We start from the raw sequence: 57671 nt of genomic DNA on the forward strand, positions 1-57671 counted from the left end.
AAACCGGCAACCGTTAATAGCGGTTCTAGGGTTCAAATCCCTATCCCTCCACCACCATTAGAAAGCCCGCTGAGAAATCAGCGGGCTTTTTTCTTATCTGCGATATACATAAATAAAAGGGGAAGGGCACTGACGTGCTCTTCCCTTTTTTGTATTTAAAACAATGACGACTAGTCCGCTAAATATTTCCCTTCTGCAACTTGCCAGAACGCTCGAATTAGAGGGTTATCTAGCTGTGCTCGCTTACAACATACGCCTAACTCAAATGGCTTGATAGGTTCTATCTTTAAACGGTCGACTTTATCTCTTACAGGGCTATTGTTAATCACCACATCAGGTGCAATTCCTACCCCACAACCTAGCGCCACCATACTCACTATCGCCTCATGGCCTGAAACTTGCGCGTATATGTTGGGTTTTATCTTCATCTTTTTGAACCATGCATTGGCACGTTCACGCGCCGTACCCGCTTCAGGGATGATAAAAGGCACTTCATTCCAGTTTGGCTTGTCAGACTGAAGTTGCTGGCTAAAGCTGCTGACACCTGATGGAATTATGACGGATAGTGGTATATCGCTAATCGTTTCGAATTCTAACCTTGAAGGAAGGATGTCCGGCTTCGCCGAGATAGCAATATCCGCTTCATCATTTAATATTTTGTCGATAGATTGAGCAGGATCGCCCGTAGAGAGCTTGAATTCAATATACGGGTGAATGGCTCTGAATTCAGTAATTAGTTCGGGTAAGTGGCTGTAGCTAGCTGTTACTGAACAAAATATACGGATCTCACCTTTAAGCTCTTGCTCTCCACCTTTCAAATGAAGATTGTATTGCTGCCAATCTCCAACGATGCGTAATGCTACAGGCAATAGGTGTTTTCCTGCTGGGGTGAGATCAACACTGCGGTTGTCTCTGATAAGCAGTTCTTGTCCTGTTTCCTCTTCAAGCTTTTGTATCTGACGGCTCAGCGCTGAAGGACTGACATGCATAGCAGCAGCGGTTTTGCTGAAACTCTTGCTATCACATAAATGTATAAATAATTGTAGAGATTTTATGTTCATGTTCTGCGATCGTTTCCATGTTGCATTTATTGCAATAACTAATTGTGAATATATCACTTTCAGCAACGGAGTGTCTGTTTTAGTATGAAGTCATTCGATAGAGAGATATCGACCTTACGGACTTATTTTTAAAGGAGTGCCCTAGAATGGCTAACTATTTCAATACATTAAACCTTCGTGAACAACTAGACCAACTAGGTCGTTGCCGCTTTATGGATCGTGAGGAATTCGCGACAGAAGCTGAATTTCTTGAAGGTAAGAAAATCGTAATTGTTGGTTGTGGTGCTCAAGGCCTAAACCAAGGTCTAAACATGCGTGATTCTGGTCTAGACGTATCTTACGCTCTACGCCAAGCGGCAATTGATGAAAAGCGTCAATCATTCAAAAATGCTGATGAAAACGGCTTTGTTGTGGGTAGCTACGAAACGCTAATCCCTCAAGCAGACCTAGTAATCAACCTTACTCCTGATAAGCAACACACAAACGTTGTTGAAACAGTAATGCCTCTAATGAAGCAAGGCGCTGCTCTTGGTTACTCTCACGGCTTCAACGTTGTGGAAGAAGGCATGCAATTACGTGCTGACCTTACTGTAGTAATGGTTGCACCTAAGTGTCCTGGCTCTGAAGTTCGCGAAGAGTACAAACGTGGCTTCGGTGTACCAACACTTATCGCTGTTCACCCAGAAAACGACCCTAAAGGCGAAGGTTGGGATATCGCTAAAGCTTGGGCTGCAGGTACTGGTGGTCACCGTGCAGGTTGCCTAGAGTCTTCTTTCGTAGCAGAAGTTAAATCTGACCTGATGGGTGAGCAAACTATCCTTTGTGGCATGCTACAAGCGGGTTCTATCGTATCTTACGAGAAGATGATTGCTGATGGCATCGAACCTGGCTACGCAGGCAAGCTTCTACAATACGGTTGGGAAACGATTACTGAAGCACTTAAGTTTGGTGGCGTAACTCACATGATGGATCGCCTATCTAACCCGGCTAAAGTTAAAGCGTTTGAGCTTTCTGAAGAGCTTAAAGACCTAATGCGTCCGCTTTACAACAAGCACATGGATGACATCATCTCTGGTCACTTCTCTAGCACAATGATGGCTGACTGGGCGAACGATGACGTGAACCTACTAGGCTGGCGTGAAGAGACAGGCGAAACTGCATTCGAAAACTACCCAGCTTCTGACGTAGAAATCTCAGAGCAAGAGTACTTCGACAACGGTATCCTAATGGTTGCTATGGTTCGTGCCGGTGTTGAGCTAGCATTCGAAGCTATGACGGCATCAGGCATCATTGATGAGTCTGCTTACTACGAATCTCTACATGAGCTTCCACTAATCGCAAACACAGTTGCTCGTAAGCGTCTTTACGAAATGAACGTTGTAATCTCTGATACTGCTGAGTACGGTAACTACCTATTCGCTAACGTAGCAACACCGCTACTACGTGAGAAGTTCATGCCTTCAGTAGCAACGGACGTCATCGGCCGTGGTCTAGGTGAGACATCTAACCAAGTTGATAACGCTAAGCTAATTGAAGTAAACGAAGCTATCCGTAACCACCCTGTAGAGTACATTGGTGAAGAGCTACGTAGCTACATGAGCGACATGAAGCGTATCGCTGTAGGCGGTTAATTAGTCGCTTAGATACTGATAAATTTGCAGAAAAAGCGAAGCAGTATCACTAACTCCTTACAGGTTTGAGTTATAAATAAGCAACACAACATCTAATAAAAAGGCTTGGTCGCCGTTGACCAAGCCTTTTTGCTTTTAGTAACAAAGTCTTAAAAATCAATCAAATGAACATTGTTTGATCAGTCTTCGTCGACTTTCAGGTCTTGATTGATCCTCAGAAATACAAAAGGGTTGGCGTTTTCACACCAACCCTTTCAGTTTTCTTGCTTTGCGCTTACTTATCGGCAATCTTTGCTTCTAAGTCAGCTAGCTTTTGTTCCATTTCAGTTAGCTTTTGGCGAGTGCGAAGCAGTACTTGTGTTTGAACATCAAACTCTTCACGGCTCACAACGTCTAGCTTGTTTAGTTGGCCTTGGATAACTTGGCGAACTTTTTGATCTACGTCTGAACCAAGCTCTTTTACTGGTTGAGGCATAGAATCGTGGATCTGCTTAGCAATCTGCTCTAGTTTTTTTGGATCAAACATATCAATTAAAACTCCTGAATATTTACCACTATTCTATTTAATCACACTTGAGATGTCGCCTATGGCGTATAAAAAAAGGCCACCGAAGTAGCCTTTTTATTGTTAATACGACTTAGCGATTACTTATTATCAGCTAATTCTCTGTGTGCCGCTTTTGCTTCATCGACGCGAGCTAGCTTTTCTAGGTCTTTGTCTTCTACAAATACAGGTAGAGGTTTGTGTTTTTCAGCCAAGTAGCTGTAAATCACTGGCAGTACAAATAGCGTGAAGATAGTACCAATCGCTAGACCAGCAACGATTACGATACCAATACTAAAGCGCTGAGCTGCACCCGCACCACTTGCGTACATCAGTGGGATTAGACCCGCGATCATCGCAGCTGTTGTCATCAGGATTGGACGAAGACGAACCTTCGCAGCTTCCATTACCGCTTCGATACGAGTCTTGTGATGATGCAACTGTTCTTCTTTTGCAACTTCACAGATCAAGATACCGTGCTTGGTAATTAGGCCGACTAAGGTGATCAAACCCACTTGCGAGTAGATATTCATCGTTGCCGCACCCCAAGCCAGAGCGATTAGGGCACCACAGATCGCCAGTGGAACAGATACCATGATAACCAATGGATCTTTCAGAGATTCGAATTGAATCGCTAGTACCAAGAAGATGATAGCCAGTGCTAGACCAAAGGTCGCGTAAAGTGCGCTACCTTCAGTTACGTATTGACGTGCTTCACCCATGTAATCGTGGTTGTAGCCACTTGGAAGCTTATTCGCCGCCGTGTCTTCAAACCATGCAATTGCATCACCCATTGCAGCGCCTGGAGCAGGTACTGCACCAATCGTAGCTGAGTTCAATTGGTTGAAGTGAGGAAGAGAGCGAGGCTCTGCCACAACATCAATCGTAATCAAACTGCCTAGTGGTACAGCATTACCGTCCGCAGCACGTACGTAGTAGTTATTCATCGATTCTGGGTTCAAACGGAATTTACGTTCAACCTGAGGGATAACCTCGTAAGAACGACCATTCAAGTCGATACGGTTTACGTAGCCATCTGACATCATGGTACCTAGCGTGATACCGATATCTTGCATGGTTACGCCGTATGCGCCCGCTTTATCCTTGTCGATGTGTACTTTCATCGTTGCTGAGTCGTAGTTTAGATCGAGATCCGAGTATACGAATAGTGGATTTGTCGCTACATCAGTCAAGATGTCAGTGGTAATTTGGAACAAGCTCTCAAAACTGTTTGGCGTTGTAATAACAAACTGAATTGGAAGACCTGAACCCGCACCTGGAAGCTCTGGCATTTGGAAGGCTGTTACTGCCATTCCAGGTACATCTTTCACCAAACCACCAACCCGGTTTGCTACCTCAGATTGGCTTGCTTCACGCTCACTCCAAGGAACCATAGATGCAATACCAAACGCTTGGTTTGCATTAGGAACACCTGTGAACACCTGCGCGTAAGCTACTTCTGGCTGATCAGACAGAATCTTGTTTACGTCGTTCATGGTATTTTGCATGAAGTCTAAGTTCGCATTAGATGGTGCCGTACCCATCAGCATGATTACACCTTTATCTTCTGAAGGTGCTAATTCACTAGGGATGAACTTAAACAGCATCGGCAAGCTTGCAAATACGATGATCGCAAAACCAATGAATACTGGGCGGTGGTTCATAACCGCGCCAAGCATACGCTCGTAACGGTTAGTCATGCCATCCAAAACGCTATGAACTTTCTGCTCAAATTTGCTCGGCTCAGCGTGAGCTTTTAGCATTTTTGAACACATCATTGGCGACAGCGTAAGTGCCACGATACCCGATACAAATACAGAACCGGCTAGGGTTAATGCGAACTCTTTAAATAGCGAGCCCGTGATACCGCCCATCATCGCGATTGGAGCGTATACCGCACCTAGCGTGAGTGTCATTGCGATAACAGGGACCGCAATTTCACGAGTACCGATGATCGCAGCGCGGAAAGGGGACTCCCCGAGCTTGATATGCCTGTCGACGTTCTCAAGTACTACGATCGCATCATCAACCACCAGACCGATGGCGAGTACCATTGCCAGTAGCGTCATCAGGTTCCAAGAGAAGCCCATTGCCTGCATTACCATTGCTACACCAATCAACGACAGTGGGATAGTAACTATAGGGATCAGTACCGCTCGGAATGAACCTAAGAACAATGTGATTACGATTAATACGATTAATGCCGCTTCAAGAATTGTCTTGATAACTTCTTGAATTGACTCGTTAATCGCAATGGTTGAATCGTACATTACGTTCATTGAGATGTTGCTTGGAAGGTTCTTCTCTAGCTGAGGAAGAAGCTCAAGTACATCTGCAGCGATGTTGATTGGGTTCGCACTTGGTGCCGCATTAATTGCTGCAACAACCGCCTCCTGACCGTTCGCACTTGCACGATAAACGTCGTGGCTTTTCTCTAGAGAAACCTTAGCGATGTCAGACAGACGGATAATCTCACCTTCACCACTTCTAACGACTAAGTTCTCTAACTCTTCAGTGTTTGATACTTGTGTATCGGCACTGCCGTTATAAAGAACGAATTCGCCAGTAGCTTGACCTGTCGCTGACTGGTAGTTGTTGGCATTCAATACCGACATAACATCAGTAGCAGTTAGGTTAACAGCTGCCATTTTTGATGGATCTAGCCATACGCGCAGTGCGTATTTCATACCACCATAAAGGTCGACTTTAGATACACCATTTACCGTGAATAGTTGCGGGTTGATTACACGCTCTAGGTAGTCGGTAATTTGGCTCGACACCAACTCATCACTGGTAAAACCAATGTAGAGTACAGCTGTCGTTGAACCGGTAGACATGGTTACGGTTGGATCTTCGGCTTCTTTAGGAAGCTGAGAACGCACCGAGTTAGTCTTGGCCAGTATGTCAGACAGCGCCGCATTCGGGTCGGTGTTCAACTTCATGTTCACGGTAATAGTAGAACTACCGAGCACAGAAGAAGAAGTCATATAGTCGATGTTATCCGCTTGAGCCACAGCCTGTTCGAGGGGCTGGGTGATAAAGCCTTGGATAAGATCGGCACTTGCACCGTAGTAACTCGTGGTTACGGTTACGACGGTATTCGTCATTTCAGGGTATTCACGCACCTGCATTTTGAAGATTGCTTGTAAGCCAAGCAGCGCAATCAAAAAGCTGATGGATACCGCTAGAACTGGACGTTTAATAAAAACATCAGTAAAGCGCATTGTGCCTCCAGTTACAGCTTAGGTGTTTCAGATGGTGGAGTGATTGCATCACTTTCAACAACCTTAACTTTGGCACCGTTACTTAGACGTACTTGGCCAGAAGTTACAACCGTATCGCCGGCTTTAACGCCTTCAAGGATGTGTGCAATATCAGCTGTACGTTCACCTACTTTTACAACATGTTGAGTAACGCGTTGAACGCCGTCTTCTTCAGTTAGGATATAAACATTGTCGCCGTATAGAGTGAAAGTAATCGCTGTTTGAGGCAGAGTTACTTGGTTCTCTAATTTAGGCAGAATGATGTTAGCGCGAGCGAACATACCGCTACGAAGCTTGCCATCATTGTTTGGAATGTCTGCTTGAACTTGAATAAGACCACTTTGCACGCTTACTGCAGGTTCAATTGCGCTGATAGAGCCCTCAAATGGGATTTCAGGGTAAGCGTCAACGAAGATATCAACTGCTTGACCCACACTGATGCGAGAGATGTCAGTCTGAGAAACCGTGAAGCGTAGGCGCATAACACTGGTGTCTTCCAGGCGAACAATATCAGTACCTGATTGTAGGTATTGGCCTAGGTAAACATTGCGGATACCAACGGTACCATCGAATGGTGCGCGAATTTCGCGACGATCGATAGACGCTTTTAGACTTTCAATATCAGCTGAAAGAGAGAAGTAGTTAGCTTCTGCTTCATCGTACGCTTCTTTAGAAATAGAGCCTTTCTTGAATAGACCTTGGTAACGCTTGTATTTTGCTTTCGCAGCAGGCAAACGAGCTTCAGAACTCTTAAGGTTGGCTTTCTCTACGTCAGAATCAAGACGTACCAGTTGCTGACCACTCTTAACATCAGTACCCGATTCGAAAGAAATTTGGTCAATAACACCGCTGGTTTCGTTCGCTAGTGTCACACCTTGATTTGGTTCGATGAAGCCGATAGCTTCAATTACGGGAACCCAGTCGATCGGCTGAACTTCAGTTACCGTTACTGGAAACTCGGGTTCAGGGCGGTTGGCCATATACTCAGCAATTTTTTGTTGTTTGAACATGTTAAACCCAATAACGCTGCCGAAAAGTAGTACAGCGATGAGTAACATGAAGAAAGTCCACTTTTTCATTATGGTCAAAACTCCGATCTAGTGTTTAATTATTGCGTCCCAACTGGCTTCGATTGCAGATTCTAGTTCTGCCTCATCAAGTTGGTAAAATCCTAAAGAATGCTTGCGTGCTAGAGAAACACTAGCCGCCAAGCTCAATCCACCTAATACTTCATTGTTAAGTGGTTTAAACAATCCTTGTTCTTTCCCCTCATTAAATAGCAGCTCAACTTGGGCAAACATCTTACGTTCTAGTTCCCTGAAGTTTAGGCTATTTGTGATGGGTAGAGAGTCATACTGAACCCGATTTTTTATTGCGGCTAAATTCGTTCCTGCTAAGTTCCATATGTTCAACCACATAGTACGGTAGCGTTGTTTAATTGGATCCGAATCATTAACCCCTTGTTGAACAGCATCAGCTACTCTTTGAGTCACGAGCATTCGAACATCTTCTATCAAATGCTCTTTATCATCGAAGTAGCGATAGATAGTGCCTGCAGCCACTCCCGCTTCTTTGGCTAATTTTTGCATTGAAAGGCCTTGGAAACCGACCTCTGCAATTAGCTTTTCAGCTGCAGAAAGTATTTGCTGGCGTTTATCCCGAGGTGCATGAGTTGTCATATTTCAACCACCAATGAATGAACGTTCATTCATTATAGCCTAATAACCACACACATGTGCAACAAAGTTTTACATAATCAGCGTAAAAATCTTGTATAAGAGAACGTAGCATTCGTGCTGTTGCAGCATTATTATAGGCGCGCAATTGAATTCGCCCCTCTAGACCAAACTGAGAATCAAATGAAACTGAACCCAAGACAAGATGAAGCCGTGAAATATGTTTCGGGCCCCTGCTTAGTATTAGCGGGCGCTGGATCCGGTAAAACACGTGTTATCACCAATAAAATTGCTTATCTGGTTCAGGAATGTGGCTATAAGGCGCGTAATATTGCGGCGGTGACCTTTACTAATAAAGCGGCACGCGAGATGAAAGAGCGTGTTGGGCAAACTCTAGGTAAGGGCGAATCGAAAGGGCTGATTGTTTCGACTTTTCATACCATGGGCTTAACCATCATTCGCCGTGAATACAAAGCGCTGGGTTTGAAAGCGGGTTTCTCTTTGTTTGATGACCAAGACCAGTTAGCTTTGTTAAAAGAGTTAACAGAGAGACAGATCGATGGTGATAAGGATTTGCTACGCGCTTTAATGAGCACCATTTCGAATTGGAAAAATGACATGCTGACGCCAGATCAGGCGAAAGCACGTGCTCAAGGCGAACAAGAGCAGTTGTTTGCATTCTGTTTTGAGATGTACCAGAAACAGATGAAGGCATACAACGCACTCGATTTTGATGATCTGATCGCGATGCCTGTATTACTACTGAAAACCAATCAAGAGGTGCGTGAGCGCTGGCAGTCGCGTATCCGCTATTTACTGGTCGATGAATACCAAGATACCAACACCAGCCAATATGAGTTGGTTCGTTTACTGGTGGGAGAGCGTGGTCGCTTGACAGTAGTAGGTGACGATGACCAATCTATCTATTCATGGCGTGGTGCAAAACCGCAAAACTTGGTGTTGCTGGGTGAGGACTATCCGAATCTTCGTTTGATCAAACTCGAGCAAAACTATCGTTCAACCAGTCGAATCTTACGTGCGGCGAACATCTTGATCGCCAACAACCCACACGTTTATGAAAAGTCACTGTTCTCAGAGATCCCAGACGGTGAAAAGCTCAAGGTACTGAATGCTAAGAATGAAGAGCATGAAGCAGAGCGTATTACCGGTGAGATCATCGCCCACAAGTTTTTGAACCGTACTGAGTACAAAGATTACGCGGTGCTTTACCGTGGTAACCACCAATCGCGCTTAATTGAAAAAGCGCTGATGCAGAACCGCGTGCCCTACAAGATCTCTGGCGGAACCTCTTTCTTCGCTAGAGCCGAAATTAAAGACATCATGGCTTACCTACGAGTGTTGGTGAACCCTGATGATGACAACGCCTTCCTGCGTATTGTAAACACGCCTCGCCGTGAGATAGGCCCGGTTACGCTAGAAAAGCTAGGTAGCTATGCCAATATGCGTGGTAAGAGCTTGTTTGAGGCCAGCTTCGAGATGGGCTTAGAGCAGACACTGACGGGGCGTGGTTTAGAAAATTTGCGCCGCTTCGGTGACTGGATTGTTCGTATCTCAGACAATGCCGAGCGTGGTAATACGGTTGAAGCCGTTCGTTCTTTGGTTCGTGACATCAACTACGAAGATTGGTTGTACGAAACCTCAGCGAGCCCGAAAGCCGCTGAAATGCGAATGAAGAACGTCTCTGATCTGTATAGCTGGATTGTGGCCGATCTTGAGGGTGACAACTACGATAAAGAAGAGAAAACCCTGCGCGAGGTGGTTCAACGTTTAACGCTGCGCGATATGATGGAGCGTGGTGAGGATGATGACGATGCAGATCAAGTCCAATTAATGACATTGCATGCATCGAAAGGTCTAGAGTTCCCATATGTATTCCTGATGGGTGCAGAAGAGGGCATCTTGCCGCACCAAACCAGTGTCGATGAAGGCAACGTAGAAGAAGAACGTCGTCTTATGTATGTGGGGATTACTCGAGCGCAGAAAGAGCTGACTTTTACTAAGTGTCGTGAACGTCGTCAATATGGTGAATTAATAAAGCCAACACAAAGCCGCTTCCTCGATGAGCTGCCGCACGATGATGTGGAGTGGGAAAGCGTTAAGAAGCCTCAATCCGCTGAAGAAAGAATGGAAAAAGGGCAGGCGCACATTGCGAATATTCGAGCGATGTTCAACAAGAAGTAATGCCCTACTTTAATCGCACTATATAGAAGCCAATAAAAAAGGTGACCATGAGGTCACCTTTTCTGAATCTGGCATTTTTAATTACAGACCGGCAATCATGTGCTCGATAGCATCTTTGATTTCGTCGTCTGAACAATCCATACATGAACCTTTCGCTGGCATCGCATTGAAGCCGTTGATTGCGTGGTCAGCTAGAATGTCGCGACCTTGAGCAATGCGAGGACCCCAGTCACCAGCATCACCTGTTTTAGGTGCGCCACTTACGCCAGATGCGTGACAAGCGATACAAAAGGTACCGTAAACTGCTGCGCCATCACGAGGGCCTGTTGGTTCTGCGGCTACTGGCTCGCTGCCGACTAGGTAAACTTGGCCAACTGGTTTGATGCGTTCAGCAATTGCATCGTGCTCCGCTTCGCTTAGGCCTGCAGCCATTGCGCCAGTTGAAAAGGTTAAAACTGCGATGACAACGCTTAAAATTCGACGAGACATATCCATTAAACTCACTTTACATTCCCAAGGTAAGTACATGCTTACCAATTTATAGTGTTGGAAGGGTGTTTTGGCTTTAACCAGCAAAGAGCAACTGTTAAACCAATGTAAATAATGGGTGATTATATCCCGATAAGTTGTTGCAATAAACAACAACTTATAAGCTGTGGCGGGTTGTAGTACTCAAATAAGGGGTTTATCACATATTAACTGTCGAAAAAGAGACCAAACAGAAAAAAAAGTTAAAAAAGTACTAGACGGCATTGGGTGATATACGTATTATTCCACTCCGCCGACAGGGCATGCGCCTGTAGCTCAGCTGGATAGAGCGTTGGCCTCCGGAGCCAAAGGCCGAAGGTTCGAATCCTTTCAGGCGCGCCATCCGGTCTCTTACTTCGGTAAGTGAGAAATTGGCAAAAAGAAATAATGGTGGCTATAGCTCAGTTGGTAGAGCCCTGGATTGTGATTCCGGTGGTCGCGAGTTCGAATCTCGTTAGCCACCCCATTCTTTCTTTACAAAATATCGGTAGCTTCGGCTTCCAGTGTTGATTCATTATTCCCAAGAGTCGATACAAAACTAGTCGGTGAATAGCGCAGCTTGGTAGCGCATCTGGTTTGGGACCAGAGGGTCGGGGGTTCGAATCCCTCTTCACCGACCACTATTTCAATAATCGCTTTTAAGCGGTTATATAAAAAATTAGTGGTGGCTATAGCTCAGTTGGTAGAGCCCTGGATTGTGATTCCGGTGGTCGCGAGTTCGAATCTCGTTAGCCACCCCATTAATTTTGGTAGCTTCTTTGAAGTTCCCAGTTTGAGAAATCAAACGAAACGTCTCGGTGAATAGCGCAGCTTGGTAGCGCATCTGGTTTGGGACCAGAGGGTCGGGGGTTCGAATCCCTCTTCACCGACCACCTTAAGAAGCCCTAGTCAAAAGACTAGGGCTTTTTTACATCTGAAACTTAGATAACTTGAACAGAGTGGGGTTCGCCTGATGTTCAAAGAATGTCTCTTCACTGATCACTTAAGAAGCCTCAACTAGCCGTCCGCGTCAGAAATGACGGGGCTTCTTACATCTATCTCCCCTTCTTATATAAGACAGATTCCTAACGATCTGCTTGATAATGGTGCTGCTACAGAGTTGCTTTCTTTATCAAATGTACAGTTCTATATCTAATTTTATATAAATGGAGTGCTCAATAATTCGACATATTAATGGGTTTGGTCTAAAGACTTTTATGAAAAATGAAACCTGACCCTAAATTTGCTCACTAAGGCCTGAATTTGACAGCTTTGTACGCATTTGGTCGTTCAAAAACTCCTCTGATTTATTAGGCCTTTCGTTTGTCTGTTTTGTATTTACCAAAATAATACAGATGGTTAAATGTATGGCTAATTAACGTTTATCTGGTTGTTTTATTTGTTCAAATTAACAAAATTAGCGCTTGTTTCTATAGTGTTAATTGTTTTTTTGGAATAATTATTTGTTTTTAGTGACTGGTAGTGAGATCTGCTTTGAAGCACGGCTTTAACTCTACAAGTAAGTAGTGGTAAGGAGTTTGTGAGTATTTCTTGCCGATAATATAATGTTGATTTTTCTTACTATATGCTCTTTTGATGAATAGTTATGTGGCACTTTTGCTTGCTAAGCGTTTAATGTCGACTTTTTATCCTATTTTTGTTGCTTTTCTGTGAATTATTTGCCAAATTGTCAACCGTATAAAATATCAGAACAATATTCTGGTAAGAATGGATTCAATTTTGCAGACAGGGCAGAAAGCTGCCAAAGCAGTAGAGGTCTGGTAATGTCACTTTTAGAAGTAAAAAATCTTCGTATCGAATACCCATCTCGTCATGGAGTTCACGCCGCAGTTAAATCACTTTCGTTCAACATTGAACGTGGTGAGATTGTTGGTGTTGTAGGCGAGTCTGGTGCAGGTAAATCAACAGTAGGTAATGCTGTGATCGATTTGCTGAGCCCTCCTGGCCGCATTGCTAGCGGCGAGGTATTTCTGGATGGCGAAAAAGTCTCTGGTTTATCTCCTGAACAGATGCGTTCTGTTCGCGGCTCAAAGATTGGTTTTATCTTCCAAGACCCAATGACTTCTCTTAACCCTCTATTCACAGTAGAACAGCAGTTAAAAGAGACGATTCATGCCAACATGAAGGTTTCGGATCAAGAAGCCTACCAGCGCTCATTAGACTTGATGAACCAAGTGGGTATCCCACAACCAGAAAACCGTTTAAAGCAGTACCCTCACCAATTCTCTGGCGGTATGCGTCAGCGTGTGGTTATCGCGATCGCATTGGCAGGTGAACCTGACCTAATCATCGCAGATGAACCAACAACAGCACTGGATGTTTCTATCCAAGACCAGATCTTGGGTTTGATTCGCGACCTATGTATTAAGAAGAACGTAGGTTGCATGTTGGTCACGCACGACATGGGCGTGGTATCTAACGTTACCGACCGCGTAGCCGTTATGTATCGTGGTGACTTAGTTGAGTTTGGCCCAACAGCGAAAGTTCTGGGTACTCCTGAGCACCCATATACACACAGTCTTATCTCTGCGGTTCCTCGTTCGGATCGCAAACTCGATCGTTTCCCTCTTGTTAGCTACATCGAAGAAGCACAAGAGATGGAACCATTGGATGTGAAGAACCACTGGTTAGGTCAAAGCCAAGATCACCGTGATTACACTGGCCCTCTGTTGAACGTTGAGAACGTAAACTTACGCTTTACTACCAAAGATTCTTTCTTTGAGAGCCGTCGTGAGTACGTTCAAGCATCAAACAACGTGAGCTTTGAAGTGCATGAAGGTGAGACGTTTGGTTTAGTAGGTGAATCAGGTTCAGGTAAATCAACGATTGCTCGTGTGATTGCTGGCTTGTACGCACCAAACTCAGGCAAGGTAACGTTTGAAGGCGTTGATCTTACTGGTCTGAAATCTGAAAAAGAACGTCGCCCTATGCGTCGTCAAATGCAGATGGTTTTCCAAAACCCTTACACATCAATGAACCCTCGAATGAAGATATTCGACATCATTGCTGAACCTATCCGATTCCATAAGCTTACTCGCAACGAAAATGAAACTCGTCAGATCGTGAACGACCTGCTAGAGCACGTGGGTTTAGGCAAAATGGCTGGGGTGAAGTACCCACACGAATTCTCAGGTGGTCAACGTCAGCGTATTTCTATCGCTCGCGCTTTGGCGACTCGCCCACGTCTTTTGATTTGTGATGAACCAACATCGGCACTGGACGTGTCGGTACAGGCTCAGATTCTTAACCTACTAAAAGACTTACAAGACGAGCTAAACCTAACCATGCTGTTCATCAGTCACGATCTACCGGTTATTCGCCAAATGTGTGACCGTGTTGGTGTGATGCAGATGGGGACATTATTGGAGGTTGCGCCAACGGAGCAGCTGTTCCAATCACCTCAGCATGAATACAGCAAACAACTGATTTCTTTAATGCCTGAATTTACAGGCTTAAGAGAAGAAAAAGCAGTGGCACAAGCCGCGGTATAAAAATCAGCAGGCTGGAGTTTAGCTTGCTAACAACAATAAACAGACGCAAATACAACAACTAGGGATCTGGATTCCCGCATGAAGGAGTTATGCAATGAAAACCATGAAAAGCAAATTAGCAGTAGCTTTAATGGCAGCTGGCCTAAGCTTTAGTGCAGCAGCAGCAGATATTACCGTTGGCTACGCAGCTGACCCAGTATCACTTGACCCGCACGAGCAGCTGTCTGGTGGCACACTGCAAATGTCTCACATGGTGTTTGACCCTCTAGTACGTTTCACTCAAGAGATGGATTTTGAAGGCCGCCTAGCATCTAGCTGGGAGCGTGTTGATGAAACGACTTTCCGCTTCAACCTACGTAAAGGTGTGAAATTCCACTCTGGTAACGAACTGACTGCTGATGATGTTGTGTGGACTTTTGAACGTCTACAAGCTTCTCCAGACTTTAAGTCTATCTTCACGCCATACGAAAAAATGGTAAAAGTGGATGACTACACAGTTGAGCTAGTATCAAAAGCGGCTTACCCACTAGTACTACAAACAGCAACTTACATCTTCCCAATGGACAGCAAGTTCTACTCTGGCCAAACAGCGGAAGGTAAAGACAAGTCTGAGCTAGTTAAGCACGGTAACTCGTTTGCTTCGACTAACGTTTCAGGTACTGGCCCATTCATCGTAACTCAACGTGAGCAAGGCGTTAAAGTAACGTTCGAGCGTTTCAACGATTACTGGGACACAGAAACTGAAGGCAACGTAGACAAGCTAACACTTGTGCCAATCAAAGAAGACGCAACACGTGTTGCAGCACTTCTTTCTGGTGACGTAGATATGATTCACCCAGTAGCACCAAACGATCACAAGCGTGTTAAAAACGCTAAGAACATCGATCTAGTAACGCTACCTGGTACTCGTATTATCACGTTCCAAATGAACCAAAACAGCAACGAAGCTCTTAAAGATGTTCGCGTTCGTCAGGCGATTGTTCACGCAATCAACAACGAAGGTATCGTTAAGAAGATCATGAAAGGCTTCGCAACAGCCGCTGGTCAGCAAAGCCCAACAGGCTACGCGGGTCACAACGAAGACCTAGTTCCTCGTTACGATCTGAAAAAAGCGAAAGAGCTGATGAAAGAAGCGGGCTACGAAGATGGCTTTACGCTAACTATGATGGCACCAAACAACCGTTACGTGAACGATGCGAAAGTAGCGCAAGCGTCTGCGGCAATGCTATCTAAGATTGGTATCAAAGTTGATCTTAAGACTATGCCTAAAGCACAGTACTGGCCTGAGTTTGACCTATGTTCAGCAGACATGATGATGATCGGCTGGCACTCAGATACAGAAGATTCAGCTAACTTCAACGAGTTCCTAACTATGACTCGTAACGAAGAAACTGGCCGTGGTCAATACAACTGTTCTGGTTACTCAAACCCAGAAATGGATGCGATCGTAGAAGCTTCTAACACTGAAACTGACCCAGTTAAGCGTTCTGAAATGCTGAAAGGCGTTGAAGCAACACTTTACAACGACGCAGCATTCGTACCGCTACACTGGCAAAGTGAAGCGTGGGGCGCGAAGTCTAATGTAGGTGCAGCAGACGTAGTAAACCCAATGGTTATGCCTTACTTCGGCGACCTAGTTGTAAAATAATCTAGCTTGCTAGAATCGAGAGCCTGAAGCTTTTCAGGCTCTCAAATTATTAAGAAATAGATTTAAGTTTCGGTATTTGGTCTTCCTTCAGTCTGGCTAAATACCTTTTTTAAGACTGAATTTTGTTATCTAGTCGCGGATTTCGATTAGATAGTCATGGATAGATAAGGGGCAAGGAATGGTTACGTTTCTGGTCAAGCGCCTGTTTCAGGCACTGATAGTGATGTTTGTGATCAGTTTGGTGGCGTTTGCCATTCAGGATAACCTGGGCGACCCGTTGCGTGAGTTAGTCGGTCAATCTGTTTCAGAATCGGAGCGTCAAGCGCTGCGTGATGAACTCGGCTTAAATGATCCCTTCATTACAAAATACACTCGCTTTGTGGGCGCAGCTCTACAAGGTGATCTTGGTACTTCATATTTCTTTAAACGCCCTGCTGTGGACGTAATCTTAGATAAACTAGTCGCAACGCTTGAACTTGTGTTCGGCGCTTCTCTGATCATTGTTTGTCTGTCGATTCCACTTGGCGTTTATTCTGCAATACACCCAAAAAGCTTCTTCACTAAACTGGTGATGGCGGGCAGTAGTATCGGCATTTCTGTGCCTGTTTTCTTAACCGCAATCATGTTGATGTATGTATTCTCTATTGAGTTAGGTTGGCTGCCGTCGTTTGGACGTGGTGAGACCGCAAACTGGTTTGGTTGGGAGTCTGGCTTCTTAACGATAGATGGCCTTGCGCACTTAGTGCTGCCGAGTATTGCTCTAGCATCTATCATGCTGCCGCTATTCATTCGTCTAGTACGTTCTGAAATGCTAGAGGTTCTTAGCTCTGAATACATCAAGTTTGGTAAAGCAAAAGGCCTAGCGCTGAACAAGATTTACTACCAACACGCTTTGAAAAACACAATGCTACCAGTATTAACGGTAGGTGGTGTTCAAATCGGTACTATGGTGGCTTACACCATTCTTACTGAAACTGTATTCCAGTGGCCGGGCACCGGCTTCCTATTCCTTGAAGCGATTAACCGAGTGGATACACCACTGATTACCGCATACGTTATCTTCGTTGGCCTGATCTTCGTAGTAACGAACACCATTGTTGACCTGCTTTACGGCATCATTAACCCAACAGTGAACATTACAGGGAAAGGAGCATAATCATGGAACACACAACAACAGCTCCATCTCGTTGGGAGCGATTCAAGCAGTCAGACATTCTGTACTACTTCTTACGCGATAAAGTGGCAATGGTCAGCTTCGCTATCTTTGCAGCTTTCCTTGTTATGGCATTAGCGGCACCGATTCTAGCACCAACAGACCCGTATGACGTGACGTCTATCGACATCATGGATTCTGAGTTGCCACCATCTTGGATGGAAGACGGCGAAGAACGTTTCTTACTGGGTACTGATGAGCAAGGTCGTGACATCTTATCGACCATGCTTTATGGCTCTCGTCTGTCATTGACGATTGGTTTCTTAGCGGTTGGCCTTCAGCTGACTCTAGGTATCATCATTGGTCTGTCTGCGGGTTACTTCGGTGGTCGTATCGATAGCTTCCTGATGCGTTTTGCCGATGTTCAGCTTTCGTTCTCAACCATGATGGTTGCGATCATTGTCTCGGCTATCTTTAAGGCGAGTTTCGGTAGTGACTTCTACGCGCAATATGCCGTTGTTATGCTGGTGGTGATCATCGGTATTGCCGAATGGCCGCAGTACGCTCGAACGATTCGTGCATCGGTATTGGCAGAGAAGAAGAAAGAGTACGTAGAAGCGGCACGTGTGATGGGCTTTAGAGCGCCTCGCATCATGTTCCGCCATATTCTGCCTAACTGTTTATCGCCAATTTTGGTTATCTCTACGGTACAGGTGGCAAATGCCATCATGTCAGAAGCGGCACTTTCTTTCCTAGGTTTAGGCCTTCCGGTAGACCAACCGTCACTCGGTGCCCTGATCAGTACTGGTTTTAACTACATTTTCTCAGGAGCATGGTGGATCACGGCATTCCCAGGTGTGCTTTTGGTAACATTAGTTCTAGTTATTAACCTACTAGGCGACTGGTTACGTGACGTGTTTAACCCTAAAATTTATAAAGGGTGATAGCGCGGTTTGATTTTTAGAAAAAAAAGTCACTAAACTAAGAGCCGTAAGCAATTACGGCTCTTTTTTTGCTTAATGGATCTGGAACTTAGTATCATTGATACTGTCAATAATACTTAAAATGGAATTCATGTTTTATCGACATTGATTCGGTAATAATTAACCCGTAAGGGTTTAAGTGGTGGTTATGAAATTGACAATGAATGCTGTATGTCGTGCTGTGACGAGAAATTATCGTATGGGACTTATCGCTGCATCTCTTTTGGTATCGAGCCAAGTGAATGCAGAGTCGGTTCTATGTGATGCAACTCAGGCAAGCACCAACCAATTACCACAGCTAGAGCAATCATGTCCGATCGGTAAGGGCGTGTGGGGCAGTAAAGCACCAAAACGTCATTCAGATAACGAACTGTTTTGGGTTCAATGTGGCCTGCTGAACAAGCCTTTGTCACTGAGCCGAGCAAAGCCTCTGTATGAGAAGATCTCGACCAACGTTTGGATGAAGCCGGAAGGCGGAGACTACCGTTGCTTAATCGGACCTTATTCTACCTTCTCTGATGCGAGAAAAGACCTAGCTCAGGTGCGTAAGGTTTCTGGTTACGGTGAAGCCTTTATTCGTATGGTCGATAAGTCGAAAACCTCATCACAGCCTATTGTGGCAAAACCAGCAGAGCCAAAAGCGGTGACGCACAAGGCTCCTGCAAAAGTAGAAGCTAAGCCTGCACCGAAACCTGTGGCGGTTAAGCAAGCGGCTGCGGTAACGAGTGCTGCCGCTATTCAGACGCTACCAAGCGGTAATGCGAGTACAGACAACGATCTAGAAATCGAAATTCGCGTGACAGCCAATGTGTCGGGCAACCAATATGCTATTCCTTACCTCCTAGACCATCAGCAGCAGTTCTATATGGAGCAAGGCAAGCCTTGGAGCCGCCTAGATTACGATAGCGCTGAATTGGTGTGTAATCAGGTCAACATGAAGCTGATGAGTGAGAAGCAATGGCAAAGCATCTTGAGCTCAAAGGTTATGGAAAAACAGAACTGGCCAATGCATCTCCCTTATTGGGGCGCAGATAAGAAAGGTCTGTTTACCAACGGTAACGTCAACCAGTTGAAAGGTTCTTCATTGCTTAATGTGATGTGCGTTAAGTAACGACGACCGTTACCAAACCAAATAAGCCTCAGCCATTGCTGGGGCTTTGTTGTTTATACGCCTCTCTTTTTCGACATCGGTTCGACTTTTAGACACTCGTTCTTCAAGACGAATTTGATTAAAAATCGTTAAAAATTGTTCAAATAGCGCGGCTGATGCGTAGAAAACCATAACTCAAGCAATAAGGTGATTGAGATTATGAGTTTAAAAAAACGATTAGAAGACGTGGCTCCACGCTTTGAAGCCGGTGGTAAGTACGAAAAGCTCTACCCAGTGTATGAAGCTTTCGCGACAATATTCTATACACCCGGAAACGTAAACCGCGGCATAACCCATGTTCGTGACAGCATTGACCTAAAGCGCATTATGATTCTGGTGTGGTTGGCGACCTTCCCGGCAATGTTCTGGGGAATGTATAACGTCGGACACCAAAGCGTTCTCGCACTCACATCCAGTTATCAATTAAATGAACTTGCCTCGGTTATCGAGAGTAGCTGGCGTCTGTCGTGGGCATTTGGTGATGCGCAGTCATTGATGGCAAGTGGCTGGGCAAGTCAGATGTTGCTTGGTGCACTCTATTTCCTACCCGTTTATGCCACGGTGTTTGTAGTAGGTGGCGTCTGGGAGGTACTGTTTGCTGTCGTTCGTAAGCACGAAGTTAATGAAGGTTTTTTTGTTAGCTCTGTGCTGTTTGCACTCATCCTCCCGCCAACCATCCCGCTTTGGCAAGCCGCTTTAGGTATCACCTTTGGTATCGTTGTCGCCAAAGAGCTGTTCGGTGGTACAGGACGAAACTTCTTGAACCCAGCCCTTGCAGGCCGCGCGTTTCTCTATTTCGCCTATCCAGCCAACATGTCGGGTGGGCTTGTGTGGGTTGCCGCTGACGGCTATTCAGGCGCGACACCGCTGAGTCAATGGTATGAAGGCGGCAGCACGTCACTCATCAATAACATGACTGGCGAGGCGATCACCTGGATGGATGCCTTTATCGGTAATATTCCAGGTTCGATGGGTGAGGTGTCGTCACTGCTGATCATGCTGACGGGGTTGATTTTGATTGTGATGAAGATAGCGTCTTGGCGCATTGTCGCCGGTGTGATTGTCGGCCTTGTCGTGACGTCGAGTTTACTGAACTGGATAGGGTCGGATACTAACTCGATGTTTTCGATGCCGTTTTACTGGCACTTTGTGTTGGGTGGTGTTGCTTTTGGTACTTTCTTTATGGCAACCGATCCAGTTTCTGCCGCGTTTACCAATCAGAGTAAGTGGGCTTACGGGATCTTGATAGGTGTAATGACGGTCGGCATCCGAGTGCTTAATCCAGCCTACCCAGAGGGCATTATGCTGGCTATCTTGTTCGCCAACCTGTTCGCTCCGCTATTCGACTTTGTAGTGAAAGAGCAGAACATTAAACGAAGACTTAAACGGACATCGCGCTAATCTAGGTGATTAAAAGTGAAAGTGACTCCCATAAGAAAGGCTTGCATTGATGCAAGCCTTTCAATTTTTATCGCGATTGATTTGAGGTTGATTTAACTCCACTTCAAATCAATCTCGAAAGGCTGTGTGCTACCACAATGCTCACCGCACATCTCGTCGTAGGCGCTGTTATGAACCAACATTGCTGATGCTACGCCTTGGTCACTAAAATGATCGCGTGCTTGGTTTACACTCAAAAACTTCATAGGATGCTGGTGGTCATCTTTAATTAATTGCTTTTGCTCGCCAATAACTTGGTAAGCCAAGTAGATCCCGCCTTCAAATGATTCGATTAGTAGATTCATCACAAACTCCATTGCTGATCTAGATAGGTGGATATTTGTGTTACGTCGAATCGAGAACCAAGGTTCAAAGCGGGCATAAAAAAAGCAGGCACAAGGCCTGCTTCTAAAGAGAGCTCAACTAAGACGTTGATTATCTCATCGTAACAAACTCTTCGCTGCCCGTTGGGTGAATCGCCACAACAGAGTCGAAGTCTGCTTTGGTTGCGCCCATCTTCATTGCAACGCCGAAGCCTTGAATCATCTCATCAACCGTGAAACCGATGCCGTGTAGGCCAACGACAGTCTCTTCTTCGCCAGCACATACTAGCTTCATCTTACAAGGTTGACGGTGCTTGGTTACTGCTGTGTACATCGCAGTGAAGCCAGATGTGTAAACCTTGATGTTGTCTTTGCCGTACTTCTCTTCAGCTTCTTGAGTCGTTAGACCAATCGTGCCGATAGGTGGGTGGCTGAATACAACAGTAGGAACTAGGTTGTAGTCCATTTTTGCGTTAGTTTGACCGTTGAATAGACGCTCAGAAAGCTGACGACCTGCTTTAACCGCTACAGGAGTTAGCTCGATACCGCCTTCCATGATGTCGCCAACACAGTAGATGCCAGGAACGTTAGTCGCTTGGAACTCGTCTACTTTGATGTAGCCACGATCGTTCGTCTCAACGCCAGTTGATGCTAGGTTGATAGCGTCAGTTGCTGGATGGCGACCGATAGCCCAGATTAGGTGGTCAACGTTTTGAGTGTTGCCGTTCTCTAGGTGTAGAGTCAGTGTGCCATCCGCTTCTTTCACAACTTCTTTAGGCACTGAGTGCGTGTGAAGTGTTGGACCTTCTGCTTCCATTACTTCTACTAGCGTTTCGATGATCATTGGATCGAAGCTACGTAGTGGAGATTCTTTACGACAGAACAAGTGTGTTTCTGTGCCTAGTGCGCTTAGTACACCTGCGATCTCAACTGCGATGTAGCCAGCACCGATAACCGCAACGCGTTTTGGTTGCTCCATTAGGTCGAAGAAGCCATTTGAGTCGATGCCGTATTCTGCACCTGGGATGTTTGGAATTGTTGGACGACCACCTACCGCGATCAGGATGTGATCTGCTGTGTAGTGTTCACCGTTCACTTCAACTGTCTTTTCATCAACGAACTTAGCAAAGCCTTTGATTACGTTTACTTTGTTGTTACCTAGTACGCGGTCGTAAGATTGGTGGATACGACCAATGTACGCTTGGCGGTTTTCAATCAGCTTGCTCCAGTTAAAGCTTTTTACTTCAACGTCGAAGCCGTAGTCCTCAGAGTATAGGTTGATTGCTTCAGCGACTTGAGCGCCGTGCCACATTACCTTTTTAGGAACACAACCAACGTTTACACAAGTACCACCAAGGTCTTGAGCTTCGATAAGTGCAACTTTTGCACCGTGCATAGCTGCGCGGTTAGCCGATGCGATGCCGCCTGAACCGCCACCGATACAGATGTAATCAAAATGAGTCGCCATTACTTTCTCCATTTATTGAAGGTTGTAGTCACAGTGAGAGCACTGGATACCTACGTCCTATAGATTCTTAAATTGTCTAATTATTATATTGAGGGCAGATCGGTTGAACTCAATCTCCCTGTTTAAAATTTATTCGTCCACATCACAGTCTGTTGAAGATTCTTCAGTCTATGATGTGGACTCGAGATTACTCGGGTACGATCCACTCTACTTTGAAGTGACCGGTCGCTGGCGCAATTGCTTCCTTCAAGAATGGAAGAATCTCTTTCATTTGGCTTTCTAGCTTCCAAGGCGGGTTAATCACGATCATGCCTGATGCCGTCATGCCACGCTCGTTGGTGTCTGGTGATACGCCAAGTTCGATTTGTAGAATCTTGTTGATGCCTAAGCCTTCGAGACCTTCGATCATATCTTCGATATCACAGCGATTTACTACCGGGTACCAAATTGCGTAGATACCGGTTGCCCAGCGCTTGTGGCTTTGAGCGATTGCAGTCACGACATCACGGTACTCTTTTGCCAGCTCGTAAGGCGGGTCGATCAGTACTAAACCACGACGTTCTTTTGGTGGCAGGCTGCCTTTTAAGCGTTGGAAGCCATCTTCTTTGTAGATAGATACCTGACGGTCGCGGTGGAACTCTTGCTCAAGCAGCGGGTGATCGGCTGGGTGAAGCTCAGTCAGTACCATGCGGTCTTGGTCACGCAGGTGTGCACGTGCAACACGTGGAGAACCCGGGTAGTAACGCAGTTTCTCGCCATTATTGAGAATGGAAATAGACTCAAGGTAGCTTTGAATGTCTTCAGGAAGGTCTGTTTGCTCCCACACACGAGCAATACCTTGCTTGTATTCACCGGTTTTTTCAGACCATTCATGCGTTAAGTCGTAACGACCTACACCAGAGTGAGTGTCATGATAAACAAAAGGCTTATCCTTTTGTTTCAAAGAATTAAGAATAAGGCTCTGTACGATATGCTTTACTACGTCGGCATGGTTACCTGCGTGGAAGCTGTGGCGATAACTTAACAAATTAAACTCTCGTAACACTCTCGAATTAGAGTGTGGTTAGTGTAGGTGGGATTAATCAGACTATTATAACCCTCAATGGACCATAAATTCTCGAACAATTCAGGAACAGTCGCTAGCAATATGCAGTTAGTTATTGGTTCTACTATTGAAATTTGCCTTGTTGGGCACTATTTAATAACTATTCGCAGGTGATTTTTTAGGGCGAACTTTAGCCTGATGACTGTAAGACGACCTCATTACAAAAAAGACGAAAGTCTCTAAAGCCAAAGGAATGTTTATATGTCTAATCCGCTATTAACCTTCACGGACTTACCTCCGTTTTCACAGATCAAGCCAGAGCACGTAAAGCCTGCAGTTGAGCAAGTGATTGAAGCGTGTCGCAACAAGATAGAACAAGTACTTGAAGGTAATACTTCACCAAGCTGGGACAACCTAGTTGCTCCAATTGAAGAAGTGGATGATCGTTTAGGTCGCATTTGGTCACCTGTAAGCCATATGAACTCTGTCGTGAACAGTGACGAACTGCGTGAAGCGTATGAGAGCTGCTTACCTGTGCTATCTGAATACGGCACTTGGGTTGGCCAACACAAAGGCTTGTTCGAAGCGTATAAAGCGATCAAGGCGAGTGAAGCATTCTCTGCACTGAACCGAGCTCAACAAAAAACTATTACCGACGCACTGCGCGACTTTGAATTGTCGGGCATTGGCTTACCTGCAGATGAACAGCATCGTTACGGCGAGATCAGCAAGCGCCAGTCTGAGTTAGGCTCTCAATTCTCAAATAACGTGCTTGATGCAACCATGGGTTGGAGCAAGCAGATCACAGACGTAGCTGAGCTGGCAGGTATGCCTGAATCAGCACTGGCGGCAGCTCAAGCGGCGGCTGAGTCTAAAGAGCAAGAAGGCTACCTACTGACTTTAGATATCCCATCATACCTACCTGTGATGACCTACTGTGATAACCAAGAACTGCGTAAAGAGCTTTATGAAGCGTACGTAACGCGCGCTTCAGATCGCGGTCCAAACGCAGGTAAGTGGGACAACACTGAGATCATCACCGAGCAACTTAAGCTGCGCCACGAGATCGCGCGCATGCTTGGTTTCAGTACTTACAGCGAAAAATCACTGTCGACTAAGATGGCAGAAACGCCAGACCAAGTGCTTGGCTTCCTAAACGACCTAGCAGTAAAAGCCAAACCGCAAGGTGAGCGAGAAGTTGAAGAGCTACGCCAGTTTGCTGAGAAAGAATTTGGTGTCTCTGAGCTAAACCTGTGGGACATCGCTTACTACAGTGAGAAACAAAAACAGAAACTGTTCGAGATCTCTGATGAAGAGCTTCGTCCTTACTTCCCAGAATCTAATGTGGTTTCAGGTCTGTTTGAGGTACTGAACCGCGTGTTTGGTATGTCGGTAACAGAGCGTCAAGGCGTAGACACTTGGCATGAGTCAGTGCGTTTCTTTGATATCTTTGATGCGACTGGAACACTGCGTGGTAGATTCTACCTAGATCTATACGCACGTGAACACAAACGTGGTGGCGCTTGGATGGATGACTGTCGTGGTCGTCGCATTACCGAATCTGGCGAGCTACAGACCCCGGTTGCTTACCTAACGTGTAACTTCAATAAGCCAGTTGGTGATAAGCCAGCACTGTTTACTCACGATGAAGTGGTGACCTTGTTCCACGAATTCGGTCACGGTATCCACCACATGCTGACGCAAGTAGAAGCGGGCGCAGTTGCGGGTATCAATGGCGTGCCTTGGGATGCGGTTGAATTACCAAGTCAGTTCCTAGAAAACTGGTGTTGGGAAGAAGAAGCGCTGTCGTTCATCTCTGGTCACTTCGAAACGGGTGAAGCGCTACCAAAAGAGATGCTAGAGAAGATGCTAGCGGCGAAGAACTTCCAATCTGCGATGTTTATCCTGCGTCAGCTAGAGCTTGGTTTGTTCGATTTCACGCTACACACAGAATACGACCCTGAAGTGGGTGCTCGCGTACTAGAAACGCTAGCGGATGTTAAGTCTAAGGTGTCGGTACTGCCAAGCCTAGATTGGAACCGTTTCTCACACAGCTTTGGTCATATCTTTGCTGGTGGTTACAGCGCGGGCTACTACAGCTACCTGTGGGCAGAAGTGCTATCGGCAGATGCGTTCTCAGCATTTGAAGAAGAGGGTATCTTCAACACTGAAACGGGTAATCGCTTCCTGAACAACATCCTTGAAATGGGTGGCAGTGAAGAGCCAATGGAGCTGTTCAAACGCTTCCGTGGTCGTGAGCCACAAATCGACGCAATGCTGCGCCACGCGGGAATCAACGCATAATCACGGTAACTATCTAGTTTATTGCGAAAAGAGCCTCTAGTTAGAGGCTCTTTTTTTGTCTGTGCGTTATGCCAAGCAAGGCGAATCAATGTTATGGATTCACATTGCGGTTGATAGGGTTCTGCAATGAAATCAGTGTCTCTGTCGACTGAACTTCATCGATCGCTTGCAGCTTATCGATCAATACAAACTGCAGCTCTTCTATCGACTTACACATCAGCTTTACAAAGATATTGTAAGCACCAGTGGTGTAGTACGCCTCAACCACTTCGTCTAAGGCATTCAGCTTAGCGATCGCCGAGTGGTAATCTTTGGCAGCATTAAGGTTGATGCCAATAAAGCAACACACGTCGTAACCCAGTTTTTTGGTGTTTACCACAACTTCCGTTCGCTCGATAATGTCTGCCGATCTCATCTTTTCGATGCGAACGTGAATCGTCGCAGGGCTGACATCGAACTGCTTTGCCATTTCAGCGTAAGGAGTTCGTGCATCTTCCATCAAGGTTTTGAGAATGGCACGGTCTAGATCATCTAGACGAGCTGTGGTTGTGGACATGCATAATCCTTAGGTTGAATGAAAAACATACCGGCTTGAGTACACATCATAGCCAAGGGTGATAATATTAGCAGTAACTATAGGGTTAGGGTGAATTCAGTGCGATTTTCGTTATTTTTTATTGTGATGTGTTGGAGTGTTTTTGCTTCAGCTCAGGCAAAAGATGTGTTGGTTATTCACTCTTATCATCAAGGCTTTTTCTGGACAGATGATTTCCATAAAGGACTATCTGATGAGCTCGATCGCGATGGGTTATCTTACCGGGTTGTTTATCTCGATACCAAGCGAACTCAAAACGCTGAATACTTAGAGCGAATTTATCAGCTATACCGCACTAAGCTGTCGCATGAAGAGTTTGCCGCTGTAGTCGTCAGTGATAATAACGCCCTCAATCTGATGAAACGCTTAGCGCCCGAACTCAATGGCACGCCCGTTATTTTTGGTGGCATCAACAATTTTTCTCCGCAAATGATTGAAGGCTTGCACGCAACCGGTATCACTGAAGATATTGAGATGGCGAGCAATATTGAGCTGATCAATCGACTTCAATCGACGGTTAAAAAAGTTTACGTGGTTACCGATCACTCGGTAACGGGTGAAGCTATTCGCGCTCAAGTGGATTTATTTCTACAAAAACGCCCTGAGTTTTCTGGGATGGTGGAGCAATATACGCCTGATTCTTATCAAGAACTGATGACGTTCGCGCAACGCGCTGATCTAACTAAAAGCTTGTTGTTCTGGGCCTACTACCGCGACATCAATGGTCGGGTCAGCAGCAAAGAAGACTGGCGTCAGCTCAACAAAAAAACTCAGATGCCATTGTATATTGTGCATGATTTAGGACTTGGGTTTGGTGCGATTGGTGGCGTGATCCACAGTGGAGAAACGCAAGGTCGAGACACGGGGCGCGTGCTGTTGAGCGTGCTGAACAATCCTAAGGCTCCATTGCCATTGGTGGTTGCTGGCGCGCCAGAAATCAAACTCGATTACCAACAGATCTCACGTTGGGATTTGGGTGCAGAGAATGAAGCCTCAGTAACCTTCCTCAATAAGCCGAAGTCATTCTTAATGCGCTATCGCGATGAAATTCGCACCATCGGTTTAATGTTCTTGAGCATGTCGTGTGTTATCGCGGTGTTGGTGTATTACCTTAACCGTCTGAAGAAGAGCGAACGTGCAAGTCGCCAAAGCCAACGACTGTTGGAGTCGATATTTGATCAGAGCCTGCAATTTATGGGCATCATTGATAAGGGTGGCGTGCTGCTGTCGAGTAACAGCAAGTTACATGAGCTGCTTTATAATCAAGGCTATAAACTGGGAACGCCGCTGCAACAACACCAACATTGGGAAAGTTCTGCGCGAGAAGTGCTAGCCGAATATTTCATCGCAAAAAGTGAGCACCCAGCCTTACGATTTGAAGCCGAGGTGTGGTGTCGAGATCGCGGTGCGATGGTGTTGGATATTTCATTGAAGCCGATGCCGGGCAGTGAAGACGAAGACATTCAGTTTCTCTTTGAGGCGCGCGACGTGACCTCACGTAAGCTTGCTGAGAATAAGCTGTTCCAACGTGAAGCAAACTTGAAGCTGTATTACGACAAACAGCCGGTGATGATGATTACGCTCGATGGCAATAATCGCATTCAACAAGTGAACCAGTTTGCCGAAGAGCTTTTGGGATACCCTCTCGATCAGTTGTTGGGCCATCGCCCTAGAGAATTCTATGTTGATGAGAACGCGATGATTCCTCGTCATATCTTGCTGCAACCTCAGCATAAGATTCGTGGTGTGTGGCGTCGTGATATCGAATATCGACATGCCGACGGCAGCAAGAGCTGGATTCGTGAAAATATCCGCCCGTTGGTGGAGTCTGATCAGCTGTTGATTGTTGGAGAAGACATTACCGAAACTCGTGAGTTGTCTGAAAAGCTAGAATATCAAGCTCGTTATGACTTGCTGACGGACACGTTTAACCGTAACCACTTTGAGCAAGAGCTGCAAAAGGCGCTCAAAGAGGTTGAGAGCCACATGCGAACTCACGCTATGCTGTTCTTGGATTTAGACCAACTCAAGGTCTTGAACGATACAGCGGGGCATGAAGCGGGAGATGCCGCAATCATGTTTAGTGCCAAGCTGCTGGAAGAGGTTCTGCCATACAATGCCGTGTTAGCGCGAATGGGTGGTGACGAATTTGCAGTATTAATGAAAGACTGTACTGAGCGAGATGCGGTGAATGTGTGTCGCAGTATTATCTCGACGATGAGTGAGAACCCATTCTTGTGGGGTGATATTCGCCTTAATCTTACCAGCTCCATTGGTATCCGATTGATTGACCATACTGCGGCCTCACCACAGATGGTACACGCTCAGGCTGATGCTGCTTGCCATGCTGCTAAAGAGGAAGGGCGTAACCGTTACAACCTTTACCATCAAGATGATGAAGACCTGCGTCGTCGTCACCTAGAGATGGAATGCGTCAATCTAGTGCATGAGGCTTTAGCTAATGATCGCTTAGAGTTGTTTGCTCAGCGCATTCTTGGCCTAGATAAAAACAGCGAGAAAATGCACTTCGAAATCTTGGTTCGTATCAAGAATATCCAAGGTGAATACATCTCCCCGGGGATTTTCATGCCAGCCTCAGAGCGCTATAACATAGCGCATTTGATTGACCGCCGAGTTGTCAGTCAAACGCTCGCTTGGTTGGAACATCGACCAAAGGTGATTGATGAACTTGGAATGTGCTCTATCAACCTTTCTGGCCACTCGATGGGTAATCGGGAGTTTGTAGAGTTCTTGATTGAAAGCTTGGCTAACTCGTCAGTGCCTTGCCATAAGATTTGTTTAGAGATCACCGAAACGGCTGCGATGAGTAACATGAAGCAGGCGATCAAGTTCTTTACTGGAATCAAAGAGCTTGGCTGTATGATTGCACTGGATGACTTTGGCTCTGGATTATCGTCGTTTGGTTACTTAAAGAAACTGCCGGTCGACATCGTGAAGATCGATGGCTTGTTTGTGCGTGATATTGCTGTCAACGAGATGGACCATGTGATGGTTCGCTCGATCAATGATTTAGCTAAGCAGATGGGTAAACACACGGTGGCTGAGTTTGTTGAAAATACCCAGATAATCGACAAGCTGATCGAACTTGGTGTGAACTACGCACAGGGTTACATCATAGGCCGACCTAAACCACTTGCTGAGCTCGTTGAAGAGTTACAAAAAGAGCGAACGTTAGAGTTCTTGGATTAACTGAACCAAGCTGCACGATGAGTATTCTTTAGCACTAGCAGTGCTAATCGTTTGTAGTGCTAATAGCTTTCAGAGCTACTAATAGTTTGCACCGCTAATATGTATTGTTGAGGCAATCAGGTAAACTGGTTGCCTCTTTTGTTTTGAATACTACTGTCTGTTGGAGACGACCTTGCAACTACAACTGATTTGCGAAGATGCTACCCAAATCGATCATCTAAATGACTTAGCGACCCGTTGGAATTTATCTCATGATGAAAACAGCGATTTCGCTTTGGTATTGACTAGCGAGCGACTTGAGTTACGTAAAGTCGATGAACCGAAGCTTGGCGCTATCTTTGTTGATTTAGTCGGAGGGGCAGTTGGTCACCGACGTAAGTTTGGCGGTGGTAAAGGTCAGGCGATTGCCAAAGCAGCTGGTTTAAACAAAGGCGCAACGCCAACTATTCTTGATGGTACTGCAGGCTTAGGGCGCGATGCGTTTGTGTTGGCTTCTCTAGGTTGTAAGGTGCAAATGGTCGAGCGTCACCCTGTTGTGGCAGCACTGCTTGATGATGGCTTGCAGCGAGCTCAGCAAGACCCTGACATCGGTGGTTGGGTAACTGAACGTATGAAGTTGATTCACGCTTCAAGTCACGATGCGTTAGATAAACTCAGCAACGATCCAAACTTCGAACAGCCTGATGTGGTGTACCTAGACCCAATGTACCCGCATCCTGAGAACAAGAAGAAATCGGCGTTGGTTAAGAAAGAGATGCGTGTATTCCAATCATTGGTGGGTGCCGATATGGATGCTGATGCTTTATTGCAACCAGCCCTTAAACTCGCATCTAAGCGAGTTGTGGTCAAAAGGCCGGATTACGCAGCATGGTTAGATGAGCAAAAGCCGAGCATGGCGATCGAAACCAAAAAGAACCGTTTTGATGTCTATGTGAAAGCATCAATGACCTAGTTAAGACATCAATAACTTAGAGACACGCTAAGAAAGTTTCCCGTCATAAATACGATAAATCACTATTTAACACTTGCGATAGTCGCGTTACGGATGTATATCTAACTAAGAATCATTATTATTCTTAGCTGGAGTTGTAGCATGGCTAAACGCTTTTGTAAGTTAAACCGTCGAGATATCACCGAACACTTGGGAGAAATCCACAGCTTGGTCACTGAACCAAAGTTCGTGTGCCGCTCTTGTGCGCGCTCATCGTCGGATCAAGCGAATCTATGCAAACCAACAGCCATCCCACCGATTGATTGTCAGAATAAACCCGCTGAAGAAAAAGTCGCGTGTGGTCTACTTGCTGAAACATTGCCAACTCCAGAAGTTTCTCTTATCGAGGTAATGGACAGCGTTGAGCCAACGGTACAAATCTTTGATCCTGCTATCGTAGAAAAAGCGGATAAAGTCGCGTTGAAAAAAGCCAAGCTGAAAAAACTGATGGGGAAGGCGAGCGGCGATGAGAAAGCTGAACTCAAACAAGCGAAGAAAGCGGCGAAGAAACAAGAGAAGTACAACAAAAAGCTCGCGAAGATGATTAAGAAGCAGCAAAAGCTGTTTAAGAAAAGCCAAAAACTGGAAAGTGACCTGGAACGCATCAACCTACAACTTGATGACGTTGCCTTCACTGAAAGTAAGACTCAGGTGGTGAGCCACAATCACATCCACTGAAGTTAATTCGAAGAGCTTATTGCTACACAGATGATTTAAAAAGAGCGACCTACGGTCGCTCTTTTGCTTTCTGGGTATTATTTTAAATAAGAATCTTGCTAGTCAAACAAAGCTTATTAGTTAAATACAGCTTATTAGTTAAATACAGCTTGTTAGCTTAACGCACTAGGCATTGTTAGCATCTCTCGCAACACGCTTCTTCACCCACGTCTCATTGACGAACAAAGAGAACAAGATAACGGCACCACCAATAGACAATCGAACCAAATCGACATCTCTGTTCCAAATCAGGATGTTCACCACAAGGCCAGCTGGAACTAAGACATTGTTCATCACAGCCAGTGCGCCAGCATTGACCATGCACGCGCCTTTATTCCACATAAAGTAACCCAGCCCCGAAGCAATCAAGCCAAGGTAGATCAGGATTCCCCATTGAAGAGTGGTGGTTGGCAGCTTCTCTGGATTGCCCAGTAGCATGAAAGCAACGGAAGCGACGCATAACGCCCCCAAGTAGAAGTAACCAAATACGGTTCGCTGAGGTAATTCAGTCGATTCCTTCTCCATCACCACCTTGTAACTCACCTGACCGATAGCAAAGCACAGGTTCGCGCCTTGCACGACGAGGAAGCCAACTAAAAAGTTCTCATTGATGCCCGCAAATTTAATGAATACCGCGCCCAATACCGCAATTGCCGCAGTCACTAAGTACCACGGAGAGAATTGCCCTTTGAGGAAGTCATAAATAAGCGTGACGTAAATTGGGGTAAAAACGGTAAACAAAAGGACTTCAGGAACGGATAGCAGCAAGAAAGACTGATAGTAGAAGCAGTACATTAAGCCAAGCTGGATGCCACCAATGGCCATCAATTTAGCGATCAGCTTACGCGAGACGCCACGGAACTTAAGGAAAGGAAGAAACACGATACCGGCAAGGGCAACACGCATCAGTACAGAGAACCAAGCATCAACCTGACCAGCAAGGTAAACGCCGATCAGGCTAAAGGAGAAGGCCCATAGGAGGGTAACACCAGCTAAATAGCTCATAGTAAAACTTCGTTAATAAGATATGAGCCGTATGTTACCTAACCTTAATTCATTAGTCTTCTGAATCTCTTAGAGGCACGACCAGCATATCAACCGGAGAGGCGTTGATCAGTTGTCGTGTTGAAGAAAGTAGCTTGCTCCAGAAGTCTTGATGGTGACCACAAACCACCAAATCAACATTGAACTCGTTGATGGTGTCACACAGCTCATGACTCAAATCGCCACTGCCCACTAAGGTATGGGTGATTGGGTATTGAGCATGCTCAGCAAAATTTTGCAGCTGAACTCGAGATGCTTCCATCGCGTTATGTTGGGTTTCTGCCATGTTGATATCAATCAGGCCGGTATACAGCTCTGCGTAGTTAATATCGATATGGATAAAAGAGACTTTGGCTTCCAATGGCTTAGCCAATGCTACCGCTTTATCCACAATTAATTTGCTGTCTTCTGATAAATCGACCGCGACCAAAATATGTTTGTAACTCATATCGCTACCTCCTTTATTCATTGTCTGATTTAAGATTAGCACTATGCGATGGCTTTTTTTGCTGAAGTGATCTCATATCCACTGTCTTGCGTAATGACAGCTCGAAATATTGGTTAACTAATGGCCTGCGAGATATTCATTAAATAGTGATATAGTAGAGAAAATTGAGGATGTAATTAGGAGTCTTAAATGCTGTCAAAAACTATGGTTGAGCAACTGAATGATCAAATTAACCTAGAATTTTTCTCATCCAATCTATACTTACAAATGAGTGCTTGGTGTGAAGACAAAGGATTTGAAGGTGCAGCAGAGTTTCTGCGTGTTCATGCAGTAGAAGAAATGGAACATATGCAGCGTCTTTTCACTTACGTAAGTGAAACAGGTGCAATGCCAATTCTAGGTGCGATTGAAGCGCCAAAACATGAATTTGATAGCCTTGGTGCAGTGTTCCGTGAAACTTACGAACATGAGCAAATGATTACTCAAAAGATCAACAAACTGGCTCACGTTGCTTTCAGCACACAAGATTACTCAACCTTTAACTTCCTGCAATGGTACGTTGCAGAGCAACACGAAGAAGAGAAGTTGTTTAAAGGTGTATTGGATAAGCTAGAGCTTGTTGGTGAAGACGGTAAAGCACTGTTCTTTATTGATAAAGACCTAGCGCAATTGGCAAAAGATGGTTCATCTTCAATTATGGAAGCTCCTGCCGTTTAGGTAGTACGGGAAAGACACTGATTATCTTTTTCTTTTGAGTTTTCTTATGAAGATGTAGGGAGGAAAGGATGATCAGCGGCGACACTATTCTATTTGCACTAATGGTTGTGACTTGCGTGAACTGGGCGCGATATTTTACTGCGCTAAGAACACTCATTTATATAATGCGAGAAGCACATCCTCTACTTTATCAACAAGTAGACGGAGGTGGATTCTTCACAACTCATGGCAATATGACCAAACAGGTTCGCTTGTTTAGTTACATCAAAAGCAAAGAGTATCACCATCACCACGACGAAGTGTTTATGTCGAAGTGTGATCGCGTAAGACAGTTGTTTATACTTTCTTCCGCTCTGCTGGGTGTAACGTTGCTTTCTTCTTTCATCGTCTAAGTTATTTAGTACGTGTGAAGTAGAGTTTAGGTTTTGGTGTAAAGCTTCGGTTGTTGGTTCGCTAAGCCAAGTAGTGGTTTTGCTGCTGTCTGCAAATTGTACAATTGAACATCAATTGCAAAGTTTAAAATTGCCGCTAGAATAGCGAGCAATTAGTAAGGATGTGCTGTTTATGCACATCCTTTTTTATTGATGGCATTTCGAGAACAGGGCGTACTCGAGGTGCAAAAGTGAAGAAAGCAGAACCCCAATGAGTGAAAAGTTTGATGTAATCGTAATTGGTGCGGGCGCCGCGGGCTTAATGTGTGCTGCGGAAGCGGGTAAACGTGGCCGACGAGTGCTGGTGGTTGATCATGCAAAGAAACCAGGCAGAAAAATTTTAATCTCAGGTGGCGGCCGTTGTAACTTCACCAACTATGATGTTTCAGCCAACAACTTCCTATGTAACAACCCTCACTTCGTGAAGTCAGCCTTATCTCAATACACCAACTGGGATTTTATCTCGATGGTGAGCAAGTACGGTATTGAGTTCGAAGAGCGAGACCACGGCCAATTGTTCTGTGTGAATGACCATACTGCAAAAGACATCGTGAGCATGTTGCTTGAAGAGTGTAAGCAGGCGAAAGTTGAACAGCGCTACCGTTGTGATGTTCACTCCATCGAAAAAACAGACGCTGGCTTTAAGATGCACCTTAATACCGACGAAGTTGAGTGTGACTCACTTGTCGTGGCGACGGGCGGTTTATCGATGCCGAAACTAGGTGCGACGCCATTTGGCTATAAGATTGCCGAGCAGTTTGGCTTGTCTGTGATGCCGACTACAGCCGGTTTGGTGCCATTTACTCTGCATAAAGAAGACAAAGAAGCCTTTGCTGAGCTTTCAGGAATCGCGATTCCTGCCGAGATCACCGCGCAAGACGGCACCTTATTCAAAGAAGCGTTGCTGTTTACTCACCGCGGCCTATCGGGTCCTTCAGTACTGCAAATTTCTTCTTTCTGGAAAGCGGGTCAATCGGTTTCGATTAATCTAGTACCAGAAGTGGATGTGGCTGAGTTGCTGGCTAACTCTCGCGAGAAGCACCCAAATCAGAGCCTGAAAAACACCTTAGCGAAAGCATTACCAAAGCGTTTTGTGGAAGTGTTGATTGATCGTAAAGAGCTGGAAGACAAGCCGCTTAAGCAGTTCAACGAAAAGCAGCTGAATGACATTGTAGAGCATCTAGAGAACTGGAAAATTGCACCAAACGGCACGGAAGGTTACCGAACAGCGGAAGTGACTCTAGGCGGTGTGGACACCAATCATCTATCTTCAAAAACCATGGAATGTAAGACGGTTTCTGGCCTCTACTTCATCGGTGAAGTAATGGACGTAACAGGTTGGTTAGGAGGATATAACTTCCAATGGTGCTGGAGCTCTGGCTTTGCAGCAGGCCAGTGGGTTTAAGAGTGACAGACAACAGGTTTGTCTCTTAATAGTGACAGCCACTAATTATCCCTCGAGAGTAGCTATTTTGCATTCTTACATTTAGTTTCTTTGGTGACTAAATTTCAACTTTCAAACCAAAACTCAATTTGTAATCGTCTTTATTGGGCTCTGAGTTGTTAGAGCCTAGTTTGGATAACATATATGCTTCACGGTTAATTTAACTTTCAAATCTAAACCCGCAATAATTTCCTATCTAACGCTAAGCTGTTAACGCACCTCACATCTCATGGAACACTGAACAACCATAAGCATCAGTAAAGTCCAACTCCTTAGTCACTTCGCACTCTAAATTGGAAGGGCACAGAACGGTTGTAAAACTTTCTGCTTGATATGATTTTTAATGAGAAGCCACACACATTGTAGCAACCCATGACGCTGAACTGACTCTATCGCTTTGTGTGAATCTTATATTGTGAGTCTTCTTATTGATGTTTCGTAATCGATAACTTTGTGCAAAGAAAATACTTAAGGTGGTGTCAGTCTTATGGATGTGAGTTATCGACAACTTAAAGCGTTTATTACTCTTGCTGAAACTAAAAGTTTTACAGCCGCGGCTGAACAAATACACATTACGCAATCTGCATTGAGCCAAATGATGCAAAAACTTGCGGTACAAACTGCCTCAGAACTTATTGAGAAAAGAGGCCGAAAAATACTGCTAACTGAAACTGGTCGTACGTTCTATCAAGAAGCTTTGTTCATTGTTAACCGTTTGGATAAGTGGGAGTTGGAAAATAAAGCTCGTCAGCAAGGCTACCATCGAACGCTGGTTATCTCGTCTTTGTATTCAATGTGTTCTTCATTGGTTCCGAAAACCATCAGTGAGCTGAAAAGAACGCACCCATCTTTTTCGTTTCGGTTAATTGAGGAGCGAGTTAATGATATCCATAATTCAGTTCTAGAAGGACGTGCGGATATAGGTATTGGTACTCCCCCTAATAACTCGGAACTAAATTTTGAACTGCTGTTTCGTGATCACTTATGCTTTACCTGTAATAAGGCTCATCACTTGAGTGCAGAGAGTGAGGTTAACTGGAAGCAGGCTCATCAGTATGCTTCTATTGGTATCAGTCCAGGAAATAGTTTAAGAACACTTGCTGACCAGGCATTTATGCGAGCAGGTCTTACCTATGATCCTGAAATTAGTGCGTCACACACTTCAACATTGCTTGGTATGATCGATAGCGGTTTAGGTTCTGCTATTTTATCCTCAACCATCGCTTCATTACATGCTCATGAGAACTTGAGATTTATCCCAATAGTAAAACCAATTCAATATCGTTCAATTGGGCTAATTACAAGAAAAGAAACTCACCGACAGATCATCGATGAGTTTAATCTAATGCTCAGAAAGCAAGTCAGTCTCAAACTGTAGTTTACGCGGTCTACATAGGTCCAACAGGTAGACCTAGCATAGTGTAGGTCAAGAATACAGCTCCCCAGATTGTAAATAGAAAGAATGCATATGGGACCATCATAGCTAGAAATGTACCGAATTTTACGTTGGGGTTATATTTGGCTATCAACGCTAATACCATCGGCACGTAAGGGTTTGTTGGAGATATAATATTGGTTGTTGAGTCTGCGATTCGGTAAGCCATCTGAGTATATTCAGGTGATATATCCAGTAGCATGAATAGTGGAATAAAGACTGGGGCCATGATTGCCCATTGAGCCGAACCACTGAAAACAATCAGGTTCATGAACCCTGCAAGTATCATAAACATGGCTAACATTAATAGCTTTGGCACTTCAACCTGAGCGAGCATTTCAGCGCCATTCACAGCGAAAAATATAGCCAAGTTAGACCAATTAAACCAAGCAATAAATTGGGCAATAACAAAAACTAAGACGATGTAACCCCCAATACCATGCAATGACTTCGCCATCAGATCGGGCACATCACTCGCTTTCTTTATCTCTCCGGCTTTTACACCGTAAACCACGGCATTCATAATGAAAAACGCCATAATTATTGGGATTATGCCAGTAAGGAAGGGAGATGGAACTAAGCCGCCATCGGCGTTTTTCAATGGCGAATCACTTGGAAGTAGTAGCGCCACCATTCCTAGGATAAAAACAATTGATGCGTACCCAGACCATTTTAAAGCTCGTTTTTGAATGTCGGTGACACTATATTTCTCAGGGTTTTCAGTGCTCAGTGGAGACTCTTCGGCAGAGCGTTTTGTTTGCTTATCAAATCGCGGTTCTATGTATTTGTCTGTTATAAGTGTTCCAAGTATGACCAAGAGAGGTACCGAAAGAAGCATGAAGTACCAGTTAGCCGCGGGGCTAACTTCTACAGGTTCAACAATGCGGGCAGCTTCTGTTGAAATACCGGAGAGTAAAACATCCGTTCCTGCGATAAATACGTTGGCAGTAAAGCCTGCGGCCACAGCAACAAAGCCAGCAGCAATTCCTACGACAGGGTTTCGATTGGTCGCAGAGAAAATGATGCCAGCTAAAGGAGGCACTAAGATAAACGCCGCATCAGATGCTAAGTTACCGATGATCCCGGTTAGAAATATAGAGGCAGTTACGAAATTTTTGGGTGCGTTTAAAAGCGATTGTTTAATTGCTGAGTCTGCTAATCCTACTTCTTGAACAAGCCCTACCGCGAGCATCATGCAAAGTACCAAACCAAGAGGTTTAAACGCGATAAAATTTGATACAGCTGAATTTAGAATGTACACAAACCCTTCGCCACTGAGCAGGTTCTTTACTTTGATTTCATCTCCGCTCAAAGGGTGCGCTATATTCCCACCAAAAGTCGACACTATCCAAGACAAGAATATGACCGCTAAGCATAAGGTAATAAACATATAGAATGGATGGGGTATTCGGTCACCAAACTTCTCAATACGATCAATTATGCTGACTTTCTGAGGGAGTTGTTTTTGATCTAGTAAACCTGACATTTCACACTCCTGTGATTATTGAGGGTCACCGTGACCCCTGTGCTAATTTTTATGAGCTAGTTTTGTTGAAGTAGAGAGATGAAGTATGCGGCTCCGGTCGGTAACACTCGATCATTGAAATCGTAGTTCTTGTGGTGCAAGCCTATCGTTTCTCCATTGATGGTTAATCCGTTGCCGATGAACCCATAACATCCCGGTACTTGGTCTAGAAAAAAAGAAAAGTCTTCGCTGGCTAATAAAGCCTCACATGTTGCGTTAACCTGATCATTACCAACGACTGAAGAGGCGGCTTTCACTGCTGTCTCGACTTCGGGGAAGCTGTTGACGGTGGGTGGGTGAGATATTGGACCTAGGGAGAATTGTGCGGTCATGTCGAAAGCCATGGCAGTGTGAGAAACCAAAGTATCAAGTTGAGAGACCAAGCGGTCTCGCACATTTTGGGAGAGAGTTCTGAAGGTGCCACTCATTTGAGCGGTATCAGCGATAGCGTTAGTTGTCTCACCGCAATGTAACTGTGTGACTGAAACGACAAGCGGTTCAAACGGGCTATAAGTTCGACTAACTAAGCCTTGTATACCTTGATAGATATGGGTCGCAACTAATAAAGGATCTTGAGTGTTTTGTGGTAGGCCCGCATGCCCACTTTTGCCATTAATCTGAATAAAGAGACGATCGGAACTTGCCATGATCGGTCCTTCTTTGAATGCGAAATGCCCTTCTGGTATTCCTGGCATGTTATGAAGTGCGTAACATGCATCTAATGGATAGCACTCAAGTAAGCCATCCTGAAGCATTTTTTGCGCGCCACCAACGCCTTCTTCAGCGGGTTGAAAAATGAGTACGGCTTTACCATTAAATTGACGGTTTTTTGCGAGGTATTTTGCTGCATATAGCAGCATTGTGGTATGTCCATCATGCCCACATGCGTGCATTTTTCCGGCCTGACAAGAACGGTGAGAAAAGTTGTTTTCTTCGTGGATCGGCAATGCGTCCAGATCGGCTCTTAAACCTAAAGTTTTTCCGTCACCGAGTTCCCCTTGGATAACCGCAACAACGCCTGTTCCTCCAAAGCGAGAGTCTATTTGTTCAACGCCATATTCCTTGAGCTTGGCGATTACCATACTTTGTGTGTTGTGCTCTTCAAAACCCAGTTCTGGGTGTTGATGAATATTTCGTCTAATTTCTACCATTTCTGGTAGCCACTCTTCTAGTTCTTGTAATAGGGACACGTCATTTCCTTAGGTAACATTTTCATAACATATAATCATGACGGTGTCGTATTACCTAGTTGGATGCGTAATAGTCTTATTAGTAAAACTTATAGCAATCTATATCGAACTTTTTGATGTGGTGTTTTTGAATATCGGAGGTGTTGGGGTTATTCGCTGAAAATGACTTCAGTGAAATATTAGGGAACTAACATGACTCTAGAGGTAGATGCTTAATAATTAAAATAAAAATGGCGAGTCATAGGACTCGCCATTTTTGTATTCAAAGCTTGTTATCGTTGATAATTCGGGAAGTCGCGTAGTGCGATAATCCTAATCTTTCTGGGCATTAACTTTCAGGGCTGAGGTTGTTTTTCTTCTTTCCCCATTTGATCTGCTGGATAACAAGGCCGGCAATGATCAGTACCAAGCCAAACAGGGTCGCTGGGTGAATCTCTTCGCCGATAATAGTGGAAAGTAGCATCAACGAGATAAACGGCGAGGCAAAAATTAGGTTGCTGATACGTGCCGTGTTGTTGGTCAGTTTTAATGCCGAGAGCCACAAGACAAAGGTAATGCCCATCTCGAACAGGCCTACGTAAGTCACAGCCATCCAACCTTTTGCTGTGATTTGACTAAAGCTCTCGCCTTCGTAAAGGGTTAAACCGATCGCGAAAGGTAATGCCACTAAGAAACCAAGCAATACGCCAATCACAGGGTCAGCCTTGTTTTTGGTGTTTAGAATCCAGTATCCCGCCCAAAGCAGAGTAGAAAGCAGCGCCAGTGCCACACCGAGTGGGCTATCGAACTGCATGCCTAACACATCGCCTTTGGTGGCAATAACTACCACACCCGCATAGCTGAAGGTACACGCAATCCAATCTTGCTTACGAATCTTTTGCCCCAGAAAAACCGCCGCCATTAAGGTTAGCGTGATAGCCCAGCTGTAGTTGATGGCTTGAGCTTGAGAAGCGGGCAGTAGGTCGTAGGCTTTGAATAGAATCAGGTAATAAGCCAATGGGTTAACCAAGCCGAGCAGCAGGTAATACCAAGGGTTTGAAAGGAACGTTGTACTCAGCTGAGAGAGCTTACCTTGAAAGGCGCAGACTGCGATCAGCGCAATCGACGACACAATGCTAGCGATAGTCAGCATTTGAATAGGTGAAAACTCAGCAAGGGTCAGCTTAAAAGCAGTAGCGACCGTTGACCACAGCAGTACTGCGGAAAGGCCAAAGCCCAAGGCACGACGTTCGTTCATGGCAACTCATTCTAATTTGATGGGACAGAATACGGAGCGCCTAGTCTATCTGTCGAATTTTAATACGGCAAACTGGACATTTATCCAGTATCAAAATACCATTTAATGAGTTATTTCCAATTAGGCTAAATCATTATCATGCAATGGATTATCGAACATCAGGCAACGCTTATTGCTGCAATTTCTGGCGCGCTCGTCAGCGGCGGTGTGGTGGGTTGGTGGATTAAACAGAAGCTCTCTTTTCAGCAGCGATTGCTCGAGCAGCAGCTAGAGTCCGATCGTTTGTTGCATGAATCTCAGCAAGCTCAGCTCAAAGCATCACTCGCAGAGGCGCAACAAGAGCTCGATGAGTTAGATGATGACCGAGACAAAGCGGCATTCGAGCTCAAGCAGGCGCACGGTAAGGTGATGGCTGCAATGGAAAAACTGCGCTACTTTGAGGCGGTAAAGCAAGAGCGCCAGCAGTACGCTGATGAGATCAATGTGCTTAAAGATCATAAGTCTGAATTAGAAGCCGAGCTGCGCGAGCAAGAAGCAAGGCATGACCAAGAAAACCTCGCCAATAGCGAAAAGCTGCAGTTGCTAGAGCAAGCTGAATCACGACTTAAGCAGCAGTTTGAATTGTTAGCGAACCAACTGTTTGAAACCAAAACCGCCAAGGTCGATCAGCAGAATAAGCAGAGCCTAGAAGGTTTGTTGTCTCCACTAAGAGAGCAGTTGGAAGGCTTTAAGAAACAAGTGAACGACAGCTTCAGCCAAGAAGCCAAAGAGCGTCATACTTTGGTGCATGAGCTTAAAAACCTGCAGCGTCTTAATGAGAGTATGACGCGTGAAGCGGTGAACCTGACTCAAGCACTAAAGGGCGATAATAAACAGCAGGGTAACTGGGGCGAAGTAGTACTGGCACGGGTGCTGGCAGAATCAGGGCTGCGCGAAGGTCATGAATACCAAACTCAAGTGAACCTGCAAAACGATGCGGGCAAGCGTTACCAGCCAGATGTGATTGTGCATCTGCCACAAGACAAGCAAGTGGTGGTGGATTCAAAAATGGCTTTGGTGGCGTTTGAGCGTTACTTCAATGCTGAAACCGACCAGCAGCGTGATGCTGCATTGCGTGATCACTTGGTGTCGTTAAGAGCGCACATCAAAGGTTTGAGCCAGAAAGATTATCATCAGCTCAAAGGCATCCAAAGCTTGGATTATGTGTTGATGTTTATCCCGGTTGAACCAGCATTCCAAGTGGCGATTCAGGCGGATCCTAGCTTGGTGAAAGATGCGATGGAGCAAAACATCATCTTGGTCAGCCCAACCACTTTGCTGGTGGCACTGCGTACCATTGATAACCTGTGGCGTAACGACAGACAGAACCAGAACGCACAGGTTATCGCAGAACGTGCGAGCAAGCTTTACGACAAATTACGCCTGTTCGTTGATGATATGGAAGGTCTTGGAAGCTCATTAGATAGAGCCAACCAAAGCTACCAAGGAGCAATGAATAAGCTGGTGACTGGGCGTGGCAACGTGATTCGTCAGGCAGAAAGCTTCAAGCAACTCGGTGTTGAGGTGAAGAAACCGATTTCGGTAGGCTTGGCTGAAATGGCTCAAAATGAGGCTTTTTCAGAAAATGTCTCTTTAGTAGAAAGACAACCTACTGAGGATAAAGTAAACTAATCGGCCGCAGCGCCTCTAAATAGAGCGTGTGCTGTCGATGAGAACTTACCATGGTAGATAACAGCATTATGGACACAAGCGTGCAGACAAATTCAGCAGTAGAGTCAGAAACCACACACTTTGGTTTCGAAACAGTCGCAAAAGACGAAAAAGTCGCGAAAGTAGCAGAGGTATTTCACTCTGTAGCCGCTAAATACGACATCATGAATGACTTAATGTCGGGTGGTGTTCACCGCTTGTGGAAGCGATTCACGATTGATTGCAGTGGCGTTCGCCCTGGTCAACGCATCCTAGATCTTGGTGGTGGTACTGGCGACCTGACTGCGAAATTCTCGCGTATCGTTGGTGAAAAAGGCCACGTGGTTCTTGCTGATATCAACAACTCAATGCTGAATGTTGGCCGCGATAAACTGCGTGATAGCGGTATTGTTGGCAACGTACATTACGTTCAAGCAAATGCTGAAGAGCTGCCTTTCCCTGATAACTACTTCGATTGCATTACCATCAGCTTCTGCCTGCGTAATGTTACCGACAAAGACCAAGCGCTGCGTTCAATGTACCGCGTGCTGAAGCCGGGCGGTCGTCTGTTGGTTCTTGAGTTTTCTAAGCCAGTACTTGAGCCTCTTTCAAAGGTTTACGATGCCTACTCTTTCCACCTGTTGCCAAAAATGGGTGAGCTGATTGCCAACGACGCAGACAGCTATCGTTACCTTGCAGAATCAATCCGCATGCACCCTAACCAAGAAACCTTGGAAGGCATGATGCAAGAAGCGGGTTTTGAAAATACAAAATACTTCAACCTAACGGGCGGCATTGTTGCGCTGCACCGTGGTTACAAGTTCTAGTCGAACTTGGTAGCAGGCTCGTAGGGCGTGCTAAAAAATAAGAATAAAGACAGAACGGATAGGTTAAGGCTTATCCGTTTTCAAAGGTAAGGACAGTCATGCCATTTGATCCATTGGTCACCGCGGTTATTGAAACCTCTTTAAATACTTTCGTGAACGATGATCCCGCCTTGGTTCGTCGTTTGTCTCGTTTAAAGGGGCAGATCATTCAAGTTAATTTGAAAGAGTTGAATAAAACACTCACTTTCGTTTTTAGCCAACAGATCGATGTGTTGTCGGAATATGAAGGGCAACCTGATTGCTACCTATCTTTGAACCTATCGGTACTGCCTGAACTGCGTGAGCAATCGAACATCACCAAGCTGATCAAGCAAGATAAGCTGATCTTAGAGGGTGACATTCAACTCGCACAAAAATTTGCTCAGCTGATGACAGACTGCAAGCCGGACTTAGAAGAGTGGCTATCGCGCGTAACGGGCGATGTGGTTGCGCATACCGTGGTACAAGGCGTTAAAAACGTCGGTGGTTTTGTGGCGAAGCAAGCAACTAAGCATCAAAACCATGTTGCTCAGGTTCTGACAGAAGAGTGGAAGATTGCACCGGCTCCGTTAGAAGTGGTGCATTTTTGCGATCAGGTTGATGACGTAAAAAGCTCGGTAGCTCGCCTTGAAGCTAAGTTGAACGCTCTGTTGGAGAAAATATGACCCCAACAGAACTGAAACGTCTTTATCATATTATCAAGGTACAGTTAGAGTACGGCCTTGATGAATTGATGCCTGAGCACCATTTGACTAAAGCTCCTTTACTGGCGCGAAAGTCACTGTTTTGGCTTAAGAACAAGCATCAAGATAAAGAGCTGGGTCATCGCTTACGCCTTGCGCTGCAAGAACTTGGGCCAGTGTGGATCAAGTTTGGTCAAATGATGTCGACACGTCGTGATCTGTTCCCTCCTCATATCGCTGATCAATTGGCGTTATTGCAAGACCAAGTCGCTCCATTTGATGGCGCATTGGCCAAGCAAGATATGGAAAAGGCACTGGGTGGCAGTTTAGATAACTGGTTTACCGACTTTGATATCGAGCCACTGGCCTCGGCTTCTATCGCTCAGGTGCATACGGCAAAGCTTAAAGAGAGCGGCCGCGAGATTGTTCTGAAGGTAATTCGCCCTGATATTCGCCCGGTGATTGATGCAGATCTAAAACTGATGCACCGAATGGCGCGTATAGTCGCTAAGTCGCTTCCTGAAGCACGTCGTTTGAAACCGGTTGAGGTCGTTCACGAGTACGAAAAAACGTTAATTGATGAACTGGACCTGCGCCGAGAGGCAGCCAATGCCATTCAGCTGCGACGTAATTTTGAAGGCAGCGAAGAGCTGTATGTCCCAGAGGTTATCCCTGATTTAAGCAGTGAAACCCTGATGGTATCAGAGCGAATCTATGGTATTCAGGTTTCCGATATTGAAACGCTGAACGCCAACGGCACCAACATGAAATTGTTGGCAGAACGTGGCGTGACGGTATTCTTCACTCAAGTATTCCGAGACAGCTTTTTCCATGCCGACATGCACCCGGGTAACGTATTCGTTAATCCAGAAAATCCGGATAACCCTCAGTGGATTGGTTTGGATTGTGGCATTGTTGGTACGCTCAACAGCGAAGATAAGCGTTATTTAGCAGAGAACCTGCTGGCTTTCTTTAATCGAGATTACCGTAAGGTCGCAGAGCTGCACGTGGATTCGGGTTGGGTGCCACACGACACCAACGTTAACGATTTCGAGTTCGCGATTCGCATGGTGTGTGAGCCAATTTTTGCAAAACCACTTGGTGAGATCTCATTTGGCCATGTGTTGCTAAACTTATTTAATACAGCAAGACGTTTCAACATGGAGGTTCAACCTCAGTTGGTGCTTCTTCAGAAGACCTTGTTGTATGTCGAAGGCCTAGGCCGTCAGCTGTATCCGCAACTTGATTTGTGGGCAACGGCGAAGCCTTTCCTTGAAACCTGGATGATGAATCAGGTGGGGCCGCAAGCTGTGATCAACGCAGTAAAAGAGCGTGCCCCATTCTGGGCAGAAAAACTGCCAGAGCTGCCAGAGCTACTTTATGACAGCTTGCGCCAAGGTAAAGCGATGAACCACAGAATGGATCAGCTTTATCAAGGTTACCGAGATAGTAAGCGTCAGCAAGCAACAGGAAAGTTTTTGTTTGGCGTTGGAGCTACTTTAGTCGTATGCTCCGCAATATTAGTTTCAAGCCCTTATGAGCAGCTATCTATGGGCTGTGGCATCGCAGGTGTCACATTTTGGCTGCTAAGTTGGCGAGCTTACCGTCGTTAGACAGTAGACTCCCTTAATATTTTTTATGTGTAGACAGACCCGAGGACAATGACAATGGGTGGTATCAGTATTTGGCAACTTCTAATCATTGCTGTGATTGTAATTTTACTTTTCGGAACGAAGAAACTGCGCGGCATGGGCGGTGACTTAGGTTCAGCGGTGAAAGGCTTCAAAAAAGCAATGAGCGATGAAGATAAGCCTGCAGATAAGAAAGACGCAGACTTTGAACCAAAGAACATTGAACAGCAGAAGAAAGAAGCTAGCGCTGAAACGACTGCTGAAACAAAGAAAGACAAAGAGCAGGCGTAAATCGTGTTTGATATCGGTTTTTGGGAACTGGTATTAATATCTGTCGTTGGGTTAGTGGTTTTAGGGCCTGAGCGTTTGCCTGTGGCTATTCGCAGTATTTCCAAGTTTGTTGGACAAGCGAAAAGCATGGCAAACAGTGTGAAAGATGAACTTTCTCACGAGCTTAAGGTGCAAGAGCTGCAAGAAAACCTACGCAAGGCGGAAAAAATGGGTATGGAAGATTTATCTCCAGACCTAAAAGCATCAGTTGATGAACTTAAGCAGGCCGCTGCTCAAGTTCAACGCCCGTATGCCAAGCCTGAGTCTGATAAGCCGAGTGAGACTGAACCTAGTGTCACGGAAACTGTGGAATCTGAAACCATTCAGGTCAACAGTGAAGCTTCAGCACCGTCAGATAAGAAAGCCGAATAGTCTCGCAAGGAGGAGTCGCCGGATACTTGATTCGCTAGATGTTTAAATAGATATCTATTCAAGTAAATAACTATTCAAGTGGATACCAATTCAACTGGATAGATACACGCGCGGCTCCTTTTCGATCTTCCTGTTTAAGAGGTTTGACATGTCTTCGACTGAGCAGACACAGCCTTTAATTAGCCACCTTCTAGAACTACGTAATCGCCTACTACGTGCGATTGTCGCGGTGCTAGTGATATTTGTCGGGCTAATTTATTTTGCTAATGATATTTATGAATTCGTATCAGCACCTTTGGTAGATCGTCTACCGGAAGGGGCGACGATGATCGCAACCGATGTTGCATCGCCATTTTTCACACCGCTGAAATTAACCTTGATCGCGTCTATATTCCTCGCGGTTCCGTTTATTTTGTATCAGGTGTGGGCTTTTGTTGCTCCGGGTTTATACAAGCATGAAAAACGCTTGATCATGCCGCTATTGGCTTCAAGTTCATTGCTGTTTTACTGTGGTGTGGCGTTCGCTTACTTTATTGTATTCCCGTTGGTATTTGGCTTTTTTACGGCCATATCATTAGGGGGAGTAGAGTTCGCAACCGACATCTCAAGCTATCTTGATTTTGTACTCGCGCTGTTCTTTGCTTTTGGTATTGCCTTTGAAGTGCCTGTTGCGATTATCTTGTTGTGTTGGACGGGGGCAACAACGCCTCAATCTCTGTCTGAAAAGCGTCCTTACATTGTGGTGGGTGCTTTCATCATCGGTATGATGCTGACACCACCAGATATGATCTCGCAAACACTGTTGGCGATTCCAATGTGTATTCTGTTTGAGATTGGTCTGTTTTTCGCACGCTTTTATACGCGTAAGCCAGATGCGGATGAAGAGGAAGAAGCTGAATCTTGATTCGGAATGCTTCAGTAAAAATCACATAATAAAAAAGCGGCCTAGGGCCGCTTTTTTATTATGTCTGTTTATCGAATCTTTAACTGATAGCCACAGTTCTGACATATATAGAGCTCTTTGATGCCCAAAATTTTATGCCATAGGGTTCGATGTTGACGTTGTAAGTGTTGTGAATGGTCACACATAATCAACTACCTCTATATGCAGGTGGTTGATACTATACATGTCACTTAGCTTTCTCAAATAAATTCAGGAAAAATCCGTAATAATTACTTATTAATAGATTTGTCATAAATTAAACAATGCCTTAGCATTTTTGGTGGTTATGTTTTCGACTTCTTCAAGGGTAATTCCGCGTAATTTGGCGATGCGTTTTGCTACTAATTCTGTGTAGGCTGGTTCATTGCGTTTACCGCGATTCGGTGTTGGTGCCAAGTATGGGCAATCTGTCTCTAGAATGACGTAATCCATATCGAGATGTGGGATCACCTTGTCCATCCCAGAGTTCTTAAAGGTCGAAACGCCGCCTAAACCTAAATGAAAGCCTAGCTCGTTGATCGCTTGAGCTTCCTCTAAGCTGCTACCAAAGCAGTGGAATACCCCGCGTAAGCTGCCATCTTGTTCTTTACGAAGTAGGGCAAGTGTCTCTTCAATGGAATCACGAGTGTGGATCACCACAGGTAGATCAAGCTCTTTTGCCCACTGCAGTTGAGTCACAAACGCCATCTCTTGTTCAGCCTTGAAGGTTTTATCCCAGTACAAGTCGATACCAATCTCACCCACGGCGATAAAGTCATGCTTATCAAACCAAGCTCGAATGGTTTTGAGGGTTTGCTCGATATTCGCATCCACATAACAAGGGTGTAAGCCCATCATTGAACGGCACACATCAGGAAACTGCGCTTCCGTTGCTAACATTGGTTTGATAGATTCTAAATCGATGTTCGGCAATAGAATGGTATCAATCCCTTGAGCCAGTGCGCGCTGCACAACTTGTTCGCGGTCTTCATCGAATTCGCTAGCGTAAATATGAGCATGGGTGTCGATCATTGTTTTGTCCTGAAAGCGGTCTTTACTGAGTTGTCATGAGTATACGGCAGTGTGAGGAGAAGGTCATTTTTGCCATTTATCCCTATTTTTGAGTGGGTTTCATATTTTACTGCTAGCGTCCTGAGCCATCAGTGATATGCTTTTGCCTGTATTTAGCACTTTTCATATCTAAGTATTTCGGTGCTTAGACTAGGCAAGGAGAATCTAGTGTCTGTTTCAATTCAAGGTCAATTCCCAGGTCGCCGTATGCGCCGTATGCGTAAGCACGACTTTAGCCGTCGCCTAATGGCAGAAAATCAATTGTCTGTGGATGATCTAATCTACCCAATGTTTATCCTGATGGGTAAAGACCGCCGCGAGCCTGTCGAGTCAATGCCAGGTGTTGAACGCTTGTCGATCGACTACATGCTCGAGGAAGCAGATTACCTGTCAAAACTGGGTGTTCCTGCGATTGCTCTATTTCCAGTCGTGAACCAAGATGCTAAAAGTTTATGCGCAGCTGAAGCTCATAACTCAGAAGGTTTGGTGCAGCGCGCTGTACGTTTACTAAAAGAGCATGTGCCAAACATTGGCGTTATTACTGACGTAGCACTAGACCCGTTCACCACTCACGGCCAAGACGGCATCATCGATGAAGATGGTTACGTGATGAATGACGAGACGACTGAAGTCTTGATCAAGCAAGCATTATCACACGCTGAAGCGGGTGCTGACGTAGTTGCCCCATCGGATATGATGGATGGTCGCATTGGTAAGATCCGTGAAGCGTTAGAAGAAGCGGGCCATATTCATACTCAGATTATGGCGTACTCTGCAAAATATGCATCGTGCTACTACGGCCCATTCCGTGATGCAGTTGGCAGTGCTTCGAACCTGAAAGGTGGTAACAAGAAGAACTACCAGATGGATCCAGCCAACAGCGATGAAGCGATTCATGAAGTCGCGATGGATCTTAATGAAGGTGCGGACATGGTGATGGTGAAACCAGGCATGCCTTACCTTGATATTGTTCGTCGTGTTAAGCACGAACTGCAAGCGCCTACGTTTGCTTACCAAGTATCTGGTGAATACGCGATGCACAAAGCGGCGATTCAAAACGGCTGGCTGAAAGAGCGCGAAACCGTCATGGAATCACTGTTGTGCTTTAAGCGTGCTGGCGCTGATGGCATTCTTACTTACTTCGCTAAAGATGTCGCAGAGTGGCTTGCTGAAGATAACGCACAAGCTGCTGAGCATTTAAAAGAAAAGTAACCGTGTAGATCTCACTTAAGTGATCAGTAAAGGGTTGGCCATTGTGCCAGCCCTTTCGTTTATAAGGATGAATAAGATGTCAGTTGTCGTACGTGAAGGTTCTTTAGAAGAAGTGGTGTCTGTGGTCGAGCAGATCTCTGAGTTCGCTAAAAAAGAGAGTGTCGCTTCTCTGTCAGAGCGGCTGGCAGGGAAAAAGAGCCTTATCTTAGTGGCTGAAGAAGCTGGCGTGTTGCTTGGCTTTAAGATCGGCTATGAATTGGATCAAGATACTTTTTACAGCTGGTTTGGTGGCGTGTCACCGCTCGCGAGGAACAAAGGCGTTGCACAGGCGCAATTAGACGTTCAGGAACAGTGGGCGAAAGAGCAGGGCTACAGACAGTTAAAGGTTAAGTCTCGTAACCAGTTCCCTGCAATGTTGCGCCTGTTATTGAGAAACGGTTACCTAATCGAAAGATTTGAAGAAAAAGAAGACATTAATGACCATAGAATCCATTTTTTGAAGCAAATTTAAGCACTGCTGTTAACGGTTTATAAATTAAATGAGATTTATTCTCATTTAATTGTTGACTATTAAATGAGAATCATTATTATTAACTTCGTCTTAGGGAATGAGGAAATGTTCACAAGGATGTTAAGTACTCAAGTATCTACTTGGTTACCCAACAGAATTCTCGCGAACTTGTACTAAGTTCTTTTTGACACGACATTGCTCACATTGCTTCCAGTGTAATTTATAGCTTTTAGGTAAAGCTGTGGTATTCAATTTGAATGGCTTTACCGGTTTTTGCTAGGCGACATCTTCGGGTGTCGCTTTTTTTTATACCTACCATTTCAACAAGATGCATATTTAGTGGCACGTATTTTTATGAATAAAACGCCATCAGCATTCTTTTCCACAACGCAAGATCGAGAAAAGATCGTTGATCATCTGTTCGATCTGTAAAATTATTCTTTATTTTCAGTTGTTTATTGGTGTTTTTTGAGTTGTTCACCGTAGTTCTCAACAGGGTGGATAAATAATATAAACAGAGTTATCCACAGAACGCTTGCGTCTAAGAACAAAAAATAACAACAAATCGATTATAACGAACACAACCGAGTGAACGGATACAGATCGACAACGTGGAATCCAACCAACAGACGTGGCATTCTTAACAGATAATTTCTGTACTTACTGGATACACAAACATTATGGCTCGTATTCCTGATAATCCATTGATTCTGATCGATGGCTCTTCTTACCTATATCGCGCGTTTCATGCTTACCCTGGCACCATGAGCAATGGTGATATCCCGACTAACGCGGTTTACGGTGTAGTTAACATGCTGCGCAGCATGATGCGTCAATTTGCTTCTGATCGTATTGCGGTTATTTTTGATGCAAAAGGAAAGACGTTCCGTGATGACATGTACCCAGAGTACAAGGCTAATCGTCCACCTATGCCGGATGATCTACGTTGTCAGATCGAACCTTTGCACAACGTGATTCGCGCAATGGGTCTACCACTTATCTCGATCCCAGGCGTTGAAGCGGATGATGTGATTGGTACGCTAGCTTCTCAAGCATCTAAAGCGGGCATGCCGGTTTTGATCAGTACTGGCGATAAAGATATGGCGCAGCTGGTTGATGACAACGTTACTTTGATCAACACCATGACCAACGTGGTTATGGATCGCGAAGGCGTGATAGAGAAGTTTGGCATCCCACCTGAGCTGATTATCGACTACCTTGCACTGATGGGCGATAAAGTGGATAACATTCCTGGCGTTCCAGGTGTTGGTGACAAAACAGCAACTGCTCTACTACAAGGCATTGGTAGCATCGAAAAGCTGTATCAAAACCTGGATGATATTGCCGCTCTTGGCTTCCGTGGTTCAAAAACCATGGCTAAGAAGCTGATTGATAATAAAGACAACGCTGAGATGTCTTACGAGCTTGCAACGATCAAACTGGACGTCGAGTTAGAAGAGACACCTGAGTCGCTTGTAAAAGCACAACCAAATACGGATGAGCTGATTAAGCTATACGGTCAACTGGTCTTCAAATCTTGGTTGAACGAGCTACTTGAAGGCGGCAGCGGTGTGGTTGAGGCGGATGAGAAGTCGGGTGCAGTGCGCAGCAGCGAGGCATCAACTACATCTACTGTAGAAATGAACACCTCTGCAGTGACGATTGATCGCAGCAACTACGAAACCATCCTAGATGAAGCCTCTTTTAATGCGTGGCTAGAGAAACTGAAAGCGTCAGAGGTGTTTGCCTTTGATACTGAAACGGATAGCTTGGACTACATGGTGGCTAACCTTGTTGGTCTATCATTCGCAACCGAAGAAGGCGTTGCCGCTTACGTACCGGTTGCCCATGATTACCTAGATGCACCTCAACAACTCGACCGTGATTGGGTACTTGAACAGCTTAAGCCGATTCTTGAAGATGACGCACAGGCTAAAGTCGGTCAAAACCTGAAGTACGATATGAGCGTTTTAGCGCGCTACGGTATCGAGATGAAAGGCATCAAGCACGACACCATGCTAGCGTCTTATGTTTTTAATAGCGTTGGCGGCAAGCATGATATGGATAGCCTAGCGCTGCGTTTCCTTCAGCACAGCTGCATCTCATTTGAGCAAATCGCAGGTAAAGGTAAGAAGCAGCTTACTTTCAACCAGATTGAGCTGGGTGAGGCGTCTCCATACGCTGCAGAAGATGCGGACGTCACGCTACGTCTTCATAACCGTTTAATGGAAAACATCGAGCAAGACGAAAAGCTAAAAGCGATTTATGAAGAGATCGAAGTACCACTGATTCCAGTGATGTCTCGTATTGAACGCACAGGTGTATTCATCGACGACATGTTGCTAGGCGCTCAATCGCAAGAGATTGCGGTTCGTCTTGATGAGCTAGAGCAGAAAGCTTACGAGATTGCAGAGCAAGAGTTCAACATGAACTCACCAAAACAGCTGCAAGCGATCCTTTTTGAAAAAATGGGCTTGCCTGTTATCAAGAAAACGCCATCAGGCGCACCTTCAACCAATGAAGAAGTGCTGCAAGAACTTGCGCTGGATTACCCGCTACCTAAGCTGATCATTGAGTATCGTGGTCTTGCGAAGCTGAAATCAACTTACACCGATAAGCTGCCGAAGATGATCAACGCTGAAACTGGTCGTGTTCATACGTCTTACCACCAAGCGGTAACGGCGACGGGTCGTTTGTCTTCTACTGATCCAAACCTACAGAACATCCCAATTCGTAATGATGAAGGTCGTCGTATCCGCCAAGCATTCGTTGCACAGCATGGTTGGAAGATTCTAGCGGTCGATTACTCTCAAATTGAATTGCGTATCATGGCGCACTTATCGGGTGACAAAGCGCTTCTGGAAGCATTCCAACAAGGTAAAGATATCCACGCAGCAACTGCGGCTGAGATCATCGGCGTTAATATTGAGGATGTAACGACGGAACAACGTCGTCGTGCTAAGGCCGTTAACTTCGGTCTTATCTACGGTATGAGTGCCTTTGGTTTGGCTAAGCAGCTAGGTATTCCTCGTGGCGAAGCACAGCACTACATGGATACTTACTTCGAGCGCTACCCTGGTGTGATGCAGTACATGGAAGACACGCGCAGTGCTGCTTCAGAGCAGGGCTTCGTTGAAACCATTTACGGTCGTCGTTTGCACCTTCCTGAAATTCAATCTCGTAATGGCATGCGTCGTAAAGCTGCTGAGCGTGCGGCGATCAACGCGCCAATGCAAGGTACAGCGGCAGACATCATCAAGAAAGCGATGCTATTGGTTGATGAATGGATCCAAGCGGAAGGCGATGGTCGAGTTAAGTTATTGATGCAAGTACACGATGAATTGGTATTTGAAGTGGAAGAGTCATCTTTAGCCGAAATTGAAAGTAAAGTACAAGAATTGATGGAATCAGCTGCAGAGCTAGAAGTGCCGCTGGTTGCGGAAGCTGGCCACGGTGACAACTGGGATCAAGCCCACTAATCAGTTTTTGACCTTAATAAGCAAATTAGTATGAGCCAGTGCACAAACACTGGCTTTTTTTTGTCTCAAATAAAGTTAAGTCGTAATAAGAATTTAGGTGTTTTAATAAAACATTCATGAAAAAAAACTACAAAAGTTGTTTTCATTTCTGAGCAATTGTTGTACATTAAATCTCGTAGGGTACAGAGGTAAGATGTTCTATCTTTCAGACCTTTTGTTTCACGTTATTGGATTAGGCTGATTCAGCCGCCCCAGTCAGTATTTGACTGGGGCGTTTTTTCTTGTGCGAAAGAAAAATATTTCCAACCTATCATTCCCCCGTAAAACCTCTCATTTTTAGTGCCTTTTATTACACTTTCTCAAGCACAGTGATAAACCCCTGATTTGCCTTAGATCTGGAATTCGATCAGCTTTTGGTAATTTAAATCCGTCTCTAAGTCGATTGTTTTATCACTTGAAATAACTTTTATTTTACAAGTTATCGATAAAGGATTGATGGCTCACGCCTTATTTATCAGTGTATTGAGTCGGTGAATGCTCAATGTAATCCATGATTTTCTGTTGTTTCTCGGTGCTATATTTCAGAGCTTCGGCGGTGATCTGGATGGATTGCGCCATTGAAGAGATATTGTTGGTCGCTTTTACCAAGGTTTGCTGCATTGGTTTCAGGATAAGCAGATAGATAGCGGTCAAAGCTATAATAATGACAGCGATAACGGCCGCCAGCGCAATGATGATCTTGGTCTGAATGTCATCCAACAGCATTTGACTGGTTTGTTTAAAGGCGAGTCGAGATTGGTCTAAGGCTTGTGGCAGTTGATTGAGTGATGTCTTGGTGGAGCTCGCAAGCTTATTGATACTTTCAACGGTTTGATTGAGGGCTTGTTGCTGGTCGTCGCTTAGGTTGGGGTTGTTGACTATCGCCTGCAAAGATTGTGATATCACCTCAAGAGACTCACTCGCATCTTGGGCGTACTTTTCCATGCCATCGAGGTCTAAGGTCATATCGACATTGATCAGTGGGGCTTGTTCTTGTTCTGCTTCAGAGGCAAACCCTGTCAGTGAGACCAACATAAGTGCAATGATGGCCAATGGTGTTTTCCACATGAGTATTCCTTTCTCATTGTTCTGATTATTTAGATGTGTCTTTTAGTATGGTTCACTTCTATTGGTTTTAGTGGCTAAATCCGATTTTTAACACTAAAAACTTAGGCTTAACTCACTCATTTTTGGGCAAAAAAATACCCCACCTATATAAGGAGGGGCATTGATAAGGCTAAATCACGTGTTGTAAGTGCTCTAACCTATAGCGATAAGTAGAGGAACTACTCTGAGTCGTTGTGCTCTTCGTCTGCTAACTCATCAATGATTTGATCAGCAAGCGCAGGCGCAAACCACTCATCCATCTTGGCACGCAGTTGGTCAACGCCGATGCCCTTCATTGAAGAGAAGACATCAACCGCAACATCACCACCGAAAGATTTTGCATCGTTACGGATTTTCAGTAGCTGTGCTTTACGCGCACCACTTTTCAGTTTGTCTGCTTTTGTTAACAAAACCTGTACTGGGATGCGGCTATCGATAGCCCAGTAGATCATTTGTTGGTCAAGGTCTTTCATTGGGTGACGGATATCCATCAATACCACTAAACCTTTCAGGCTTTCACGTCGTTGTAGGTATTCACCTAGCGACTTCTGCCATTTTTTCTTCATCTCAAGTGGTACTTGAGCAAAGCCATATCCAGGTAAATCGACGATATGACAACCGTCCGTTACCTTAAATAGGTTGATTAGCTGAGTTCGACCGGGTGTTTTACTGGTTTTCGCCAAGCTTTTTTGGTTTGTAACGCGATTTAGCGCGCTAGATTTACCAGCATTGGAGCGTCCTGCAAACGCAATTTCGATCCCTTCGTCTTCTGGTAAATGACGAATATCAGGTGCACTGGTAATGAAATGCGTGTTTTGATAATGAATTTTTACGCTCACTGTTAACTCCATCTCGACTTTGTGTAGTCGATTGATTACTTTTTTGTGAATTTGTGTAAAATAACCGTGCTCGGCATAAGGTCGCCTATTGTACCATGAGTGGCAACATAGAGTGGTACTGGAAGCTTGATAATTATAATGGAATGTCATGAAGAAATTAGCGCTAATTTTGAGTCTTTTAGCCAGCTGCTCAGTATGGGCTCAAGGTAGTATTGAAGCTGGTAAAGCCAAATCACAAACATGTGTTGCCTGCCACGGTGCTGACGGCAACAGCCTGATCACTCAGTACCCTAAGCTGGCTGGTCAACATGAGAAGTATCTAGAGAAGCAGTTAAAAGAGCTTAAGCTAGGTATGACAAGTGGTGGTAAGCAAGGTCGTTACGAACCTGTAATGGGTGCAATGGCGATGCCTTTATCTGAAGAAGATATGGCTGACCTAGCGGCATACTACGCCTCTCTACCTATCTCTAGTAACTCTACTCCTGAAAATGTAGTAGATGAAGGTAAGGTTCTTTACACAGCGGGTAACGCAGAACGCGGCGTAACGGCGTGTATTGCTTGTCATGGCCCTCGTGGTAATGGTACCGAACTTTCTGGTTTCCCTAAGATTTCAGGTCAGCACGCAGATTACATCAAGGCTCAACTTGAAAAATTCCGCGATGGTGACCGTAATAACGACATGAATGCGATGATGCGTGATGTAGCTAAAAAGTTAACAGACGCTGATATTGATACCTTATCGAAGTACGTTGGTGGTTTACACTAATTTGTCGGTTTCTTGCTCTTAGCCAGAGTAAAGGAATGTACGTTCGAGCGAGATTGAAGAGACGCCCCGATCAGTAATGGTCGGGGCGTTTTCTTTTGTATTGGTTTTATTAATGCGTTTTGTGTTTATGTCTGATTTATCAATGTGTGATCGATTTGTGTACAAAAGTGTGAAGTCGCACTCTTGTAGTCTTTTTGTAACACGGTAAAGTAACCGCCATCAGCTAGGAGCTGACTTAGATATGGATGATCATCTAGTCTAACGGTATAGACAGAAATGGATCAGGCTAGGACAGCCCAGCAACAAGGTGTTAGAAAAGGATAGCCAAAACTCATCAGGACGATGAACAACAAACAAATTTGGCATGGAAAGCACCAATAACAAATGGAGATTTGTGTACCAAGTTGAGTATGCAAATTTTGGCCGATATAGGCAGATTTAGAGAGCGATAGGTTTTCCTATCGCTTTTTTTATTGATTTGATGAAAAAACACCCAATACCTCTCCACTATAAACTCAGTTTCTGGTATGTTTCGCATCCCTGTTTAAGGATGTGCTATGTATACTTGTCCCTTATGCCATCACCAAGGCGTGAATCACTATTTTGAAGACAAACGCAGAGCCTATCTGCAGTGTCAGCAATGTGAACTGGTATTTGTTAAACCTGAACAAAGGTTAGAAGCAAAAGAAGAAAAAGCACACTATGATCTCCATGAGAACGATCCTAGTGATGCAGGCTATCGCCGCTTTTTATCTCGCATCGCGGATCCACTAACAGACAAAATTTCATCTAACTCACACGGGTTGGATTTTGGTTGTGGCCCAGGCCCTACGCTATCTATTATGTTAGAAGAAGCCGGACACACCATGGAGTTGTACGATATCTATTACCACCCAGAACCCTCTGTGTTGGAAAAAACGTATGACTTTATGACTGCCACGGAGGTGATAGAGCATCTTTATCACCCAGACAAAGTGTGGCAGCAATGGTTGAATTTAGTTAAACCCAAGGGCTGGATTGGTCTTATGACTAAACTAGTAATAGACGTAGACGCGTTTGCTGGTTGGCACTACAAGAATGACCCGACACATGTCGTCTTCTTTAGTCGTCAAACATTCCAGTTTTTGGCAGAGCGGGATAAGCTCGAACTAGAATTTTTTGGAAATGATGTAATTTTACTGAGGAAAGTGCAGTAATGGGTCGTAGTAAGAAATCAAGAAAGCCGGGAGCACTTGGCGCTCCGGAGCCTATGGTTACTCG

47 protein-coding genes and 5 tRNA genes (1 of these 52 running past the window's edge) are annotated in these 57671 nt (G+C 45.0%); 34 read left to right on the forward strand and 18 right to left on the reverse strand.

Features of this window, described 5'->3' with window-relative positions; translation table 11 throughout:
- Window positions 1-170: 170 nt before the first annotated feature.
- On the reverse strand, window positions 171-1061 hold the full coding sequence (gene ilvY / locus AB6E54_RS11590) for an HTH-type transcriptional activator IlvY (RefSeq protein WP_102332569.1): 891 nt from the start codon (window positions 1059-1061) through the stop codon (window positions 171-173).
- A 146-nt stretch (window positions 1062-1207) separates the two neighbouring features.
- Between ilvY and ilvC the strand changes: the two genes are divergently transcribed.
- Window positions 1208-2692 (forward strand): ketol-acid reductoisomerase, encoded by a 1485-nt coding sequence (gene ilvC, locus AB6E54_RS11595; protein ID WP_102332570.1) that lies wholly within the window; start codon window positions 1208-1210, stop codon window positions 2690-2692.
- A gap of 274 nt (window positions 2693-2966) precedes the next feature.
- Here ilvC and ubiK read toward each other — a convergent pair whose 3' ends face one another.
- The 4 genes from ubiK to AB6E54_RS11615 all read right to left on the reverse strand — a co-directional run bounded on the left by ubiK (window position 2967) and on the right by AB6E54_RS11615 (window position 8178).
- Window positions 2967-3218 carry a ubiquinone biosynthesis accessory factor UbiK gene (gene ubiK / locus AB6E54_RS11600; RefSeq protein WP_009848085.1) on the reverse strand — a complete coding sequence of 84 codons (252 nt, stop codon included), beginning with the start codon at window positions 3216-3218 and terminating at the stop codon, window positions 2967-2969.
- A 119-nt stretch (window positions 3219-3337) separates the two neighbouring features.
- On the reverse strand, window positions 3338-6460 hold the full coding sequence (locus AB6E54_RS11605; RefSeq protein ID WP_048661258.1) for a multidrug efflux RND transporter permease subunit: 3123 nt from the start codon (window positions 6458-6460) through the stop codon (window positions 3338-3340).
- 11 nt (window positions 6461-6471) lie between these two features.
- Window positions 6472-7578 carry an efflux RND transporter periplasmic adaptor subunit gene (locus AB6E54_RS11610; protein ID WP_102332571.1) on the reverse strand — a complete coding sequence of 369 codons (1107 nt, stop codon included), beginning with the start codon at window positions 7576-7578 and terminating at the stop codon, window positions 6472-6474.
- Window positions 7579-7596: 18 nt separating this feature from the next.
- Window positions 7597-8178, reverse strand: a complete 582-nt coding sequence (locus AB6E54_RS11615) for a TetR/AcrR family transcriptional regulator (RefSeq protein ID WP_017061961.1) — start codon at window positions 8176-8178, stop codon at window positions 7597-7599.
- Between the two features lie 180 nt (window positions 8179-8358).
- On the opposite strand from AB6E54_RS11615, the gene rep reads away from it, so the two are divergent.
- Window positions 8359-10377: a DNA helicase Rep gene (rep, locus tag AB6E54_RS11620; protein WP_017061960.1), complete on the forward strand. Its 2019-nt coding sequence runs from the start codon at window positions 8359-8361 to the stop codon at window positions 10375-10377.
- A gap of 81 nt (window positions 10378-10458) precedes the next feature.
- Here the strand turns inward: rep and AB6E54_RS11625 are convergent, their stop codons facing one another.
- Window positions 10459-10872, reverse strand: a complete 414-nt coding sequence (locus AB6E54_RS11625; protein ID WP_017063036.1) for a cytochrome c5 family protein — start codon at window positions 10870-10872, stop codon at window positions 10459-10461.
- A gap of 298 nt (window positions 10873-11170) precedes the next feature.
- Here AB6E54_RS11625 and AB6E54_RS11630 point away from each other — a divergent pair.
- The 11 genes from AB6E54_RS11630 (at window position 11171) to AB6E54_RS11680 (ending at window position 20731) form a co-directional block, all read left to right on the forward strand.
- Window positions 11171-11247 (forward strand) — tRNA-Arg (locus AB6E54_RS11630).
- Window positions 11248-11295: 48 nt separating this feature from the next.
- Window positions 11296-11371, forward strand: a tRNA-His gene (locus AB6E54_RS11635).
- Between the two features lie 77 nt (window positions 11372-11448).
- Window positions 11449-11525 (forward strand) — tRNA-Pro (locus AB6E54_RS11640).
- A gap of 44 nt (window positions 11526-11569) precedes the next feature.
- A tRNA-His gene (locus tag AB6E54_RS11645) sits at window positions 11570-11645 on the forward strand.
- A gap of 55 nt (window positions 11646-11700) precedes the next feature.
- A tRNA-Pro gene (locus AB6E54_RS11650) sits at window positions 11701-11777 on the forward strand.
- Window positions 11778-12668: 891 nt separating this feature from the next.
- Complete coding sequence (locus tag AB6E54_RS11655; RefSeq protein WP_017060132.1) at window positions 12669-14396, forward strand: ABC transporter ATP-binding protein; 1728 nt, start codon at window positions 12669-12671, stop codon at window positions 14394-14396.
- A 94-nt stretch (window positions 14397-14490) separates the two neighbouring features.
- On the forward strand, window positions 14491-16044 hold the full coding sequence (locus AB6E54_RS11660) for an ABC transporter substrate-binding protein (RefSeq protein WP_017631993.1): 1554 nt from the start codon (window positions 14491-14493) through the stop codon (window positions 16042-16044).
- A gap of 178 nt (window positions 16045-16222) precedes the next feature.
- Window positions 16223-17200: an ABC transporter permease gene (locus AB6E54_RS11665; RefSeq protein ID WP_008218600.1), complete on the forward strand. Its 978-nt coding sequence runs from the start codon at window positions 16223-16225 to the stop codon at window positions 17198-17200.
- Window positions 17201-17202: 2 nt separating this feature from the next.
- On the forward strand, window positions 17203-18141 hold the full coding sequence (locus tag AB6E54_RS11670) for an ABC transporter permease (protein ID WP_048607511.1): 939 nt from the start codon (window positions 17203-17205) through the stop codon (window positions 18139-18141).
- Window positions 18142-18328: 187 nt separating this feature from the next.
- Window positions 18329-19291, forward strand: a complete 963-nt coding sequence (locus AB6E54_RS11675) for an SPOR domain-containing protein (protein ID WP_372105856.1) — start codon at window positions 18329-18331, stop codon at window positions 19289-19291.
- A gap of 198 nt (window positions 19292-19489) precedes the next feature.
- Window positions 19490-20731, forward strand: coding sequence for an NADH:ubiquinone reductase (Na(+)-transporting) subunit B (locus AB6E54_RS11680; protein WP_136977240.1), 1242 nt, complete (start codon window positions 19490-19492; stop codon window positions 20729-20731).
- 92 nt (window positions 20732-20823) lie between these two features.
- Here the strand turns inward: AB6E54_RS11680 and AB6E54_RS11685 are convergent, their stop codons facing one another.
- The 3 genes from AB6E54_RS11685 to AB6E54_RS11695 all read right to left on the reverse strand — a co-directional run bounded on the left by AB6E54_RS11685 (window position 20824) and on the right by AB6E54_RS11695 (window position 23588).
- A complete protein-coding gene (locus AB6E54_RS11685) occupies window positions 20824-21075 on the reverse strand; it encodes a DUF6482 family protein (protein ID WP_017067233.1) in 252 nt (83 codons plus the stop codon).
- Window positions 21076-21205: 130 nt separating this feature from the next.
- A complete protein-coding gene (gene gorA / locus AB6E54_RS11690) occupies window positions 21206-22561 on the reverse strand; it encodes a glutathione-disulfide reductase (protein ID WP_017070093.1) in 1356 nt (451 codons plus the stop codon).
- Between the two features lie 187 nt (window positions 22562-22748).
- A complete protein-coding gene (locus AB6E54_RS11695; RefSeq protein ID WP_137002170.1) occupies window positions 22749-23588 on the reverse strand; it encodes a 23S rRNA (adenine(2030)-N(6))-methyltransferase RlmJ in 840 nt (279 codons plus the stop codon).
- 279 nt (window positions 23589-23867) lie between these two features.
- On the opposite strand from AB6E54_RS11695, the gene prlC reads away from it, so the two are divergent.
- Window positions 23868-25910: an oligopeptidase A gene (prlC, locus tag AB6E54_RS11700; protein ID WP_372105859.1), complete on the forward strand. Its 2043-nt coding sequence runs from the start codon at window positions 23868-23870 to the stop codon at window positions 25908-25910.
- A 91-nt stretch (window positions 25911-26001) separates the two neighbouring features.
- Here the strand turns inward: prlC and asnC are convergent, their stop codons facing one another.
- Window positions 26002-26466, reverse strand: coding sequence for a transcriptional regulator AsnC (gene asnC / locus AB6E54_RS11705; RefSeq protein ID WP_008218581.1), 465 nt, complete (start codon window positions 26464-26466; stop codon window positions 26002-26004).
- A 126-nt stretch (window positions 26467-26592) separates the two neighbouring features.
- On the opposite strand from asnC, the gene AB6E54_RS11710 reads away from it, so the two are divergent.
- From AB6E54_RS11710 to AB6E54_RS11720, 3 genes are all read left to right on the forward strand, one after another.
- Window positions 26593-29715: an EAL domain-containing protein gene (locus AB6E54_RS11710; RefSeq protein ID WP_372105894.1), complete on the forward strand. Its 3123-nt coding sequence runs from the start codon at window positions 26593-26595 to the stop codon at window positions 29713-29715.
- Between the two features lie 172 nt (window positions 29716-29887).
- Window positions 29888-30667 (forward strand): class I SAM-dependent methyltransferase, encoded by a 780-nt coding sequence (locus AB6E54_RS11715; protein ID WP_004735552.1) that lies wholly within the window; start codon window positions 29888-29890, stop codon window positions 30665-30667.
- A gap of 141 nt (window positions 30668-30808) precedes the next feature.
- On the forward strand, window positions 30809-31384 hold the full coding sequence (locus AB6E54_RS11720) for a hypothetical protein (RefSeq protein WP_102332583.1): 576 nt from the start codon (window positions 30809-30811) through the stop codon (window positions 31382-31384).
- 165 nt (window positions 31385-31549) lie between these two features.
- Here AB6E54_RS11720 and AB6E54_RS11725 read toward each other — a convergent pair whose 3' ends face one another.
- Both AB6E54_RS11725 and uspA read right to left on the reverse strand, forming a co-directional pair.
- Entirely contained in the window at window positions 31550-32428 is an 879-nt protein-coding gene (locus AB6E54_RS11725) for a carboxylate/amino acid/amine transporter (protein ID WP_102332584.1), read from the reverse strand.
- A 52-nt stretch (window positions 32429-32480) separates the two neighbouring features.
- Window positions 32481-32915 carry a universal stress protein UspA gene (gene uspA / locus AB6E54_RS11730; RefSeq protein ID WP_004735555.1) on the reverse strand — a complete coding sequence of 145 codons (435 nt, stop codon included), beginning with the start codon at window positions 32913-32915 and terminating at the stop codon, window positions 32481-32483.
- Window positions 32916-33104: 189 nt separating this feature from the next.
- Between uspA and ftnA the strand changes: the two genes are divergently transcribed.
- From ftnA to AB6E54_RS11750, 4 genes are all read left to right on the forward strand, one after another.
- Window positions 33105-33632, forward strand: coding sequence for a non-heme ferritin (gene ftnA, locus AB6E54_RS11735; RefSeq protein WP_004735556.1), 528 nt, complete (start codon window positions 33105-33107; stop codon window positions 33630-33632).
- A gap of 68 nt (window positions 33633-33700) precedes the next feature.
- Window positions 33701-34024, forward strand: coding sequence for a universal stress protein UspB (gene uspB / locus AB6E54_RS11740; RefSeq protein ID WP_004735557.1), 324 nt, complete (start codon window positions 33701-33703; stop codon window positions 34022-34024).
- 250 nt (window positions 34025-34274) lie between these two features.
- Window positions 34275-35468: an NAD(P)/FAD-dependent oxidoreductase gene (locus AB6E54_RS11745; protein ID WP_017060150.1), complete on the forward strand. Its 1194-nt coding sequence runs from the start codon at window positions 34275-34277 to the stop codon at window positions 35466-35468.
- A gap of 526 nt (window positions 35469-35994) precedes the next feature.
- Window positions 35995-36885: a LysR family transcriptional regulator gene (locus AB6E54_RS11750; protein ID WP_017079352.1), complete on the forward strand. Its 891-nt coding sequence runs from the start codon at window positions 35995-35997 to the stop codon at window positions 36883-36885.
- 10 nt (window positions 36886-36895) lie between these two features.
- Here AB6E54_RS11750 and AB6E54_RS11755 read toward each other — a convergent pair whose 3' ends face one another.
- From AB6E54_RS11755 to AB6E54_RS11765, 3 genes are all read right to left on the reverse strand, one after another.
- Window positions 36896-38428, reverse strand: a complete 1533-nt coding sequence (locus tag AB6E54_RS11755; RefSeq protein ID WP_102332585.1) for an AbgT family transporter — start codon at window positions 38426-38428, stop codon at window positions 36896-36898.
- A gap of 56 nt (window positions 38429-38484) precedes the next feature.
- A complete protein-coding gene (locus AB6E54_RS11760; RefSeq protein ID WP_017079350.1) occupies window positions 38485-39657 on the reverse strand; it encodes an amidohydrolase in 1173 nt (390 codons plus the stop codon).
- A 328-nt stretch (window positions 39658-39985) separates the two neighbouring features.
- Window positions 39986-40894, reverse strand: a complete 909-nt coding sequence (locus AB6E54_RS11765; protein WP_102332586.1) for a DMT family transporter — start codon at window positions 40892-40894, stop codon at window positions 39986-39988.
- Window positions 40895-41032: 138 nt separating this feature from the next.
- On the opposite strand from AB6E54_RS11765, the gene rmuC reads away from it, so the two are divergent.
- The 7 genes from rmuC to tatC all read left to right on the forward strand — a co-directional run bounded on the left by rmuC (window position 41033) and on the right by tatC (window position 47369).
- A complete protein-coding gene (gene rmuC, locus AB6E54_RS11770; protein ID WP_104216340.1) occupies window positions 41033-42565 on the forward strand; it encodes a DNA recombination protein RmuC in 1533 nt (510 codons plus the stop codon).
- 65 nt (window positions 42566-42630) lie between these two features.
- Window positions 42631-43410 carry a bifunctional demethylmenaquinone methyltransferase/2-methoxy-6-polyprenyl-1,4-benzoquinol methylase UbiE gene (ubiE, locus tag AB6E54_RS11775; protein ID WP_026012235.1) on the forward strand — a complete coding sequence of 260 codons (780 nt, stop codon included), beginning with the start codon at window positions 42631-42633 and terminating at the stop codon, window positions 43408-43410.
- A 98-nt stretch (window positions 43411-43508) separates the two neighbouring features.
- The gene (locus AB6E54_RS11780) at window positions 43509-44114 is read left to right on the forward strand and encodes an SCP2 domain-containing protein (RefSeq protein ID WP_017086336.1); all 606 of its coding nucleotides are present in this window, start codon (window positions 43509-43511) and stop codon (window positions 44112-44114) included.
- Complete coding sequence (gene ubiB, locus AB6E54_RS11785; protein WP_017079346.1) at window positions 44111-45745, forward strand: ubiquinone biosynthesis regulatory protein kinase UbiB; 1635 nt, start codon at window positions 44111-44113, stop codon at window positions 45743-45745. The genes AB6E54_RS11780 and ubiB overlap by 4 nt, the downstream gene beginning before the upstream one ends.
- Window positions 45746-45799: 54 nt before the next feature.
- Window positions 45800-46054: a Sec-independent protein translocase subunit TatA gene (gene tatA, locus AB6E54_RS11790; RefSeq protein ID WP_004735565.1), complete on the forward strand. Its 255-nt coding sequence runs from the start codon at window positions 45800-45802 to the stop codon at window positions 46052-46054.
- Window positions 46055-46057: 3 nt separating this feature from the next.
- On the forward strand, window positions 46058-46465 hold the full coding sequence (gene tatB / locus AB6E54_RS11795) for a Sec-independent protein translocase protein TatB (RefSeq protein ID WP_004735566.1): 408 nt from the start codon (window positions 46058-46060) through the stop codon (window positions 46463-46465).
- A 148-nt stretch (window positions 46466-46613) separates the two neighbouring features.
- Complete coding sequence (tatC, locus tag AB6E54_RS11800; protein ID WP_017060156.1) at window positions 46614-47369, forward strand: twin-arginine translocase subunit TatC; 756 nt, start codon at window positions 46614-46616, stop codon at window positions 47367-47369.
- 288 nt (window positions 47370-47657) lie between these two features.
- Here tatC and AB6E54_RS11805 read toward each other — a convergent pair whose 3' ends face one another.
- Complete coding sequence (locus tag AB6E54_RS11805) at window positions 47658-48419, reverse strand: TatD family hydrolase (protein WP_372105861.1); 762 nt, start codon at window positions 48417-48419, stop codon at window positions 47658-47660.
- Between the two features lie 207 nt (window positions 48420-48626).
- Here AB6E54_RS11805 and hemB point away from each other — a divergent pair, with 207 nt between their 5' ends.
- From hemB to polA, 3 genes are all read left to right on the forward strand, one after another.
- Entirely contained in the window at window positions 48627-49670 is a 1044-nt protein-coding gene (hemB, locus tag AB6E54_RS11810; protein WP_017060158.1) for a porphobilinogen synthase, read from the forward strand.
- Window positions 49671-49746: 76 nt separating this feature from the next.
- The gene (locus AB6E54_RS11815; protein WP_017063054.1) at window positions 49747-50181 is read left to right on the forward strand and encodes a GNAT family N-acetyltransferase; all 435 of its coding nucleotides are present in this window, start codon (window positions 49747-49749) and stop codon (window positions 50179-50181) included.
- A gap of 680 nt (window positions 50182-50861) precedes the next feature.
- Window positions 50862-53660: a DNA polymerase I gene (polA, locus tag AB6E54_RS11820; protein ID WP_102428482.1), complete on the forward strand. Its 2799-nt coding sequence runs from the start codon at window positions 50862-50864 to the stop codon at window positions 53658-53660.
- A 507-nt stretch (window positions 53661-54167) separates the two neighbouring features.
- Here polA and AB6E54_RS11825 read toward each other — a convergent pair.
- Together AB6E54_RS11825 and yihA are read right to left on the reverse strand one after the other, a co-directional pair.
- Complete coding sequence (locus tag AB6E54_RS11825; protein ID WP_017060161.1) at window positions 54168-54767, reverse strand: GTP-binding protein; 600 nt, start codon at window positions 54765-54767, stop codon at window positions 54168-54170.
- A gap of 218 nt (window positions 54768-54985) precedes the next feature.
- Window positions 54986-55645, reverse strand: a complete 660-nt coding sequence (gene yihA, locus AB6E54_RS11830; protein ID WP_017060162.1) for a ribosome biogenesis GTP-binding protein YihA/YsxC — start codon at window positions 55643-55645, stop codon at window positions 54986-54988.
- Window positions 55646-55793: 148 nt separating this feature from the next.
- Between yihA and AB6E54_RS11835 the strand changes: the two genes are divergently transcribed.
- The 3 genes from AB6E54_RS11835 to yihI all read left to right on the forward strand — a co-directional run.
- Window positions 55794-56411, forward strand: a complete 618-nt coding sequence (locus AB6E54_RS11835) for a cytochrome c (RefSeq protein WP_012602993.1) — start codon at window positions 55794-55796, stop codon at window positions 56409-56411.
- A gap of 557 nt (window positions 56412-56968) precedes the next feature.
- Window positions 56969-57607 (forward strand): class I SAM-dependent methyltransferase, encoded by a 639-nt coding sequence (locus AB6E54_RS11840; protein ID WP_010433503.1) that lies wholly within the window; start codon window positions 56969-56971, stop codon window positions 57605-57607.
- Window positions 57607-57671 carry the 5' end (the start) of a Der GTPase-activating protein YihI gene (gene yihI / locus AB6E54_RS11845; RefSeq protein WP_017060163.1) on the forward strand. The gene runs 493 nt beyond the window's last position, so only the first 65 of its 558 coding nucleotides appear in the window; the start codon lies at window positions 57607-57609; the stop codon falls past the right edge of the window. The genes AB6E54_RS11840 and yihI overlap by 1 nt, the downstream gene beginning before the upstream one ends.

The organism is Vibrio sp. 10N.247.311.49 (assembly GCF_041467655.1).
In the GTDB taxonomy this organism is placed as follows: domain Bacteria; phylum Pseudomonadota; class Gammaproteobacteria; order Enterobacterales; family Vibrionaceae; genus Vibrio; species Vibrio crassostreae_C.

Excerpts from the sequence above, each read along its gene's own strand:
- AB6E54_RS11675 (WP_372105856.1), top strand. The coding sequence starts at position 18,329 with ATGAAATTGACAATGAATGCTGTATGTCGTGCTGTGACGAGAAATTAT.
- ilvC (WP_102332570.1), top strand. The coding sequence starts at position 1,208 with ATGGCTAACTATTTCAATACATTAAACCTTCGTGAACAACTAGACCAA.
- rmuC (WP_104216340.1), top strand. The coding sequence starts at position 41,033 with ATGCAATGGATTATCGAACATCAGGCAACGCTTATTGCTGCAATTTCT.
- tatC (WP_017060156.1), top strand. The coding sequence starts at position 46,614 with ATGTCTTCGACTGAGCAGACACAGCCTTTAATTAGCCACCTTCTAGAA.
- AB6E54_RS11755 (WP_102332585.1), bottom strand. The coding sequence starts at position 38,428 with ATGTCAGGTTTACTAGATCAAAAACAACTCCCTCAGAAAGTCAGCATA.
- AB6E54_RS11660 (WP_017631993.1), top strand. The coding sequence starts at position 14,491 with ATGAAAACCATGAAAAGCAAATTAGCAGTAGCTTTAATGGCAGCTGGC.
- uspA (WP_004735555.1), bottom strand. The coding sequence starts at position 32,915 with ATGAGTTACAAACATATTTTGGTCGCGGTCGATTTATCAGAAGACAGC.
- ubiB (WP_017079346.1), top strand. The coding sequence starts at position 44,111 with ATGACCCCAACAGAACTGAAACGTCTTTATCATATTATCAAGGTACAG.
- gorA (WP_017070093.1), bottom strand. The coding sequence starts at position 22,561 with ATGGCGACTCATTTTGATTACATCTGTATCGGTGGCGGTTCAGGCGGC.
- AB6E54_RS11825 (WP_017060161.1), bottom strand. The coding sequence starts at position 54,767 with ATGTGGAAAACACCATTGGCCATCATTGCACTTATGTTGGTCTCACTG.
- AB6E54_RS11745 (WP_017060150.1), top strand. The coding sequence starts at position 34,275 with ATGAGTGAAAAGTTTGATGTAATCGTAATTGGTGCGGGCGCCGCGGGC.
- tatA (WP_004735565.1), top strand. The coding sequence starts at position 45,800 with ATGGGTGGTATCAGTATTTGGCAACTTCTAATCATTGCTGTGATTGTA.
- AB6E54_RS11605 (WP_048661258.1), bottom strand. The coding sequence starts at position 6,460 with ATGCGCTTTACTGATGTTTTTATTAAACGTCCAGTTCTAGCGGTATCC.
- AB6E54_RS11750 (WP_017079352.1), top strand. The coding sequence starts at position 35,995 with ATGGATGTGAGTTATCGACAACTTAAAGCGTTTATTACTCTTGCTGAA.
- AB6E54_RS11655 (WP_017060132.1), top strand. The coding sequence starts at position 12,669 with ATGTCACTTTTAGAAGTAAAAAATCTTCGTATCGAATACCCATCTCGT.
- ubiK (WP_009848085.1), bottom strand. The coding sequence starts at position 3,218 with ATGTTTGATCCAAAAAAACTAGAGCAGATTGCTAAGCAGATCCACGAT.
- AB6E54_RS11610 (WP_102332571.1), bottom strand. The coding sequence starts at position 7,578 with ATGAAAAAGTGGACTTTCTTCATGTTACTCATCGCTGTACTACTTTTC.
- AB6E54_RS11765 (WP_102332586.1), bottom strand. The coding sequence starts at position 40,894 with ATGAACGAACGTCGTGCCTTGGGCTTTGGCCTTTCCGCAGTACTGCTG.
- AB6E54_RS11670 (WP_048607511.1), top strand. The coding sequence starts at position 17,203 with ATGGAACACACAACAACAGCTCCATCTCGTTGGGAGCGATTCAAGCAG.
- AB6E54_RS11665 (WP_008218600.1), top strand. The coding sequence starts at position 16,223 with ATGGTTACGTTTCTGGTCAAGCGCCTGTTTCAGGCACTGATAGTGATG.
- AB6E54_RS11680 (WP_136977240.1), top strand. The coding sequence starts at position 19,490 with ATGAGTTTAAAAAAACGATTAGAAGACGTGGCTCCACGCTTTGAAGCC.
- AB6E54_RS11835 (WP_012602993.1), top strand. The coding sequence starts at position 55,794 with ATGAAGAAATTAGCGCTAATTTTGAGTCTTTTAGCCAGCTGCTCAGTA.
- AB6E54_RS11840 (WP_010433503.1), top strand. The coding sequence starts at position 56,969 with ATGTATACTTGTCCCTTATGCCATCACCAAGGCGTGAATCACTATTTT.
- ilvY (WP_102332569.1), bottom strand. The coding sequence starts at position 1,061 with ATGAACATAAAATCTCTACAATTATTTATACATTTATGTGATAGCAAG.
- polA (WP_102428482.1), top strand. The coding sequence starts at position 50,862 with ATGGCTCGTATTCCTGATAATCCATTGATTCTGATCGATGGCTCTTCT.
- AB6E54_RS11625 (WP_017063036.1), bottom strand. The coding sequence starts at position 10,872 with ATGGATATGTCTCGTCGAATTTTAAGCGTTGTCATCGCAGTTTTAACC.
- asnC (WP_008218581.1), bottom strand. The coding sequence starts at position 26,466 with ATGTCCACAACCACAGCTCGTCTAGATGATCTAGACCGTGCCATTCTC.
- AB6E54_RS11815 (WP_017063054.1), top strand. The coding sequence starts at position 49,747 with ATGTCAGTTGTCGTACGTGAAGGTTCTTTAGAAGAAGTGGTGTCTGTG.
- AB6E54_RS11805 (WP_372105861.1), bottom strand. The coding sequence starts at position 48,419 with ATGATCGACACCCATGCTCATATTTACGCTAGCGAATTCGATGAAGAC.
- uspB (WP_004735557.1), top strand. The coding sequence starts at position 33,701 with ATGATCAGCGGCGACACTATTCTATTTGCACTAATGGTTGTGACTTGC.
- AB6E54_RS11720 (WP_102332583.1), top strand. The coding sequence starts at position 30,809 with ATGGCTAAACGCTTTTGTAAGTTAAACCGTCGAGATATCACCGAACAC.
- AB6E54_RS11780 (WP_017086336.1), top strand. The coding sequence starts at position 43,509 with ATGCCATTTGATCCATTGGTCACCGCGGTTATTGAAACCTCTTTAAAT.
- AB6E54_RS11615 (WP_017061961.1), bottom strand. The coding sequence starts at position 8,178 with ATGACAACTCATGCACCTCGGGATAAACGCCAGCAAATACTTTCTGCA.
- AB6E54_RS11685 (WP_017067233.1), bottom strand. The coding sequence starts at position 21,075 with ATGAATCTACTAATCGAATCATTTGAAGGCGGGATCTACTTGGCTTAC.
- rep (WP_017061960.1), top strand. The coding sequence starts at position 8,359 with ATGAAACTGAACCCAAGACAAGATGAAGCCGTGAAATATGTTTCGGGC.
- AB6E54_RS11710 (WP_372105894.1), top strand. The coding sequence starts at position 26,593 with ATGTGTTGGAGTGTTTTTGCTTCAGCTCAGGCAAAAGATGTGTTGGTT.
- ftnA (WP_004735556.1), top strand. The coding sequence starts at position 33,105 with ATGCTGTCAAAAACTATGGTTGAGCAACTGAATGATCAAATTAACCTA.
- prlC (WP_372105859.1), top strand. The coding sequence starts at position 23,868 with ATGTCTAATCCGCTATTAACCTTCACGGACTTACCTCCGTTTTCACAG.
- AB6E54_RS11725 (WP_102332584.1), bottom strand. The coding sequence starts at position 32,428 with ATGAGCTATTTAGCTGGTGTTACCCTCCTATGGGCCTTCTCCTTTAGC.